Annotated in this window: 55 protein-coding genes and 1 other annotated feature (1 of these 56 running past the window's edge); of the genes, 38 read left to right on the top strand and 17 right to left on the bottom strand. The window is 36.8% G+C overall.

From position 1 onward, the window contains the following. Positions 1-117: 117 nt before the first annotated feature. The 3 genes from IGL31_RS10055 (at position 118) to IGL31_RS10045 (ending at position 3234) form a co-directional block, all read left to right on the top strand. Positions 118-1446: a C1 family peptidase gene (locus IGL31_RS10055; protein WP_002294080.1), complete on the top strand. Its 1329-nt coding sequence runs from the start codon at positions 118-120 to the stop codon at positions 1444-1446. 201 nt (positions 1447-1647) lie between these two features. Beyond that, positions 1648-2481: a fructosamine kinase family protein gene (locus IGL31_RS10050; protein ID WP_002287963.1), complete on the top strand. Its 834-nt coding sequence runs from the start codon at positions 1648-1650 to the stop codon at positions 2479-2481. Between the two features lie 15 nt (positions 2482-2496). After that, on the top strand, positions 2497-3234 hold the full coding sequence (locus tag IGL31_RS10045) for an acyl-ACP thioesterase domain-containing protein (protein WP_002287962.1): 738 nt from the start codon (positions 2497-2499) through the stop codon (positions 3232-3234). Positions 3235-3388: 154 nt separating this feature from the next. Here IGL31_RS10045 and IGL31_RS10040 read toward each other — a convergent pair whose 3' ends face one another. Beyond that, entirely contained in the window at positions 3389-4357 is a 969-nt protein-coding gene (locus IGL31_RS10040; RefSeq protein ID WP_002298855.1) for an asparaginase, read from the bottom strand. A gap of 231 nt (positions 4358-4588) precedes the next feature. On the opposite strand from IGL31_RS10040, the gene IGL31_RS10035 reads away from it, so the two are divergent. The 12 genes from IGL31_RS10035 (at position 4589) to IGL31_RS09980 (ending at position 18958) form a co-directional block, all read left to right on the top strand. Then, a complete protein-coding gene (locus IGL31_RS10035) occupies positions 4589-5422 on the top strand; it encodes a DUF72 domain-containing protein (RefSeq protein ID WP_002307060.1) in 834 nt (277 codons plus the stop codon). A 33-nt stretch (positions 5423-5455) separates the two neighbouring features. Continuing rightward, positions 5456-6295, top strand: a complete 840-nt coding sequence (locus IGL31_RS10030; RefSeq protein ID WP_086300230.1) for a Cof-type HAD-IIB family hydrolase — start codon at positions 5456-5458, stop codon at positions 6293-6295. 25 nt (positions 6296-6320) lie between these two features. Then, entirely contained in the window at positions 6321-6881 is a 561-nt protein-coding gene (locus IGL31_RS10025; RefSeq protein ID WP_002298858.1) for a haloacid dehalogenase, read from the top strand. 198 nt (positions 6882-7079) lie between these two features. Beyond that, positions 7080-8801: a septation ring formation regulator EzrA gene (locus IGL31_RS10020; RefSeq protein ID WP_002287957.1), complete on the top strand. Its 1722-nt coding sequence runs from the start codon at positions 7080-7082 to the stop codon at positions 8799-8801. Positions 8802-8966: 165 nt separating this feature from the next. Continuing rightward, positions 8967-10109, top strand: a complete 1143-nt coding sequence (locus IGL31_RS10015; protein WP_002294077.1) for a cysteine desulfurase family protein — start codon at positions 8967-8969, stop codon at positions 10107-10109. Between the two features lie 15 nt (positions 10110-10124). Continuing rightward, positions 10125-11336, top strand: a complete 1212-nt coding sequence (gene thiI, locus IGL31_RS10010) for a tRNA uracil 4-sulfurtransferase ThiI (protein WP_086300229.1) — start codon at positions 10125-10127, stop codon at positions 11334-11336. Positions 11337-11908: 572 nt separating this feature from the next. Continuing rightward, positions 11909-12556: a redox-sensing transcriptional repressor Rex gene (locus IGL31_RS10005; RefSeq protein ID WP_086300228.1), complete on the top strand. Its 648-nt coding sequence runs from the start codon at positions 11909-11911 to the stop codon at positions 12554-12556. 128 nt (positions 12557-12684) lie between these two features. Beyond that, positions 12685-12901: a binding site (T-box leader), on the top strand. Between the two features lie 47 nt (positions 12902-12948). Then, complete coding sequence (locus IGL31_RS10000) at positions 12949-15594, top strand: valine--tRNA ligase (RefSeq protein WP_002298863.1); 2646 nt, start codon at positions 12949-12951, stop codon at positions 15592-15594. A gap of 309 nt (positions 15595-15903) precedes the next feature. Continuing rightward, positions 15904-17217 (top strand): bifunctional folylpolyglutamate synthase/dihydrofolate synthase, encoded by a 1314-nt coding sequence (locus IGL31_RS09995; RefSeq protein ID WP_086300227.1) that lies wholly within the window; start codon positions 15904-15906, stop codon positions 17215-17217. Then, positions 17207-17860: an HAD family hydrolase gene (locus IGL31_RS09990; RefSeq protein WP_002287951.1), complete on the top strand. Its 654-nt coding sequence runs from the start codon at positions 17207-17209 to the stop codon at positions 17858-17860. The genes IGL31_RS09995 and IGL31_RS09990 overlap by 11 nt, the downstream gene beginning before the upstream one ends. Before the next feature lie 55 nt (positions 17861-17915). Next, positions 17916-18608 (top strand): RadC family protein, encoded by a 693-nt coding sequence (radC, locus tag IGL31_RS09985; RefSeq protein WP_002294069.1) that lies wholly within the window; start codon positions 17916-17918, stop codon positions 18606-18608. Positions 18609-18757: 149 nt separating this feature from the next. Then, positions 18758-18958: a cold-shock protein gene (locus tag IGL31_RS09980; protein ID WP_002294067.1), complete on the top strand. Its 201-nt coding sequence runs from the start codon at positions 18758-18760 to the stop codon at positions 18956-18958. Positions 18959-19210: 252 nt separating this feature from the next. On the opposite strand, the gene rnjA is transcribed toward IGL31_RS09980, so the two are convergent. Both rnjA and IGL31_RS09970 read right to left on the bottom strand, forming a co-directional pair. After that, complete coding sequence (gene rnjA, locus IGL31_RS09975) at positions 19211-20890, bottom strand: ribonuclease J1 (protein ID WP_002287948.1); 1680 nt, start codon at positions 20888-20890, stop codon at positions 19211-19213. A gap of 1 nt (position 20891) precedes the next feature. Further along, positions 20892-21104 (bottom strand): DNA-directed RNA polymerase subunit epsilon, encoded by a 213-nt coding sequence (locus IGL31_RS09970; RefSeq protein WP_002287947.1) that lies wholly within the window; start codon positions 21102-21104, stop codon positions 20892-20894. Positions 21105-21496: 392 nt separating this feature from the next. Between IGL31_RS09970 and efrA the strand changes: the two genes are divergently transcribed. The 4 genes from efrA to IGL31_RS09950 all read left to right on the top strand — a co-directional run bounded on the left by efrA (position 21497) and on the right by IGL31_RS09950 (position 25913). Next, positions 21497-23227 carry a multidrug efflux ABC transporter subunit EfrA gene (gene efrA / locus IGL31_RS09965; RefSeq protein ID WP_002299664.1) on the top strand — a complete coding sequence of 577 codons (1731 nt, stop codon included), beginning with the start codon at positions 21497-21499 and terminating at the stop codon, positions 23225-23227. Continuing rightward, positions 23224-24984 carry a multidrug efflux ABC transporter subunit EfrB gene (efrB, locus tag IGL31_RS09960; RefSeq protein ID WP_002299665.1) on the top strand — a complete coding sequence of 587 codons (1761 nt, stop codon included), beginning with the start codon at positions 23224-23226 and terminating at the stop codon, positions 24982-24984. The genes efrA and efrB overlap by 4 nt, the downstream gene beginning before the upstream one ends. Before the next feature lie 94 nt (positions 24985-25078). After that, positions 25079-25276, top strand: coding sequence for a hypothetical protein (locus IGL31_RS09955; protein WP_002296291.1), 198 nt, complete (start codon positions 25079-25081; stop codon positions 25274-25276). A 151-nt stretch (positions 25277-25427) separates the two neighbouring features. Beyond that, the gene (locus IGL31_RS09950) at positions 25428-25913 is read left to right on the top strand and encodes a gamma carbonic anhydrase family protein (RefSeq protein ID WP_002319637.1); all 486 of its coding nucleotides are present in this window, start codon (positions 25428-25430) and stop codon (positions 25911-25913) included. Between the two features lie 103 nt (positions 25914-26016). On the opposite strand, the gene clpP is transcribed toward IGL31_RS09950, so the two are convergent. Then, positions 26017-26610 carry an ATP-dependent Clp endopeptidase proteolytic subunit ClpP gene (gene clpP, locus IGL31_RS09945; RefSeq protein WP_002289402.1) on the bottom strand — a complete coding sequence of 198 codons (594 nt, stop codon included), beginning with the start codon at positions 26608-26610 and terminating at the stop codon, positions 26017-26019. 179 nt (positions 26611-26789) lie between these two features. Between clpP and IGL31_RS09940 the strand changes: the two genes are divergently transcribed. The 8 genes from IGL31_RS09940 (at position 26790) to IGL31_RS09905 (ending at position 34844) form a co-directional block, all read left to right on the top strand. Beyond that, entirely contained in the window at positions 26790-27317 is a 528-nt protein-coding gene (locus IGL31_RS09940) for a hypothetical protein (RefSeq protein WP_002289403.1), read from the top strand. A gap of 90 nt (positions 27318-27407) precedes the next feature. Then, positions 27408-28145: a glycerophosphodiester phosphodiesterase gene (locus tag IGL31_RS09935; protein WP_002377530.1), complete on the top strand. Its 738-nt coding sequence runs from the start codon at positions 27408-27410 to the stop codon at positions 28143-28145. A gap of 3 nt (positions 28146-28148) precedes the next feature. After that, positions 28149-29066 carry a tRNA (adenosine(37)-N6)-dimethylallyltransferase MiaA gene (gene miaA / locus IGL31_RS09930; RefSeq protein ID WP_081156834.1) on the top strand — a complete coding sequence of 306 codons (918 nt, stop codon included), beginning with the start codon at positions 28149-28151 and terminating at the stop codon, positions 29064-29066. A gap of 1 nt (position 29067) precedes the next feature. After that, positions 29068-30297: a GTPase HflX gene (gene hflX / locus IGL31_RS09925; RefSeq protein ID WP_081156833.1), complete on the top strand. Its 1230-nt coding sequence runs from the start codon at positions 29068-29070 to the stop codon at positions 30295-30297. A 229-nt stretch (positions 30298-30526) separates the two neighbouring features. After that, on the top strand, positions 30527-30919 hold the full coding sequence (locus tag IGL31_RS09920) for a MerR family transcriptional regulator (protein ID WP_002299672.1): 393 nt from the start codon (positions 30527-30529) through the stop codon (positions 30917-30919). Positions 30920-30946: 27 nt separating this feature from the next. Next, positions 30947-32287 carry a type I glutamate--ammonia ligase gene (glnA, locus tag IGL31_RS09915; protein WP_002287001.1) on the top strand — a complete coding sequence of 447 codons (1341 nt, stop codon included), beginning with the start codon at positions 30947-30949 and terminating at the stop codon, positions 32285-32287. Positions 32288-32766: 479 nt separating this feature from the next. Then, positions 32767-33012 (top strand): hypothetical protein, encoded by a 246-nt coding sequence (locus IGL31_RS09910; RefSeq protein WP_002326505.1) that lies wholly within the window; start codon positions 32767-32769, stop codon positions 33010-33012. A 221-nt stretch (positions 33013-33233) separates the two neighbouring features. Further along, a complete protein-coding gene (locus IGL31_RS09905; RefSeq protein ID WP_002325444.1) occupies positions 33234-34844 on the top strand; it encodes a CTP synthase in 1611 nt (536 codons plus the stop codon). On the opposite strand, the gene IGL31_RS09900 is transcribed toward IGL31_RS09905, so the two are convergent. After that, complete coding sequence (locus IGL31_RS09900; protein WP_086300226.1) at positions 34821-35033, bottom strand: hypothetical protein; 213 nt, start codon at positions 35031-35033, stop codon at positions 34821-34823. The two genes, IGL31_RS09905 and IGL31_RS09900, sit on opposite strands and share 24 nt — an antisense overlap. A 102-nt stretch (positions 35034-35135) precedes the next feature. On the opposite strand from IGL31_RS09900, the gene IGL31_RS09895 reads away from it, so the two are divergent. From IGL31_RS09895 to IGL31_RS09865, 7 genes are all read left to right on the top strand, one after another. Further along, positions 35136-36005 (top strand): class II fructose-bisphosphate aldolase, encoded by an 870-nt coding sequence (locus IGL31_RS09895; RefSeq protein ID WP_002294057.1) that lies wholly within the window; start codon positions 35136-35138, stop codon positions 36003-36005. 468 nt (positions 36006-36473) lie between these two features. After that, entirely contained in the window at positions 36474-37175 is a 702-nt protein-coding gene (vanR, locus tag IGL31_RS09890) for a VanR-ABDEGLN family response regulator transcription factor (protein WP_086300225.1), read from the top strand. Further along, positions 37168-38283, top strand: coding sequence for a sensor histidine kinase (locus IGL31_RS09885; RefSeq protein ID WP_002299677.1), 1116 nt, complete (start codon positions 37168-37170; stop codon positions 38281-38283). The genes vanR and IGL31_RS09885 overlap by 8 nt, the downstream gene beginning before the upstream one ends. 103 nt (positions 38284-38386) lie before the next feature. Then, positions 38387-39049 (top strand): D-alanyl-D-alanine carboxypeptidase DdcY, encoded by a 663-nt coding sequence (ddcY, locus tag IGL31_RS09880; protein WP_002301484.1) that lies wholly within the window; start codon positions 38387-38389, stop codon positions 39047-39049. Between the two features lie 152 nt (positions 39050-39201). Then, the gene (locus tag IGL31_RS09875) at positions 39202-40473 is read left to right on the top strand and encodes a UDP-N-acetylglucosamine 1-carboxyvinyltransferase (RefSeq protein ID WP_002299679.1); all 1272 of its coding nucleotides are present in this window, start codon (positions 39202-39204) and stop codon (positions 40471-40473) included. Further along, on the top strand, positions 40470-41765 hold the full coding sequence (gene rho, locus IGL31_RS09870; protein ID WP_002290332.1) for a transcription termination factor Rho: 1296 nt from the start codon (positions 40470-40472) through the stop codon (positions 41763-41765). Before IGL31_RS09875 ends, rho begins: the two co-directional genes overlap by 4 nt. A gap of 98 nt (positions 41766-41863) precedes the next feature. Then, positions 41864-42127 (top strand): type B 50S ribosomal protein L31, encoded by a 264-nt coding sequence (locus IGL31_RS09865; protein ID WP_002290330.1) that lies wholly within the window; start codon positions 41864-41866, stop codon positions 42125-42127. A gap of 16 nt (positions 42128-42143) precedes the next feature. On the opposite strand, the gene IGL31_RS09860 is transcribed toward IGL31_RS09865, so the two are convergent. From IGL31_RS09860 to IGL31_RS09845, 4 genes are all read right to left on the bottom strand, one after another. After that, on the bottom strand, positions 42144-43376 hold the full coding sequence (locus IGL31_RS09860; RefSeq protein ID WP_086300224.1) for a tyrosine-type recombinase/integrase: 1233 nt from the start codon (positions 43374-43376) through the stop codon (positions 42144-42146). A 98-nt stretch (positions 43377-43474) separates the two neighbouring features. After that, complete coding sequence (locus IGL31_RS09855) at positions 43475-43750, bottom strand: DNA-binding protein (protein ID WP_086300223.1); 276 nt, start codon at positions 43748-43750, stop codon at positions 43475-43477. Between the two features lie 412 nt (positions 43751-44162). Then, positions 44163-44399, bottom strand: a complete 237-nt coding sequence (locus IGL31_RS09850; RefSeq protein ID WP_086300222.1) for a helix-turn-helix domain-containing protein — start codon at positions 44397-44399, stop codon at positions 44163-44165. Further along, the gene (locus IGL31_RS09845) at positions 44389-44817 is read right to left on the bottom strand and encodes a sigma factor-like helix-turn-helix DNA-binding protein (RefSeq protein ID WP_086300221.1); all 429 of its coding nucleotides are present in this window, start codon (positions 44815-44817) and stop codon (positions 44389-44391) included. The genes IGL31_RS09850 and IGL31_RS09845 overlap by 11 nt, the downstream gene beginning before the upstream one ends. 470 nt (positions 44818-45287) lie before the next feature. Between IGL31_RS09845 and IGL31_RS09840 the strand changes: the two genes are divergently transcribed. After that, entirely contained in the window at positions 45288-45626 is a 339-nt protein-coding gene (locus IGL31_RS09840) for a helix-turn-helix domain-containing protein (RefSeq protein ID WP_086300220.1), read from the top strand. A gap of 156 nt (positions 45627-45782) precedes the next feature. On the opposite strand, the gene IGL31_RS09835 is transcribed toward IGL31_RS09840, so the two are convergent. The 5 genes from IGL31_RS09835 to IGL31_RS09815 all read right to left on the bottom strand — a co-directional run bounded on the left by IGL31_RS09835 (position 45783) and on the right by IGL31_RS09815 (position 51999). Further along, complete coding sequence (locus IGL31_RS09835; RefSeq protein WP_256927195.1) at positions 45783-46583, bottom strand: alpha/beta hydrolase; 801 nt, start codon at positions 46581-46583, stop codon at positions 45783-45785. After that, positions 46584-47945 carry a PTS transporter subunit EIIC gene (locus tag IGL31_RS09830; protein ID WP_086300236.1) on the bottom strand — a complete coding sequence of 454 codons (1362 nt, stop codon included), beginning with the start codon at positions 47943-47945 and terminating at the stop codon, positions 46584-46586. It lies immediately after the preceding gene. Then, positions 47938-49038 (bottom strand): GDSL-type esterase/lipase family protein, encoded by a 1101-nt coding sequence (locus IGL31_RS09825; RefSeq protein WP_086300219.1) that lies wholly within the window; start codon positions 49036-49038, stop codon positions 47938-47940. Before IGL31_RS09825 ends, IGL31_RS09830 begins: the two co-directional genes overlap by 8 nt. 88 nt (positions 49039-49126) lie before the next feature. Then, complete coding sequence (locus tag IGL31_RS09820) at positions 49127-50536, bottom strand: PTS transporter subunit EIIC (protein ID WP_086300218.1); 1410 nt, start codon at positions 50534-50536, stop codon at positions 49127-49129. A 59-nt stretch (positions 50537-50595) separates the two neighbouring features. After that, complete coding sequence (locus IGL31_RS09815) at positions 50596-51999, bottom strand: PTS transporter subunit EIIC (protein ID WP_086300217.1); 1404 nt, start codon at positions 51997-51999, stop codon at positions 50596-50598. A gap of 254 nt (positions 52000-52253) precedes the next feature. On the opposite strand from IGL31_RS09815, the gene IGL31_RS09810 reads away from it, so the two are divergent. The 3 genes from IGL31_RS09810 to IGL31_RS09800 all read left to right on the top strand — a co-directional run bounded on the left by IGL31_RS09810 (position 52254) and on the right by IGL31_RS09800 (position 55013). Then, positions 52254-53018 carry a GntR family transcriptional regulator gene (locus IGL31_RS09810; RefSeq protein WP_086300216.1) on the top strand — a complete coding sequence of 255 codons (765 nt, stop codon included), beginning with the start codon at positions 52254-52256 and terminating at the stop codon, positions 53016-53018. Next, a complete protein-coding gene (locus IGL31_RS09805) occupies positions 52990-53805 on the top strand; it encodes a polysaccharide deacetylase family protein (protein WP_086300215.1) in 816 nt (271 codons plus the stop codon). Before IGL31_RS09810 ends, IGL31_RS09805 begins: the two co-directional genes overlap by 29 nt. 326 nt (positions 53806-54131) lie before the next feature. Beyond that, positions 54132-55013 carry a hypothetical protein gene (locus tag IGL31_RS09800; RefSeq protein WP_086300214.1) on the top strand — a complete coding sequence of 294 codons (882 nt, stop codon included), beginning with the start codon at positions 54132-54134 and terminating at the stop codon, positions 55011-55013. 150 nt (positions 55014-55163) lie between these two features. Here IGL31_RS09800 and IGL31_RS09795 read toward each other — a convergent pair whose 3' ends face one another. The 3 genes in view from IGL31_RS09795 to IGL31_RS09785 are tightly spaced (at most 16 nt apart) and all read right to left on the bottom strand, a layout consistent with a single transcriptional unit that may run on beyond the window. Then, entirely contained in the window at positions 55164-56075 is a 912-nt protein-coding gene (locus IGL31_RS09795) for a conjugal transfer protein (RefSeq protein ID WP_086300213.1), read from the bottom strand. Between the two features lie 16 nt (positions 56076-56091). Next, positions 56092-57120: a bifunctional lytic transglycosylase/C40 family peptidase gene (locus IGL31_RS09790; RefSeq protein WP_086300212.1), complete on the bottom strand. Its 1029-nt coding sequence runs from the start codon at positions 57118-57120 to the stop codon at positions 56092-56094. A gap of 10 nt (positions 57121-57130) precedes the next feature. Further along, positions 57131-57671, bottom strand: partial view of a CD3337/EF1877 family mobilome membrane protein gene (locus IGL31_RS09785; RefSeq protein ID WP_430619625.1) — the end only. Its footprint extends 1709 nt past the window's final position; only the last 541 of its 2250 coding nucleotides appear in the window; its start codon lies beyond the right edge, outside the window; it ends in the stop codon at positions 57131-57133.

Genomic DNA, 57671 nt, shown 5'->3' with positions numbered 1-57671 from the left:
TCATGAAGTTGTAAGTATATTCTCATTCAAATGAAAATTTCATCATAGAAGAGATTGTATTTCTAAATTCTTAAGAGTAAAATACGAAGTATAACTTGGATTTGGAAGGATGATTGGATGAAAGCTATTACGCCTGATATGACAACAAAATTTAACAAACAGTTTCAAGCAAATATCAAACAGCAGGCATTGCAGCGGGCAGTTGTGAAGAACGGAATTACTGCTTCTGCTGAAAATGTTTCAGCACATGTGGAGAATACACCGGTATTTTCTATAGATTTGGCTACGGGGAAAGTGGCTAATCAAATGCAATCGGGGCGTTGCTGGATGTTTGCTGCACTGAACACATTCCGTCATAAGATGCTGAATCAATTCCATTTAAAAGAGTTTGAATTATCACAAAATTACACTTTTTTCTGGGATAAATATGAAAAGGCAAATTATTTCTATGAAAACATCATTGCAACAGGAAAAGAGGCAATCGATAGCCGGAAAGTAGCTTTCTTACTCGCTACTCCTCAACAAGATGGCGGCCAATGGGATATGATCGTTTCATTATTCCAAAAATATGGCGTTGTGCCTAAATCGGTGATGCCGGAAAGTGCGAATAGTTCAAATTCTCGAGATTTGAATAACTACTTGAACAAATTACTGCGTAAAGATGCAGTAGTGTTACGGAAAATGGTTGCTCAAGGAGAAACATTAGACGCTATTGAAGAAAAGAAAGAAGAAATGCTAGAAAGCATTTATAACTTCTTAGCTATCTCATTAGGAACACCTCCAAAAGAATTCGATTTTGAGTACCGCGATGAAGAAAAGAACTATCATCTTGACCGAGGACTGACACCACAAATTTTTTATGATAAATACATCGGTGTAAAATTAGATGATTATGTTAGCGTGATCAATGCACCAACAAAAGACAAACCATTCAATCGTTCTTATACAGTAGAGATGCTAGGAAATGTCGTTGGCGGGAAAGAAGTCAAATATCTGAATGTTGATATGGAAACTTTCAAAAAATTAGCGATTGCTCAGCTTGAAGAAGGAGAATCTGTTTGGTTTGGTTGTGATGTAGGTCAATCTTCTACTAGAACTAGTGGCATCATGGCCTTAGATGCTTATTCAATGGATGATCTATTTGATACGGATTTTACAATGACTAAAGCTGAACGTTTAGATTTTGGAGAAAGTCTGATGACCCATGCGATGGTATTGACCGGTGTTGACTTAGTAGACGGGCAATCAACAAAATGGAAAGTCGAAAATAGCTGGGGCGAAAAAGTTGGAAAGAATGGCTTCTTTGTTATGAGTGATGCCTGGATGGACGAATATACGTACCAAATCGTTGTAAGAAAAGATTTATTGACGAAAGAGCAATTAAATGCGTTCAATGAAGAACCAATTGTTCTATCTCCGTGGGATCCAATGGGTGCTTTAGCATAGACGAGTATTTCAATGAAGAGTATGTAGTAAAGATAAAAAGAGCTGGCTTAAGCCAGCTCTTTTTATCTTTAAAGTCCATTCCCTGTTTTTTATGGTCCCTGTGCTATAATTCTAAATAAAGGATAAGGATTGGAAATAATCCTTTTATCATTAAAAATATGATGACGAAGTAGAATAAAATTGGGAGTAGGGGGGAAAGTCATGGATATCCAAACTGTTTTATCTGATTTGAAATTAAATGGTAAAGTGATTCCAGTTGTTGGTGGCGATGTTAATCAGACCTATCGTATAAAAACCGAACATCGTGCTTATTTTTTAAAAATCCATCCGAATGTAAAAAAAGGATTTTTTGAAGCAGAAGTAGACGGATTAAAAGAACTGTCAGCATTCGTACGTGTACCGGATACGTATATGCTAGGTGAAACAAGTGAAGGCGCTTATTTGTTAATGGAATGGATCGAGCCGGGAAAAGGGGATCAACGAGATCTTGCTGCAGCTTTAGCTAATCTCCATCAGCAAACAGCGCCACAATTTGGTTTTCGTAAAGATAACTATTTGGGTACACTTGTTCAGAAAAATTCTTTTGAAGAAGATTGGTGGACTTTTTTCTTTAAAGATCGGCTTGAATCCCAGATTTCTTTGGCAGAAGAAACGAATCGATGGAATGTACAGCGTCAAGAAAAGTATCTGCGATTTAAAGAACGTGTATTGAAATCGGTTGAACCAAAAAAGATCACTCCACGCCTCTTGCACGGAGACCTGTGGAGTGGTAATGTGTTCTTTGACCAGCAAGGGCATCCAGTTTTTGTCGACCCAGCTGTTTCTTATGGGAATCGGGAACAAGATATTGCAATGAGCCAGTTATTCGGTGGTTTCCGACCGGAATTTTTAGATGCTTATCAAACTATATTTCCATTAGAAAAGGGATGGAAAGACCGACTGCCGATTTACCAGTTATATTATCTTTTGGCACATTTGAATATGTTTGGAGAAAGTTACGGTTCCCAAGTAGATCAATTACTAGAAAATTTTTAAGAGGAGGGCGTGTTTTTGGCAAAAAAATATACCAAAAAGCATGAAGTTTCATATTATGAGTGTGACATCAACCAAACGATGACATTTCCTTCGATGTTAGGAGTAGTTATCAAAACGTCTGAAGATCAAAGCGACCAGTTGGGAAGAGGCAGTGAATTCGTCAATAGCTTTGGACTTACTTGGGTCATCACGAATTATTCCATGGAGATTAATCGTCTCCCTAGAGTCGGTGAAGTAATCTCAGTAACGACTCAAGCCATGGAGTACAATAAGTTTTTCTGTTATCGGAACTTCTGGATCCATGATGAAGATGGGAAAGAATTAGTCAAAATAGAATCTGTTTTCGTATTGATGGATTTTGTGAATCGAAAAATGAGCAGTGTTAATGAAGAGATCATTGCTCCTTTTGAGAGTGAGAAGATCAAGAAAATCAAGCGTCAGGAAAAAATTGAAAAGATTGATTCGGGCTTCATGTTGCCATATCGTGTTCGTTTTTATGATATCGATAGTAATCAGCATGTTAATAATGCGATGTATTTTAATTGGATCATTGACGTATTAGGATATGACTTTTTGACTACGCATGTTCCAGAAAAAGTAATTATTCGATTTGATAAAGAAGTAGAGTACGGGAATGAGATCGAAAGCCATTTTGAACAAATCCCTATCGAAAATGGTGTCAAAACAAAACATGAAATCCGAATGCAAGAACAGCTGTATTGTGAAGCAAATATTATATGGAAAAATAAATAAAAAAGAGGTTGTGACAGAAGGGGGCAACTTCAAGAAATAAGAAGAAATTTACGAAAATTGTTTCTCAAATTTTTGTAAATTTTCGACTTAGTTTTCGAAGAAGCTATTTTTGTCACAGCCTCTCTTTTTAAGTTTAGCTATTAGATAATGATGTTTAGTTTTGGATAAACGAAATCAATTCTTCACCCGACAAACCATAGTTTACAGCAATCAATAGTTTTAAACGTGCTTTTTGACTATTAATACTGTTACAGAAAATAATCCCCATTTTTTCTAGTTCTTTTCCCCCGCCTTCATAATCATAAACAGGCTCTGCGATTCCATTGAAACAACGAGAAACAAGTACTACAGGGATTTTTTGGACAAGAAGCTTTTCCAAAGCAGCTAAGGCTTGTGGAGGGAGATTCCCCGCACCTAAAGCTTCGATTACCAAACCGTCTACTTTCGTATGGGCGATGGCTTCCAATAAGTCCCCTTGCATCCCAGCATATGCTTTAACGATCGGGATAGTCCCATCTACAGCGGAAATGTCCAGTCGCTTTGTTTCTAAAAGTTCCTGCAAGAATAAAATTCGATTCTTAGTTACTAAGCCGATGGGACCCAATGTAGGTGTTCGGAAAGTAGCAACATTTGTGGTATGGGTCTTTGTCACGTAGCGTGCAGAATGGATCTCATCGTTCATGACCACCAAAACCCCCTTATCTAGCGCTTCTTCACAACTTGCGACACGAATCGCACTTTCAAAATTATAAAGGCCGTCACTTCCAAGTTCATTACTTGAACGCATTGCCCCAGTCAAAACAATTGGTAATTTGTCGCCAATCGTTGTATCAAGAAAAAAAGCAGTTTCTTCTAATGTATCTGTACCGTGTGTGATCACCACTCCGGATATACCTGATGCATAAGCGGACAAGATACGTTCTTTTAATACCAACATGTGAGAAGGCATGATGTGTGGTGAGGGAAGATTGAAGATATCTTCAACTAATAATTCTACATGCTTGGGGATTGTGATTTCTGCATCTAATAATGGGTTTGCCACATCAGGACTAACACCGCCCGTGAGCATGTTTTCTTTCATGGCGATCGTTCCGCCGGTGTGTAGTACAAGTATTTTTTTCATTTTACAGACTTCCTTACGAATAATTTTGCATAGCCGTTAAATCTTATTGTATACTATATAAAAGAGTTTTGCTATCAGTGAAGAATAACGAATAGCCTAACTTATCATAAAAAAGCTGACCTTATTAAAATGGAAAAGACTCAACCTTGACCTCCTAATACAATGGAGTATCTGGTTGAGTTTCTTTTACAAGAAAGCAGCCAAGGAAATCAATCACGAAGGTGGCCGGAAATGATCAGAATCGGATTAACATCGTTTAAAGAACATGACAAATTAACTGGTAAAAAGAATAACACTCTTTATGAATATGCAGGGTTTCTACCCTTAGTGGAATTAGATACTGCCTATTATGGAATTCCCCGAAAGTCCTCAGTTGAGAATTGGATAAATGAAGTACCTGAATCATTTCGCTTTGTAGTCAAAGTCTATCAAGGAATCAGCGGTCAAGGAGACTGGAAGCCTTATTATCAGACCGAAGAAGAGATGATTGCGCATTTTTTAGATGTTATGTCGCCGATGGTAGATGCTGGGAAGATGTTTTGCTTTTTAGTCCAATTCCCCTCATCATTCAAATGTACGAAAGAAAATGTCCAGTACTTGCGCAAACTTAGAAAGTGGTTTGAGGGTTATCCTGTTTCTATAGAATTGCGGGATTATTCTTGGTACAGCGATGAATTTCTTGAACGTACAAGAAACTTTATGTCTAAAGCCGCTTTTTCTTTAGCCATCATCGATGAGCCACAGTTGCTGAATACAACGATTCCTTTTGATCCATTTGTCACCAATCCGAACTTTGCTCTTTTTCGATTCCATGGTAGGAATGCGCAAGGATGGCAAGCAAATGATAAAGAGTGGCGTAAAAAAAGAACGTTATATCGTTATTCAGAAAAAGAACTGCAAGAACTAGCACATGAAGTCAAAGTAGTTGATTCTAAGACAAAAGAGGTAGGTGTGATTTTTAATAACAATTCTGGTGGTGATGCGGCTGAAAATGCATTAGCACTGCAAAAAATATTAAATATCAAGCCAGATGGACTCAATCCAACCCAAATGGATCTGTTTTAAGGGCTTATTTTATTCAAGAAAGGGGCGAAGTCTATGATCAAAGCTATTTTTTTTGATATTGACGGAACATTGGTCACCAATCGTTCAAAAGCGTTGGAATCAACAAAACAAGCAATTGAATATGCTCGGAAAAACGGCATTTTATGCGGTGTAGCAACGGGGCGCAGCCCAGTAAAGATCAAAGAAATCATTGATGAATTGGAATTAGATATGTATGTCGTGTATAATGGTCAACTGGTTTTTACTGCAGATCGCACGATTATCGACCACCCTTTTGAACAAAAAGTATTGGAACATATTGTTGAATTTGCAGATGAGAACCATCGACAAATCGTTTTTGGTGCAAGAAATCGGTTAGATGGATCAACGACGATGCTATTAGGACAATCGATTTTTATCAAGCGACTAGTCAGCTTTTTACCGCGTAAATTCCCGGTACGTCTGATGAAAAAAATCCTCCAGGTTTTTAGCCCTCACCGACAAAAGGATCGTTATGAAACGTTAGAGATATTAAAAGAACCAATTTATCAATGTATATTGCTCAGTCCGGAGTCAGAACAGAAAAAGTTAGAACATCGCTTTCCCAAGTGTACGTTTCAGCGTTCAAATACGTATACTGTAGATATCATCCCAAAAGGTGGTTCAAAATTACTAGGCATCCAAGCTTTCGCAAATGCTGTCGGAATTGAAATGGAAGAAATTATGGCATTCGGCGATCATTACAATGATATCGAGATGCTGAAAGGTGTAGGAATTGGAGTGGCCATGGGGAATGCTCAGATCGAAGTAAAACATGCTGCAGACTTTGTGACTCAATCAAATGAAGAAGATGGGATATACGAAGGACTGAAACACTTCGGTCTGATTTATTAGTCAATGAAAGAAGGAAAAAATCAGTATGGAAGCAGAGACACCTTTTCAAAAAGTAGAAACATTCCACAAAACTTTTGATCCAAGAAGACCAGAGATACCCACGGCTTTTACAGAAAATGAAGCTCATACACGTGCTGCGTTCAAAATAGAAGAACTTGTTGAATTTGTTGCAGCTACTTCACCTAATAAAGAACAACTGCATGAAGCTGTTATGCTGCTGCACGAAGCATTAGATAAAGCAGAAGAAAAAATACTTGGTAAAACACAGTGGGGAAGTGATCCGCTGATTGAACAAGTAGATGCACTGACAGATATCCTTTACTTTACTTATGGTTCTTTTTCATTACTAGGAATAGTGCCTGATCGAATATTCGAAATCGTCCATCAGGCAAATATGGGGAAATTATTTCCAGATGGAAAACCTCATTATGACCCTGTAACAAATAAAGTGTTGAAACCTGAAAACTGGCAGATGGAATATGCTCCAGAACCTAAAATCGCGGCAGAAATCCAACGTCAGATTCAAGAAGCGATTGCTAAGAAAAAATCCGCTGATATAGGCATGTGCACAAATGAAAAAGAGTGATCAGAGTTTCACTATTTTTGTTATCTTTATACGATGGAAAAACAAAAGATTTTCGTTTAAGTTAGTGAATGCATGAAAATAGTATGCTATAATCTAGAATAGATGTCTTTTGCACGAGAGACGTATTATTTGGATTTATGCCAAGCAGAACGCCATCTGTTGCATAAAAGATGCATACTGAAAACGGAGGAACCATAAATGGGAAATAATGTTATCATCGGAATCGTCATTGCAATCATTATAGTCGCCATTGTCGTCTTTTTGGTTAGTTACTTGATGAAGAAAAAAAACCAAGATCGATTGGATGCCTTAGAAAAACGCAAGGAAGAATTATTTGACTTGCCAGTGATTGAAGAAGTCGATGATGTTAAAAAAATGCATCTGGTTGGGCAAAGCCAAAATACCTTTCGTGAATGGAGTCAAAAATGGAATGACATATCTACTTCCTCGTTCGCTGAACTAGAAAGTCAAATTTTCGAAGTGGAAAACCTCAATGAAAGTTTTCGGTTCTTAAAAGGAAAAAAAGCAGTTGTTGAAGCAGAAGCTACAATGGACCAAATGGAGAAACAAGTGACGGAAATCCGTGAAGGTCTAAAGGAATTGCGGGAAACGGAAGAACGCAACTCACTAGCTGTTCAGCAGGCACTTGACGTCTATGAAGAACTGAAAGAAAAAGTCAGAGAAGACGAGCATGAATACGGACCAGCTCTTTTTGAATTGCAAAAACAGATCAAAGTGATCGAAAAAGAATTTACGCAGTTTGTGACTTTAAACACTTCTGGAGACCCTGTTGAAGCCCGCGAGGTTTTGGATAAAGCAGAAAAACATACGTATGAAGTGGAAGCTCTGATGAAAAAAATTCCACCGCTGTATGAGGAGCTCCATACCACTTTCCCTGAACAACTTGAAGAAATCAGTGATACTTACGAGAAATTGATGGAAGAACAATATGTATTCCCAGAAGAAGATCTTGCTGAAGATATCGCAAAAGTAAGTCGAAGAATTGAAAATTCATTAGCCAATCTTGAAAAAACAGAAGTTGAAACGGTCGAATTTGAAAACCGTGAAACAGCTGATTTGATTGATTCGTTATATGATATCTTAGAACGGGAAATGGAAGCTCAGAGATATGTAAAAACTAACCAATCAACGATTGCAGAGTATATCAAACATACAACAAAGAATAACCGTCAATTATTGATTGAGCTGGATCACACATCTCAAAGCTATACATTGAACCACAATGAAATTGGCCGTGTACGAGGTTTCCAAACCGAAGTGGAAGAAATGGAACGTCAAAATGAACAGATGATTCCACAGATCCGTCAACACGAAATTCCTTATTCAGAAGTGCGCACGTTCTATAAAACAGTCTTCAAAGTCTTAGAAGATATCGAAAAGCAACAAGTAGAGATCGACGACTCATTACATGAATTGAGAAAAGGCGAAAAAGAAGCGCAAGAAAAGATCGATACATTCGAATTCAAATTGCGCAGTTTGAAACGTTTTGTAGAAAAACAACGTTTGCCTGGCTTGCCGAATGATTACCTAGAATTCTTTTTTGTTGCTACTGACCGTATTGAAGAACTAAGTGTTGTCTTGAATAAAATTCGAGTAAACATGGAAGAGGTCAATCGTTTAGTTGCTCTATGTGAAGAAGATCTAGAATTATTAGATAAGAAGACACATGATTTAGTAGATGCAGCAGCATTAACGGAGCAAATGCTCCAATATGCAAATCGTTATCGTCATACACACGAAGAAGTGAGAGAAGCAATTGATAAAAGCTACTATTTATTCAATAAAGAATATCACTATCAAGAAGCATTAGACGAAATCGGTACAGCATTAGAGCGAGTAGAACCAGGTGCTTTCAAACGCATCGAAGATTTTTATTTCAATCATCCAGACTTAGTATAAAGCAAAAAAAGTTAGTAAACCAGCAAGAGCAAGACGGATTATTGTCTTGTTCTTGTCTTTTTTTGTATATTTGAAAATTGAAACAAGTGAAAATTTCACCTGCTCTTGAAAGCACCTTGGACAACCGTTATAATAGAAAAGAATTTCAAAAAAGAGGGGTTTCTTATGATATATTTTGATAACAGTGCAACAACCCCAATCTTTCCGCAAAGCTTAGATGCATATGTAAAAACCAGTCAGCGGATTATTGGGAATCCATCAAGCTTGCATGATTTAGGCAATCAAGCTAACCGGTTGTTGCAGCAAGCAAGAAAGCAGATCGCTGATTTGATCCATGTAGAACCAGAAGAAATCTATTTTACTTCAGGCGGAACAGAAGGAGATAACTGGGTATTAAAAGGAACGATGATCGAAAAAAGAGAATATGGGAATCATATGATCATTTCAGGAGTCGAACATCCGGCCGTCAGCGAGACAGCAGAACAATTAAAAGAATTAGGAATCGAAGTAAGTATCGCCCCAGTGGATAAACGCGGATTTGTACGTGTCGACGAATTGAAAGAATTAATAAGAAAAGAGACAGTATTAGTCTCTGTTATGGCTGTGAATAATGAAGTAGGATCGATTCAGCCCATCCAGGAAATCAGTGATCTTTTGGATGATTTTCCTAAAATTCATTTCCATGTAGATGCTGTTCAGGCGATTGGAAAAGTACCATTCTCGCAATGGTTGACAGAAAGAGTTGATTTTGCAACATTTTCAGCTCATAAATTCCATGGCCCACGGGGAACTGGTTTCATTTATTGGAAAAAGGGTCGTCGTTTAGCACCATTACTGACAGGTGGAGGGCAAGAAAGAAATCAGCGAAGTGGGACAGAAAATGTTCCAGGTATTGTGGCTATGGCTAAAGCTTTACGTTTATCATTAGAGATAAAGGAACAAAAACCTGAGCAGACACAACGCTTAAAAGTAGCTCTAATCAATGCGTTGAAGACGTATGAGAAAGTGACGATTTTTTCAGAAGGAACTGACTATGCACCGCATATTTTATGTTTTGCTCTAAAAGGAATTCGCGGCGAAGTTCTCGTCCATGCCTTAGAAGAAAAACAAATATTTGTTTCTACTACTAGTGCCTGCTCCTCACGTAAACATATGGCAAGCAGTACATTGCACGCAATGCATGTACCAAATGATCTGGCTACATCTGCTGTTCGAATCAGCTTAGATGAAAACAATTCGCTTGCAGAAGTCGAGCAATTTATGATTATTTTCAAGCAGCTTTATAAGAAATTTTCTGCAATCAATTAAAAGAGGAGTGTTCTTGTGAAATACAGTGAAATTATGGTCCGTTATGGGGAACTTTCGACAAAAGGAAAGAATCGAAAAAGCTTTATCATGCAACTAGCACAAAATGTCAGACAAGCTTTGAAAGACTTTCCAGAAATCAAAATCCATGCTGATCGGGACCGGATGCATCTTTTATTGAATGGCGCAGACGGGCAGCTAGTTATTCCAAAACTAGCAAAAATATTTGGGATCCAAAATTTTTCTCCAAGTATTCGTGTAGAAAAAGATGTCGAAGTTTTAAAACAAGCTGTTCAAGACATCATGAAAGAAATTTATACTGGGAAAGAAACATTTAAAATTATCGCTAAAAGAAGCGATCACCAATTTGAATTGACAAGTAATGAATTGAATCAAACATTAGGTAATGCTGTTTTTGATATTTTCCCGCATATCCAAGTTCAAATGCGTCAACCAGATATTCCATTACGTGTAGAGATTCGGCGTGATGGCGCTTATCTATCGTATGAAACGATCAAGGGAGCTGGAGGATTGCCCGTAGGAACAAGCGGAAAAGGAATGCTTATGCTTTCTGGGGGGATTGATTCTCCTGTAGCAGGGTACTTTGCCATGAAGCGGGGAGTGGAAATTGAAGCTGTTCATTTTGCTAGTCCGCCGTATACAAGTGAACAATCACTGCAAAAAGCAAAAGATCTAACAGCCAAACTAGCACCTTATGTGGGAACGATCCATTTTATCGAAGTGCCATTTACCGAGATTCAAGAAGAAATCAAAAAGTCAGTGCCACAAGGATATTGGATGACAATTACTCGTCGAATGATGTTGCGTTTGACCGATGAAATTCGCCGTATTCGTCATGGTTTAGTCATTTTGAATGGTGAATCATTAGGTCAAGTGGCTTCACAAACTTTGCAAAGTATGGTGGCTATCAATGAAGTAACGAATACGCCAATCATTCGGCCTGTAGCGACAATGGATAAACTTGAAATCATTGAAGTAGCAGAACAGATCGATACATTTAATCTTTCTATCCAGCCTTTTGAAGATTGCTGTACGATTTTTGCTCCTCCACAGCCAAAAACACGCCCTCAACTGGAAAAGGTCCATCAATATGAAGAGCGTTTAGCAATAGATGAAATGATCCAACGAGCACTAGCTGGCTTGAAGATGGAAGAGATACAAGCAGAATCGTCTAATGAAAAAACTGAAGAATTTTCAGAATTGCTATAAGAGGTTATGAAAATAGTGTTTTGACCAGAGTATTAGAGAAACAAAACGAAAAAATAGCTCCATGTATTTTACCGTTTTTGAACTAATGTCGAAGATTAGCTGATTGAATACCATTTATCAAGAAGTTATGGAAAAGCCGGTTCTTTTTTACTAACTGAAAAATAAAATTTTATTTAGAGATCAAGCTACAGTTGATAAATGATATAAAAAAGAGAATTTCCCATGAAATAGCGAGGTTGTGACAGAAGTGGGCAGCTTCAAGAAATAAGAAGGAATTTACGAAAATTGCTTTTCAAATTTTTGTGAAATTTCGGCTTATTTTTCGAAGAAGTTACTTCTGGAACACCGTGTATCAGAGGTTGTGAAAAAGCTGCCCTGCATCAAGTAATAAGAACAGCCAAACAAAAATAGTTCCTCATATTTTACGTTTGGTTGAGCTTATTACCGCAGATGCAAGCTTTTGAACACCGTTTTATTTGTCTCACACCCTTTTCCTTCCTACTTGTAACCTTGCTCCCGGGTTAGAAACATGTTACACTAAATATGTGAAATTGTTAACAAGGAGCGTCGTTATGCGAGAAAAAAAAGATACACTGCCAAAAGCAACTGCGAAAAGATTACCTTTATATTTACGCTACTTGAAGATGCTGGATGACTCAGGCATAAGTAGAATCAAATCAAATGAGTTCAGCGAAATCACCCAAATTCCTTCTGCAACGATCCGCAGAGACTTCTCGCAATTAGGCGAGCTAGGCAGAAGCGGATATGGCTATGATGTCCCTTTCCTTATCGATGTATTCAATAATATCCTTAATACTAAAGAAGAAAAACGAATCGCATTAGTAGGATATGGAAATCTTGGCAAAGCATTGAAACACAACAATTTTAGAAGAAATGAAAATCTAAATATCGTGTGCGTCTTTGATAATGATCCAGCACTGATCAATCGAGTAATTGATGGAGAAATGATCTATCCGATTGATCGTTTCGCGGAGATAGCCAAAGCAAAAAATGTGACAGTAGCAATCTCTACGGTACCAAGTAAATATTCACAATCTGCTATTGATGAAATTGTCAAAGGAAATGTAACCGCTATACTTAATTTTGCGCCTGATAGAGTAACTGTCCCAGCTTATGTCAATGTTCAATACATTGATTTGACAACCGAGTTGCAGACGCTTATTTACTTTGATGAGAATTACTCAGAAGTTTTTTCTTAGGAAAATTTGAGTAGGCTTATTGATCTTGCGAGAACTCGTCGTGATTCTTTCAAAAATTTTTTAGTACTAAATGAAGTGGTTTTTTCACGACCACTTGTTGACTAAAAAAAAAAACCATTGTAGAATGAAGCATAACGCTGAACAAGAGGAGTAACTGGCACATTCATTCTTAGAGAGAGAACTATCTGCTGAAAGGTTCTCAATGACAACCAGTGAAGGTAGCTTGGGAGTTTCTGTCTTGAATGGAGTAGAGATAGACGAGTCGTGATCGTTAACTCACTTGAGAGGCAATAATGATTGATTATTGCAATTTAGGTGGTACCGCGTAAATCATACGTCCTAGAATACGAAAGTATTTTAGGACGTTTTTTAGTTTAAAGGAGGAAAACAGCATGACGGAAGAAAATAACCTATCAACAAAATATAATCCGCAAGAAGTTGAAGCTGGACGTTATCAGCATTGGTTAGAACAAGATTTGTTTAAACCGAGCGGAGATAAAAAAGCAAAACCTTATTCAATCGTAATCCCGCCCCCAAATGTTACTGGAAAACTTCATTTAGGGCATGCTTGGGATACGACCTTGCAAGATATGCTGATTCGTCAAAAGAGAATGCAAGGATATGATACTTTATGGCTGCCTGGTATGGACCATGCAGGAATCGCGACACAAGCAAAAGTAGAAGCGAAGCTTAGAGAGCAAGGGATTTCTCGTTATGATCTAGGTCGTGAAAAGTTCATCGATCAAGTGTGGGAATGGAAAGAAGAGTATGCGAGCCACATCCGCGAACAGTGGGCTAAAATGGGCTTATCTTTAGATTACAGTAGGGAACGTTTTACATTAGATGATGGATTATCTGAAGCAGTACGTAAAGTTTTTGTTACCTTATACGAAAAAGGTTTGATTTATCGTGGTGAATATATCATCAACTGGGATCCTCAAGCACGAACAGCTCTATCTGATATCGAAGTTATTCATAAAGATATCGAAGGCGCCTTTTATCATATGAGCTATGAACTAGCAGATGGATCAGGCGTAGTAGAAATTGCGACAACCCGTCCAGAAACGATGTTGGGAGATACGGCGATTGCTGTTCATCCAGAAGACGAGCGTTATCAAGCGCTCATCGGCAAAAAAGTGATTCTACCTTTAGTCAATAAAGAAATCCCAATCATTGCAGATGAATATGTAGATATGGAATTCGGGACAGGTGTAGTAAAAATCACTCCAGCACATGATCCAAACGACTTTGAGGTAGGTAATCGTCATGATCTTCCACGCGTAAATGTTATGGATGATGATGGTACGATGAATGAACTAGCAGGAAAATATGCTGGAATGGATCGTTTTGCTGCTCGTAAAGCAATCGTGCAAGATCTGAAAGAAATCGGTCGATTGATTAAAATCGATACGATGATCCACAGTGTGGGTCATTCCGAGCGGACAGGTGTCGTTGTTGAACCTCGGCTGTCTACTCAATGGTTTGTAAAAATGGCGCCGTTAGCGAAAAAAGCCATTGATAACCAAGAAACAGATCAAGCAGTGGAATTCTTCCCTCCGAGATTCAATCAAACGTTTTTACGTTGGATGGAAAATGTCCATGATTGGGTAATCTCACGACAATTATGGTGGGGACATCAAATTCCTGCATGGTATCACAAAGAAACAGGTGAAATGTATGTAGGGATGGAAGCACCAGCGGATAGTGAAAACTGGGTACAAGATCCTGATGTTTTAGACACTTGGTTTAGTTCAGCTTTGTGGCCTTTCTCAACAATGGGCTGGCCAGATACGGAAAGCGAAGATTATAAGCGATACTTCCCTACTAGCACTTTAGTAACCGGTTATGACATCATTTTCTTCTGGGTAAGCAGAATGATTTTCCAAAGCTTGGAATTTACTGGCGAACGTCCATTTGAGAATGTCTTGATTCATGGATTGATCCGTGACGAACAAGGGCGGAAGATGAGTAAATCATTAGGTAATGGAATCGATCCGATGGAAGTAATCGAAAAGTATGGAGCAGATGCTCTCCGCTGGTTCTTATCGAATGGTTCTGCACCAGGACAAGATGTCCGCTTCAGCTATGAAAAAATGGATGCTTCTTGGAACTTTATCAACAAAATCTGGAATGCTTCACGTTTCGTTATCATGAATATCGAAGGAATGACCGTAGAAGAGATCGATTTATCTGGAGAAAAATCAGTGGCTGACCGGTGGATCCTTACTCGTTTGAATGAAACGATCGAACGAGTAACTGAGCTATTTGATCGTTTTGAATTTGGTGAAGCAGGTCGACAACTGTATAACTTTATCTGGGATGATTTTTGTGACTGGTACATCGAAATGAGTAAAGAAGTACTTTATGGAGATGATGCTGTTTCAAAACAAACCACCCGTAGCATCTTAGTTCATACACTTGATCAGATCCTACGTTTATTGCATCCAATCATGCCATTCGTTACAGAAGAAATATGGGAACATATTCCTCATCAGGGAAATTCTCTAGTAGTGGCAGAATATCCTGTTGTACGTCCAGAGTTTGATGATGAAACAGCTTCTAAAGGGATGGAAGTATTGAAAGAATTGATTCGAGCCGTTCGAAATATTCGTTCAGAAGTGAATACACCATTGTCTAAACCAATTACGTTGCTAATTAAAACAAACGATGCTAAAATCGATCAATTTTTAGTTGAAAATACAAGCTATATCGAACGCTTCTGTAATCCCGAAGAGTTGACGATATCAAGTGAGATCACTGCGCCAGATCTAGCGATGTCAGCTGTTCTGACAGGTGCAGAAATCTTCTTGCCGTTAGCAGGATTGATCAATATTGAAGAAGAAATCAAACGATTAGAAAAAGAACTGGAAAAGTGGACAAGCGAAGTAAAACGTGTACAAGGAAAACTTTCTAATGAACGTTTTGTTTCTAACGCGCCGGAAGAAGTAGTAGAGGCAGAGCGTGCAAAAGAAAAAGATTATTTAGAGAAGCAAACGGCTGTCAAAGAACGAATCGAAAGTTTGCGTACTATTCAATAAGAATAGAAAAAGAGAGTGTGAAATCAGCTAGCTATTACTAAAAGCTAGCTGATTGAACATCGTTACAGGAAAGAGTTTGAGCCTCACTCTTAGCTTCGATTCATAAGGAGATGTGACATAAATTTTGTCACATCTCTTTTTTAGTCTACTCTTATTATGTAGGAGAAGGAGGGAGATGGATCATGTATCAAGAGTCAATAAAGTAGTTGATAAAATCGTTCCTCTCTCTGTTTCTTTTCTCTTTGTCATACTTTTATTTTTCTTATGTGTTCTATTTGTTATAATAAAAGAGAAATGGGGGAATTGTTGATGACGATTGAAGAAGCAATAGAATGGATCCATAGTCGATTACCATTTGGTTCACGTCCTGGCCTTGACCGAGTCGAAGCTTTATTAGAAGTGGTAGGGCATCCAGAGAGAAAAGTAAAAACGATCCATATCGCTGGAACAAACGGAAAAGGTTCTACTGTAGCTTATTTGAGAAGCCTATTAGAAGAGGCTGGGCTGACAGTAGGTACATTTACTTCACCTTATATCGAAACGTTCAATGAACGGATCGCAATCAATGGCAAAAGCATCCCAGACAATGATTTGATCCATCTTGTAAAAAAATATCAGCCACTGATCAAACAACTTGATCAATTTGAAGCAGTAGCTGGTATTACTGAATTCGAGACATTAACAGCAATGGCATTTGATTATTTTTTGATGAAGAAAGTGGACGTAGCGATTATCGAAGTTGGCTTAGGCGGCTTATTGGATTCTACCAATGTAGCTGTACCAATGCTGACGGGAATAACAACGATTGGACTTGATCATACCGAAATACTTGGAGATACAATTGAAGAAATCGCTGCACAAAAAGCTGGAATCATCAAACAAGGCGTTCCAGTAGTAACAGGAAATATTGCCCCAGAAGCTTTTACTGTCATCCAACAAACAGCTAAAGCAAAAAATGCACCGCTTTATGTATACGGGGAAAATTATAAAATAAACTATCTGCATCCTGATGAGATGTGGGGAGAAGTATTTGAATTTTTTAATGAAATAGGAAAGATCCCTCAATTAACCACTCCGCTTTTAGGGCAACATCAAGCTGAAAATGCAGGAGTAGCCATCGAATTGTATTTTGTTTACTGTCAATTGGAAAAGCTGCCTTTCCGAGAAAAAGATGTTTTGAAGGGATTGAAGAAATCTCGATGGCCAGGAAGAATGGAGCGTTTGAGTAACGAGCCATTAGTTGTTTTAGATGGTGCCCATAATACGCATGCAATGAACCGGCTTGTTGAGAATTTGAAAAAAGAATTCAAAGGATATCAAATCAACATTTTGTTTTCCGCCTTACGAACTAAAAATGTTAGAGAAATGCTAGAACGATTGCAGCAAGTACCAAATGTCCATATTTATTTGACGACCTTTGAACATCCAAAAGCCATCGAATTAAGTGAAGTATCAGATTTAGCAAGTGAGAGAGTATCAATCGTTTCATTGTGGCAATTCGGATTAGCAGATATATTGGAAAAGATGACAAATGAAGACGTATTAGTTGTGACCGGTTCACTTTATTTCATTTCAGAAGTTCGCCATTTATTAATACAATTAGGAGGAGATCATGAAGTATAATGCAGTGATTTTTGACATGGATGGTTTGCTGTTCGACACAGAGTTAGTGTATTACGAAGCCACACAAGTAGTAGCAGACAAGATGGGTTTTCCTTATGATAAAGACCTGTATTTAAAATTCTTAGGTGTTTCAGATGAAGAAGTATGGGCGAATTATCATATGATTTTCTCGGAATTTGGCAAAACAAGTGTACAAAGATTCATAGATGATTCATACCAGGAAACGCTTGAACGTTTTTCGCAAGGAGCGGTACAAATGAAGCCCGGTGTGTTGGAACTCCTCTCTTTTTTAGAAGAACATCAGATTCCCAAAGTTGTCGCTTCCAGTAACCAACGAGCAGTCATTGAACTTTTATTGAAGAAGAACAATCTGTTTGAACGATTTGAGACGATTGTTTCTGCAGAAAATGTTCAACGAGCAAAACCAGACCCAGAAATTTTCTTGTTAGCTAATCAGAAGCTAGGTACAGCGAAGAAAGAAACATTGATTTTAGAAGATTCACAAAATGGTATTTTAGCAGCTTCTGCGGCTGAGATCCCGGTAGTCATGGTACCAGATCTGCTTCCACCATCCCAAGAATTGATCAAAAAAACAGCTGGGGTTGTTTCTTCTTTACATGAAATCCCTGCATTGTTAAAATAAAAATCCATCTCTTTTCGTATCTTATTTTAGATAAGATAGAAAGGAGATGTTTTTTTTGGGAAAACGATTGATCAAAGAAGTACCTACTAGCTCTTTACCAAGGGAACGTATGGAAATTTATGGCGCTGAAGCTTTATCGGATCAGGAGCTTTTGGCAATCTTACTGCGTACCGGTCAACACCCTTATAGTGTGATGTCGATTGCTGGAAATCTGTTAAAAACGTTTGGAGGACTGGCCTCTTTACGACAGGCTACTTTGCATGAGTTAGAAGAGATTCGAGGGATAGGACGCGTGAAAGCAATCGAAATCAAAGCCTTGATCGAATTAGGTCGACGAATTCAGACGGATCATGAAAGAGCGGCTCCACCGGTTCGTACCAGCTACGAATTGGCCCAGCAATTGATTCTGGAAATGAAAGATCACAAACAAGAACATTTGGTTTGTATTTATTTGGACACGAAGAATCAAGTGATCTTAAAAAAAACAGTGTTCATCGGTTCGCTGAATCAGTCAGTCGCTCATCCTAGAGAAATTTTCCATTATGCTGTACGTTATTGTGCAGCAAGGATCGTTTTAGCGCATAATCATCCTTCTGGTAATGTTATTCCATCGCAGCAGGATATGAATTTTACCAAAAGGATACAAAAGTGTGGAGAAATGATGGGGATCACTGTACTGGACCACTTGATCATCGGACGCAAACGATATTTTAGTTTGAGAGAAGAAGGAATGATGGAAGAGAAGTAAGTTGCTTTCTTGCAAAAAAAATGAAGCAAGTGTACAATTATATTGTAATTTTGTTTGGGAATAGAAGTTGAAACATCTGTTGCACCTCTATCGTACACGAGCAATGTTACAATTTAAATTAGTGCTTTTGGCACGAGGAGGATATTATTATGGAAAACGGAACAGTAAAATGGTTCAACGCTGAAAAAGGATTTGGATTTATCTCACGTGAAGATGGAAGCGACGTATTCGTTCACTTCTCAGCTATCCAAGGTGACGGATTCAAAACATTAGAAGAAGGTCAAGCAGTGACTTTCGACGTTGAAGAATCAGACCGCGGCCCACAAGCTGCAAACGTTGTAAAAGCTTAATTTTATCTGTAAATCAAATTGATGGTAGACATCAATTTTTACGAGAGAACAAAGCGAGTAACAAAAATACCTGCCACAAGAGACAATTTCTCTTGTGGCAGGTATTTTTTTGTATGAAAAGTAAATAAATTTAAGAGGCTATGAAAGAGCCACCTTGTATCAAGGAATAAGAACAAACAAAAATGGCTTCTCATGTTTTTCATTTGTTTTCTCTCATATTCAGGACAAGGTGCTGATTTCATAACCTCTTATTTATTCTTCATCTGGTGTCATTACCATTGGCAAAATCATTGGATGTCTTTCTGTACGTTCGAATAAGAAAGGCTGAAGCGCGCCAGTCATCGCTTCTTTCAATTTATATTCTGAACAGTCAGGTCCATTCAAACATTCTCTTAAAGCGTGGAATAAGATTCGCTGAGCTTCATTGATCATTTCTCCTGATTCTCGCATGTAGACAAATCCACGAGAGAGAATATCTGGACCAGCCAAGATTTCTTTTTTCTTGATATCCACTGTCGCGACAGCTAATACAAGACCTTCTTCTGAAAGCAGGTGACGGTCACGTAAAACGACATTACCAATATCACCGATCCCGCTACCATCGATATACACATCTCCAGCCACAAAATGCCCAGCAGGACGCGCAGAATCGCTAGTTAACGCTAAAACATCGCCATTTTCCATGATGAAGCAGTTTTCTGCAGGAACCCCTACATCTTGTGCTAGAGAAGCATGGACTTTCAACATGCGGAATTCTCCATGGACAGGGATAAAATATTTTGGTTTCATCAAGCGAAGCATCAATTTTTGTTCTTCTTGTCCACCGTGACCGGAAGTATGGATGTTATTGATTTTTCCATGTATTACTTCTGCGCCAGCTTCAGACAGCAAGTTGATTAAATGATTGACACTTGTTGTATTACCAGGGATAGGTGAACTTGAAAAGATCACTGTATCGTCTGGCTGGATTTGGATTTGGCGGTGGGTACCATTTGCAATACGGCTCAAAGCGGCCATCGCTTCCCCTTGAGAACCTGTACATAGGATCATCGTTTCATTGGCAGGCAAGCGATTGATTTCGTGTGCATCTACAAATGTGCCGTCTGGAACTTTGATATATCCTAAACGTTGACCGTTGACGATGGCATTTTCCATGCTTCGTCCGAAAACAGCGATTTTACGACCAGTTGCCACAGCGGCATCTGCTGCTTGCTGCAAACGGAAGATGTTAGAAGCAAAGCTGGCAAAAATGATACGTCCTTCGATTTTTGAAAAGATCTTCAAAATAGAATGCCCAATCGTTTTTTCTGATTTAGTAAATGTTGGAATCTCAGCATTTGTACTATCAGATAAAAGGCACAAGACTCCTTCTTCCCCGATACGAGCCATTTTATGCAAGTTTGCTGGTTCGCCAACAGGAGTGAAATCGAATTTGAAGTCTCCAGTCGCTACGATATTTCCAGAAGGTGTTTTCACCACGATCCCTAATGCATCTGGGATACTATGGGTCGTTCTGAAAAAGCTGACAGAAGTCTTTCTAAAACGGATAATCGTATCTTCATTGATCTCATGGAGCTCTGCATCTCGAAGCAAGCCATGCTCATCTAATTTGTTTGTGATCAACGCTAATGCGAGAGGACCAGCATAGATAGGAATATTTGCTTGTTTCAGCAAGTAGGGTATTCCGCCGATGTGGTCTTCGTGCCCGTGAGTAATCACCAAGGCTTTTACTTTGTGTAAGTTTTGTATGATGTAGCTGTAGTCGGGAATGACATAGTCAATTCCAAGTAAATCGTCTTCCGGGAATTTGATCCCGGCATCAATCAAAATGATTTCATCTTGGAATTGTACCCCATACGTATTTTTCCCGATTTCACCTAATCCACCAATAGCAAAGACGCCTGTCTCGTTATTTTTGATGGAAAGTTTCATATTAAAACTCCACTAATGAGAAATCAGCATTTTCTTTTTCGTACTCTAGATGACTTCCTTCTAGAAGTTGAACGAATTCAATATTGTATGGGGTATTTTCTTCCACACGTTGGCGAGCGTCTACATCGCTTTTTGCCTCAATGTAAAGAGATTTTGTTTCTTCCCGTTTAGGGTTGCGTACTTTTGTTTCTTGATAATAAACTTTATAGATCATTGTTTTGTCTCCTTTATCTGCGTAAAGCAGTGATTTAGCTAGTTGATTTTTTTAGACAACACAAAACGAGGGGACAAGCCACCTGGTTTTTCATATGCTTTGACTAGAATACTGGATTCGAGTCAAAGAGACAAGCCTCGTTTTTGCTTATCTGTTCGGATATTTTTTCAACCGTACCTTCTGTATAAAAAATATACAACAATTAATTGTTATTCTAGCATAAAACAGCAAATAAGTATAGAAATCAACTAGATTGAAAGAAAAAATCAATGTTTATCATCCCGCTATAATCATAATGACTTTTTTATGAGAGAAGTGTTCTATTAATAGGCTCGTTGTGCTATCATTTTTAGTAATGAAAATGTAACAAAAGATTAAAAGGAGATGAGAAAGTGAAACTAATGTGGCATTATACCATGCGTTATAAGAAATTCTTGTTTTTCAATTTCATATGCGTATTTGGTTTTATTTTGATTGAATTAGGACTTCCTACGATTTTAGCACGTATGATCGATGTAGGAATCCGCAATGATGATTTTGATTATGTGAAGCAACAAGGGATATTTATGATCGTTATTACTGTAATCGGTATTATTTTGAATATCTTGTTAGGTTATTTTGGTTCGAGGATTACGACTAATATCGTAGCAGATATTCGAGATGATTTGTTCGAAAAGATCCAAAGTTATTCGCATCAGGAATACGAAAATCTAGGCGTATCTTCATTGATCACTCGTACAACAAACGATGCTTATCAGATCATGTTGTTCCTGCAAAATATTTTACGTATCGGTTTTATGGCACCAATGATGTTCATTGTCAGTTTGTACATGGTCATGCGTACAAGTGTGACACTCAGTTTGTATGTAGTAGGTGCATTACCTTTACTATTATTGGCAGTCGTAGCGATTGCTAAGGTGTCTGAACCGTTATCTAAAAAGCAACAAAAAAACTTAGATAAAATCAACAGTATCTTGCGGGAAAATCTTTCAGGATTGCGTGTGATTCGTGCATTCGTCAATGAAAAGTTTGAAGAAAAACGTTTTGCTGTAGTCAATGAGAATTATGCTTCTAGTTCAAAAAGCTTATTCCGTTTGATGGCTGTTGCACAACCGGGTTTTTATTTCTTATTTAATATCGTAATGGTATTGATCATCTGGAGCGGGGCAGTGCAAATCGATGCAGGCGAGCTTCGTGTAGGAGATTTGATTGCATTTATCGAGTATATATTCCATGCCTTGTTCTCATTCATGTTATTTGCCAGTGTGTTCATGATGTATCCAAGAGCAGCTGTTTCAGCTGGACGTATCCAAGAAGCCCTAGATGCCAAACCTTCGATTGTAGAAGATCCAAAGGGTATATCTGATACAAAAACTAAAGGGTATATCGAATTTCAAAATGTAACATTTGCTTATCCAGGCCATTCGCAAGAACCAGTGATTCGAAATGTCAGTTTTACAGCCTCTCCAGGAGAAACCGTTGCTTTTATTGGAAGTACCGGTAGCGGAAAATCTACGTTGATCCAATTGATTCCTCGCTTTTATGATGTGAGTGAAGGAAAGATCTTGATCGATGGAGTAGACGTGAGAGATTATCGGCTAAGCAAGTTGCGAGATAAGATTGGGTTTATTCCGCAAAAAGCGTTGCTATTTACTGGAACGATTGCAGATAATTTGCGATACGGGAAAGAAGATGCTACGCAAGAAGAAATGGAACGTGCAGCTGAGATTGCTCAAGCTTCAGAATTCATTTCTCGAAAACCAGATGGATTTAATGAACATTTATCAGAAGGTGGTTCCAATTTTTCAGGTGGACAAAAACAACGATTGGCAATAGCCAGAGCCATCATACGCCGTCCGGAAATCTATATTTTTGATGACAGCTTTTCTGCATTAGATTATCAAACGGATGCGAAGTTACGTGCTCGTCTGAAAAAAGAAACGACAGAATCTACTGTATTGATCGTAGCACAACGTGTGGGAACGATCATGCATGCAGATAAGATCATCGTATTAAATGAAGGAGAAGTCGTCGGTATGGGGACGCATCGGGAGTTGTTGGAAAAATGCCCGATTTATTATGATATTGCCGCTTCTCAATTATCAAAGGAGGAATTAGCATGAAAAAAACCTTTTCTTCCTTAAAACGTTTAGCTCGATATATCAGACCGTATCGTGGGACTTTTCTTTTAGTAATCCTATTTACAGTTCTGACAGTGGCTTTCAACGTGGCTTTGCCATATGTTACAGGACTTCCTACTACAGAAATCAGCCGTAATATTGCCAATGGCGAATCAATCAATTTTTCTTATATATTCAAATGTCTCATTTGGATCACAGTTGTTGGAATAGGGTATTGTATTTCGCAATTACTTTCTGGTGTTTTGATGACAAATGTCGTTCAAAGTGCCATGCATGATTTGAGAAGAGACATAGAAGAAAAAATCAATCGTCTTCCGGTTTCATATTTCGATAAAAACCAGCAAGGAAATATTTTGTCTCGTGTGACGAATGATGTAGATGCAGTCAGCGGTGCTTTACAACAAGCTTTTATTGGTATCGTAAATGCGATATTGGGAATTACGTTGGCTGCAGCAATGATGTTTTATATCCAGCCGATGATGGCGCTGATCTCTATGATCATGATTCCAACATCGATCTGGATCTCAAAACGAGTGATCAATGCTTCGCAGAAATACTTTCAAAGCATGCAGAATTCTCTTGGTGAGCTAAACGGCTACGTCCAAGAAAATATGACAGGTTTTAGTGTATTGAAAGTATATGGACGCGAAAAAGAAACATTGGAAGGATTCAAAAAAGTTAATCACAGCTTGAAATACTTTGGGTTTCGTGCAGCATTCATTTCTGGCTTGATGATGCCTCTAGTTCAATTAACTGCCTATGCTACTTATATTGGTATGGCTGTTCTAGGAAGCTTTTATGTTATTACTGGGGCGATCGTTGTCGGTCAACTACAAGCATTCATCCAATATATTTGGCAAATCAGTCAGCCAATGGGGAACGTGACACAATTGTCTTCAGTTTTGCAAAGTGCATCAGCGGCAACGAAACGTGTATTCGAGATTTTAGATGAGCCAGAAGAAAAAGAAAACAAAGTAGATGCTTCACTGCCAGAAACGATTTTAGGAGATGTGACATTCGATCATGTCGATTTTGCATATGATCCGAAGAAACCATTAATCCAAGATTTGAATTTTGAAGTGAAAGCTGGTCAAACCGTAGCTGTGGTCGGTCCGACCGGTGCCGGCAAGACGACATTGATCAATCTATTGATGCGTTTTTATGACGTAGACAAAGGAGCAATAAGGATTGATGGAATCGACACCAAATCAATGAGTCGCAGTGATGTGCGTTCGCTATTTGGTATGGTCTTGCAAGATGCATGGCTTTATCAAGGAACGATTGCAGATAATATCCGCTTCGGAAAGCTTGATGCGACAGATTATGAAGTAGTTGATGCTGCGAAAACAGCAAACGTAGATCATTTTATCCGAACAATGCCAGATGGATATGATATGGCCATCAATTCTGAGGGAGACAATGTGTCTTTAGGACAAAAACAGTTGCTGACGATTGCCCGAGCAGTGGTCTCCGATCCTAAAATCTTGATTTTAGATGAAGCAACAAGTTCAGTAGACACCCGTTTAGAAGCGTTGATTCAAAAAGCAATGGATCGCGTGATGGAGGGACGGACAAGTTTCGTCATCGCTCACCGTTTATCGACAATCCGTGATGCAGATCTGATTCTAGTGATGGATCAAGGTCAGATCATTGAAAAAGGAACGCATGAGAGTTTATTGGCACAAGGTGGATTTTATGAAAAACTGTATAACAGCCAATTTGCTGAGGAAGCAGAATAAGTCATATAAGAATAAAACAGTTTAAAACTTATTTTTTGTTCTCTATTCTTGATAATGGTAAAGTAAAGTTATCAAGAAAAGTGAGGACACGGAGATGGAACAGTTTTTAAATGAAAAAATTACTGAAGCCAAAAGAGAAGTTGATCGTTTAACGCACGTCTGTCAGACGAAGCCTTTTGATTCAGCTGATTTTTTTGAAAATGAGTTTCAAATCGAACGCTTGGCAGCACAAATAGAAGTGTACGAATTAATTTTAAAAAAAGTAATAGAAGAAAATATAGATGTACAATAAAAACAGGTAAAACGTCAGTTACCAGATACTGTAAATAGACATCTGGCCTGAGCAGGTTTTACCTGTTTTTTTCTTATGAAATAAATATATGCTATGATACTTTTATTCAATAGGATTAGTTTCTACAAAAAATGAAAGGAGAAAAATAAATATGGAACGGTTTATAGCATCAAATGCCACAGTGATTGGTGACGTGACATTGTCAGAAGATGTGACGATCTGGTATCAAGCTGTTTTACGCGGGGACAGTAATTGGATAAAAGTAGGACAAAGAACGAATATCCAAGATGGTACAATCATCCATGTCGATCATGATGCACCTGTAGATATTGCGGAGAATGTGACGGTAGGACATCAGTGCATGCTACATGGCTGTACAATCGAAAAAGGGGCGCTGATCGGGATGGGGACCACGATATTGAATCATGCGGTTATTGGTGAGAATAGTTTGATTGGTGCTGGATCATTAGTAACAGAAGGAAAAGTTATTCCTCCTAATGTCTTGGCTTTTGGTCGCCCAGCTAAAGTGATCCGTCCTTTGACAAAAGAAGAAATACAAAAAAACAAAGAAAACATCCAGCATTATGTCGAGATAGGTCGGATGCATGCGCAAGGAAAATTCAAGGAGCAAAGATAGGCAGTAGCATCCATAAAATAAAAAAGGATGGTCAGTTTGAGTTGACCATCCTTTTTTATTTGGTTTAGATAAGAGAGCTTAAAAAAGCTTCCTTTGAAACAGATTAATTTAATGAAGAACTGTTTTCCATGACTTCATCGATCAATCCATATGCTTTTGCTTGTTCAGCTGTCATATAGTTGTCACGATCTGTATCTTTTTCAATCACTTCAAGCGGTTGTCCAGTGCGTTCAGCTAAAATTTTGTTTAAGCGTTCGCGTGTTTGCAAAATATGGCGTGCCGCAATTTCGATTTCAGTTGCTTGCCCTTGAGCGCCGCCAAGAGGTTGATGGATCATGATCTCAGCATTTGGTAAAGCAAATCGTTTACCTTTTGTACCAGCTGTCAGCAAGAAGCTTCCCATTGAAGCAGCCATACCCATAACAATTGTTTGGACATCTGCTTTGACAAAGTTCATTGTGTCGTAAATAGCCATACCTGCTGTAACTGAACCACCAGGAGAATTGATATAAAGATAGATATCTTTTTCAGAATCTTGAGCGTCTAAGAAAAGCAATTGGGCGATGATCGAATTAGCAAGATCATCTGTTACTTGGCCGCTTAACATGATGATACGGTCTTTCAATAAACGTGAGTAGATATCGTAAGCTCTTTCACCTCGTGAAGATTGTTCAATGACTGTAGGAATTAAATTCATAATAGAGTTCCTCCTTGATTTCGTTTAGAAATAGTGTACCATAATTTAGTTTCTAATACCTAAAATGTAGTATACATTTTTGGTCAAAAAAGGTCAAATAAAAAACTTAGGCAAATTAGTCGCATAAACCCGCTTTATGGTATGATAAGCAGAGAAACAAAACAAGGAGGAACAACAGATTGATAGTTGGTATTACTGGTCTTATCGGAGTGCTGACAGGTGCTGTAGTTGTCTATATCGGCATGATACTGCAAATGCGTCACTTGGAAAATAAAGAACAGCGTAGACGTGAATTGGAATTGAAAGTCAAAGAAATCGAGACGCTGAATCAATTAAATAAAAAGATCAACGAGATCTTGCAGAAACGGACAACGCTGATGGAAGAATATGTCAGCTTTGATGCATTTGATGATTGTTATATCACGATTGACGATTTTGCGTATCTCCAATCATTTTCAGCGCAAAATAGTTTTTATCTGCCAAATTATATTTTAGACGAGCTATTTAAGAATATCTCCCATCGAAAAGTGATTTTATCTCCAGATGAAACAATGAAGATTGGTGGATATGCTTATAAAGGCGGACGCGTGATTTTAGAGAATTTTACGGATAGTCTGACTGAAATGATCAATGAAAAAAAAGCTCAGTTGAAGACTATGACGCGCCAGCCGATTGGTTTCTTCTCGAAAGATGATGTTTGGAGCTGATATTTTGAAGCATTGCCGTTGCACATGAGAGCGTGGTAATGCTTTCTTTTTTTCTTAATGATACAATAGAACTGAACGGAGTGAAGAAAGATGTTACAAATCTATGCCCATCGCGGAAGCAGTGGCACCCACCCAGAAAATACGCTTCCTGCATTTGCAGAAGCTGTACGAGTAGGTGCAGATGGTATCGAACTAGATGTCCATCTAAGCAAAGATGGTTATTTGATCGTTATGCACGACGAAGAAGTGGACCGGACGACTAACGGTAAAGGGCTGATTCGAGAAAAAACATTGGAAGAACTCAAAAAATTGAATGCAGGAGGAAAATTCAGCAAAGAATTTCCAGCAGCTAAAGTTCCTGAATTGAGAGAAGTGTTAGGACTGCTTCTCCAAAAAAATTACCGAGGGATGCTAATGATTGAAATTAAAACTGATCAGTATGAATATCCCGGTATCGAAGAAAAATTAGCCGAAACATTAAAAAGTAGAGATTGGCCTTTTCAACATGCATATTGCAGCTTTCATTTGGATTCTTTGGAAAAAATCGCGTTACTGGAACCGGAGATACAGCTGGACTTATTGATGAGTACTTCTGATAAAAAGGTCCAACTAGCAGCAGAAACCCCTTATATAGAAGGAGTACATCCAAAAAATACTTGGTTGTTCGAACATCCAGTCCAGGCAGCTGATTTTCCAAAAGCAATTCGTGCATGGACGATTAACGATGAAGAAGAAATGGCCAAATGTCAAGAACTCAAAATAGATGGAATAATAACTGATTTTCCGGAGAAAGCTCTTCGGTGGAAACAATCAACGAAAAGTAGGTAAAATATGGAAAAAGTATTAGTGATCGTCGGTCCGACAGCAGTCGGTAAAACAGCGCTAAGTGTGGAACTCGCACAACTATTTGGAGGAGAGATCATCAGCGGTGATTCATTGCAAATCTATAAAAATCTGGATATCGGTACAGCAAAAATCAAAGAAGAAGAGATGAATAATGTTCCGCATCATTTGATTGATGTGATCGAACCTACTCAATGTTACTCAGCCGCTGATTTTCAGCATTCAGGTCGCCAATTGATTACCGAGATTGCGAACCGAGAGCATCTACCTATCATCGCTGGTGGCACGGGTCTGTATATCCAATCCCTTCTATACGATTACCAGTTAGGGGCGACAGAAGAAGCGAATCCTGAGATTAGAAAAAAATACGAAACGTTAGCTGAAACAATTGGTTCCCAAGCATTATGGAATCAGTTGAAAGAAAAAGACCCGGCAGCTGCTGAGAAAATCCACTGGAACAATCAACGCAAAGTGATAAGAGCTCTGGAAGTTTTAGAGACGACAGGACATAGTATCACGGCACCTAAAGAAGAGCCAAAGCAATTGTATGATTACCTCATGATTGGATTAGATACGAAGCGTAGTATTCTTTATGAACGAATCAATCAAAGAGTCGATTTGATGCTAGCAGAAGGTTTAGTAGCAGAAGCGCGTAAGGTGTATGAGCTTGGAGAAGTCCAGGCCAGTCAAGGTATTGGATATAAAGAATTTTTCCCTTATTTTGAAGGGAAAGAAACATTGGAAGAAGCAACAGAACAAGTCAAACTACATTCGAGAAGATACGCGAAACGTCAGTTGACGTGGTTTCGTAACCGTTTGGATGCACAGTGGTTTGATCTTATAAGTGAGCCAAATCAAAAAAGTCAGATTGAGCAAACAATCAAAAAATGGCTGGAGGCGGAATAAAATGGAAGAAAAAGTGATCATCGTAGGGGTAGAAACCGAAGTAAACCAGCGTTACTTTTCAGAGTCAATGGAAGAGCTAGTTCAGCTGACGAATACCGCATCAGGAGAAGTCGTATTCACAATTACACAAAAGAGACCACAAGTGGATCGGCAAACGATTATCGGTAAAGGGAAATTACAAGAATTAGTTCAACAAGCGGATGCGCATGAAGCGGATTTGATCATCTTTAATCATGAGCTAACTCCGAGACAGAGCCAACTGATTACCGATGCTGTTGGTCTTCCGGTGATTGATCGCGTGCAGCTGATCTTAGATATTTTTGCGATGCGTGCTCGTTCGAAAGAAGGGAAGCTGCAGGTTGAACTTGCTCAGTTAGAATACCTGCTGCCTCGTTTAGTAGGGCAAGGGAAAACATTATCTCGTCTTGGCGGTGGGATCGGAACAAGAGGGCCAGGTGAAACAAAGTTAGAAACAGACCGCCGACATATACGGAATAAAATTTTTGCTGTTAAGAAAGAATTGAAAGAAGTAGAAGCTCATCGAGAGCGCAATCGCCAAAAAAGAAAAAATAGCGAGATTTTTCAGATTGGACTTATTGGCTACACGAATGCCGGGAAGTCAACTATCTTGAATCTATTGACACAAGCGGATACTTATTCGAAAGATCAATTGTTTGCAACGTTAGATCCATTGACTAAGAGATGGCGTTTTGCTGAAGGATTTGAGATTACTGTAACGGATACCGTCGGGTTCATCCAAGACCTGCCTACGCAACTGATCGATGCTTTCCATTCTACATTAGAAGAAAGTCAAAATATGGATCTTTTGCTACATGTAGTCGATGCTAGTTCTCCAGATCGTATTTTACAGGAGCAGACTGTCCTAAAATTGATGGATGAACTGAATATGAAAGAAATGCCGATACTGACTGTTTACAATAAGGCAGACCAGATCGACCCAGCGATGTTCACGCCTACGCTATTCCCAAATGTATTGATTTCTACTCAGACGAAAGAAGGTAAGATGGCGTTGATCGAAGCAATCAAACGTCAGCTGATGGAACTAATGACCCCTTATACACTTTCTGTGCCAAGCAACGAAGGACAGAAATTAAGCGAGTTGAGAAGACAAACAATGGTTTTGGACGAAGCGTACATGGAAGAAACAAACGAATATGAAGTTAAAGGGTTTGCAAAAACCAATTCAAAATGGTTAAGAAAAAACCAATAAAATTTTGTTTTTTTAACAGTAAAAACACTAATAAAGGATAGTACAGTATAATAAAAAATAAAAGGTATCTGGTACGAAAATCAACTAGATACCTTTTTTGTGTTCTTATTTTTTTGTTATTTTATAAAAAAATAGAGATCTCATGTTAGAAAACCTAACATATGCAGTTGACAATATTTTTTTTAATTGGTACACTTTAGCCAACTTATAAAACGAAAGGGGACGTCTGATGGGAGAAAAGGAATTGCGCCGATCTATGTCCGTATTTCCAATTGGTACAGTTATGAAGCTGACTGATTTGTCTGCTCGGCAAATTCGCTATTATGAAGAACAAGATTTAGTTCATCCGGAACGAAGCGAAGGAAACCGACGTATGTATTCGCTGAATGATATTGATATGTTGCTTGAGATTAAAGACTATCTTTCAGATGGATTGAATATGGCTGGGATCAAACGTGTATACGAAATGGCACAGGCGAAAAAACAAGAAGCAAAAAACAAGAAGCCGTTGACAGATCATGACGTTCGACAAATTTTTCGTGATGAGATTTTGGCGCAAGGTGGGTTAAGCAAAACAGGTCATTATCAGTCGCAAGGATTGCAAAGACAATTCTTTGACTGAATAAATTAAAAAAGGAAGAGGGATACCATGGTAAAGAAACAGATAACAGGTGAAGAAATCAAACGAATCATTGAGGAAGAAAACGTACGATTTTTACGATTGATGTTCACAGACATCTTAGGTACGATCAAAAATGTAGAAGTTCCAGTGAGCCAGATCGACAAAGTATTAGAAAATAAAATGATGTTTGACGGTTCTTCGATTGAAGGATTTGTTCGAATTGAAGAAAGCGATATGTATTTGTATCCAGATCTCTCCACTTGGATGATCTTCCCGTGGGAAAGTGCTCATGGAAAAGTTGCTCGTTTAATTTGTGATATCTATAATCCGGATGGGACACCATTTGCCGGCGATCCTCGCGGGAATTTGAAACGAGCATTGAAAGATATGCGCGACCTTGGTTTTACCTCTTTCAATTTAGGACCTGAACCAGAATTCTTCTTATTTAAATTAGACGAAGACGGTGGGATCACAACGACCTTGAATGATAAAGGTGGTTATTTTGATTTTGCACCAACAGATTTAGGTGAAAATTGCCGCCGTGACATCGTGTTGGAATTAGAAAGTCTAGGCTTTGAAGTGGAAGCTTCACATCATGAAGTAGCGCCAGGACAGCATGAAATTGACTTTAAATATGCAGATGTGGTAGATGCTTGTGATAATATCCAAACCTTCAAGCTCGTTGTCAAAACGATTGCACGCAAGCATGGACTTCACGCGACTTTCATGCCGAAACCGTTATTTGGGATCAATGGTTCTGGTATGCATTGCAATATGTCTTTGTTCAATGATGAAGGAAATGTTTTCTATGATAAAGACGGTGAATTGGAACTAAGTGAAACAGCTTATCATTTCTTAGGTGGTTTGCTGAAACATGCTCGTGCCTACACAGCCGTTTGCAATCCAACAGTCAATTCTTATAAACGTCTCGTTCCAGGTTATGAAGCGCCTGTTTATGTCGCATGGAGCGGTCGTAATCGTTCGCCATTAGTACGTGTACCAGAATCTCGCGGTTTATCCACACGTTTGGAATTGCGGTCAGTTGATCCATCTGCAAACCCATACTTGGCAATGGCAGTATTGTTGCAAGCAGGACTAGACGGTATCCGTAATCAGATCACACCGCCAGCAGCTGTTGACCGTAACATTTATGTAATGGATGAGGAAGAAAGAGAAGCTGCACATATCCAGGACTTACCTTCAACTATCCATAATGCTATCAAAGAATTGCGTAAGGATAATGTAATGATTGACGCATTAGGACAACATATCTTCTCAAATTTTGTTGAAGCAAAACGTCTCGAATGGGCGGCATTCAGACAAACTGTTTCCGAGTGGGAAAGAGAACAATATCTAGAACTTTATTAAAACAGGAATAACGTGAATTAGAGGCTGTGAAATCAGCGTTTTGACCTGAGTATTAGAGAAACAAACGGAAAAATAGTTCCTCATATTTTGCCGTTTTTTGAGCTAATACCGAGGGTCAGCTGATTGAACACCGTTTATCAAGAGGTCGTAAGCCTGCCGTTTAACTCTGAGTCACAAGGAGCAATTTCAAAAACAGCTTCTCATGTTTGATGGATATTGTGACTTGTGACCGAGGAGTTGGCAGGAGAACACCGTTTATTTAGAAATAAGGAGGCACGACTTTTGTCGCATCTCCTTATTTTTTACTTATGTGATTCGTTACCTTCAATGAATCCCTACAAGGCACTTTTGTTGAAAAAAAGGTCATCTTTGAAAAAATTAGTGGAACTGTTTTGTTTTTGATATTATTTAATAGAAAAGATATGCCAAAAATCCGAGAACTGTGGACTACGTTTTTTACGTAAAGGAGGTAAATAAGGGTGAAAGAAAAAGATTGTTTCTACGATAAGCTATATAAACTGTTGCTGCAAGTAGGAAAAAGTAGTTCTTTGTTAGGTGGGATATTATCTATCATAATGTTTGTTTTATTTTTTTATCTATTGTTTCACTTAAAATTTTTCAGTAACGATTTTCTGATTTGCTTAGGTTTAACGTTAGCTATGTTTATATCAAGCTTATTATGTGGGTTAAATTTTTTTTGCACTCATAAAGGACTTAAGAAATAATTTCTCAAAGGATATCGAAAAAGAAAAAATTGTAAGCGGATAGTATTCATTTGAGTACTTGACTTTCCCTTAGTCAGCTTGTATTATACACCTTGGGCACCCTTTTAGAGGGTCAGAAGTTTACAGAAATTTCGGCTCCCTATTCTTATTGAAGAATAGGGAGCTTTGTTTATTTTCTGAGACTTTTCCTGCACATAAATTAAAAAGGAGTTTTTGAACTTATGACAAAATATATTTTTGTGACCGGCGGTGTCGTTTCATCAATCGGAAAAGGGATTGTTGCAGCTTCTTTAGGACGCTTATTGAAAAACCGCGGCTTAAAAGTAACTATCCAAAAATTTGATCCATACATCAACGTGGATCCGGGGACGATGAGCCCATATCAGCACGGAGAAGTATTCGTAACAGATGATGGTGCTGAAACAGATTTGGATCTGGGCCACTACGAACGTTTTATTGACATCAATTTGAACAAATACTCCAACGTGACGACAGGAAAAATCTATTCTGAAGTTTTGCGTAAAGAACGTAAGGGCGAATACTTGGGAGCAACTGTTCAAGTTATTCCTCATATTACAAATGAGATCAAAGAAAAAATCATGCGAGCAGCTAAAATGACTGATTCAGATGTGATCATTACAGAAGTAGGGGGAACAGTAGGTGATATAGAATCTTTGCCATTCCTTGAAGCACTTCGTCAAATGAAAGCAGATGTCGGTACAGATAATGTTATGTATATCCATACAACATTGATTCCTTACTTGAAAGCTGCTGGAGAAATGAAAACTAAACCAACGCAGCACAGTGTAAAAGAGCTACGTGGTTTAGGTATCCAACCGAATATTTTGGTGGTACGTACAGAGCAACCTGTTTCTCAAAGCGTGAAAAATAAATTGGCACAATTTTGTGATGTCGAACCAGAAGCAGTTATCGAGTCGCCAGATGTAGATACACTTTACTCCATCCCATTAGTTTTACAAGCACAAGGAATGGATCAAATTGTTTGCGACCATTTAAAACTAGATACACCAGAAGCAGACATGACAGAATGGAAAGAATTAGAAGAACGTGTCTTGAACTTGAAGAAAAAAGTACGGATTGCGCTTGTCGGTAAATATGTCGAGTTACCAGATGCATATATCTCAGTAGTTGAAGCATTGAAACATTCTGGTTTCGCCTATAATTCAGACATCGAGATCGATTGGATCAAAGCACAAGAATTAACGAGAGAAAATGTAGAAGAACGTTTGAAAGACGCAGATGGAATCTTGGTTCCTGGTGGATTTGGTGATCGCGGAGTAGAAGGGAAAATCGAAGCGATTCGTTATGCTCGCGAAAATGACGTTCCGTTTTTAGGTATTTGTCTTGGTATGCAGATGGCTTGTGTCGAATTTGCACGTAACGTCGTTGGATTAGAAGATGCGTCATCAGCTGAAACGAATCCAGATACAGCAAACAATATTATTGATTTAATGGCTGATCAGGAAAACATCGAGAATTTGGGTGGAACTTTACGCCTTGGATTATACCCATGTAAAATCAAAAAAGGAACGAAGACGGCTGAAGCATATGGTGGAGCCGATGTTGTGCAAGAACGTCACCGTCACCGCTATGAGTTCAACAACAAATATCGTCAATTGTTTGAAGAACAAGGGCTAGTCTTTTCAGGTGTCTCACCAGATAACCGTTTAGTAGAAATCGTAGAGCTGCCAGAGAAAAAATTCTTTGTGGGATGCCAATTCCACCCAGAATTGATTTCTCGTCCAAATCGCCCGCAAAAATTAATCAAAGCATTTGTCGGAGCATCATTAGCAGATCACGAAACAAAATAATTTTTGAACTTGATAGAAAGAGAAAAGTAGCAAGAGAAGGGGATAAGCAATTTTCTTGTCACTTTTCTCTTTTTCTGATTTGTTATTATTTGTAGGAAAAAAGATAGAAAGCAAAAGACTTTTTTCGATTAAAGCGCTATTGGATATTTTATTTTTTGCAAAAAAATTCTTGAAAATTTTCATTTTCATTGATTTTAGTAGAAAACTACCGAAATGTTTGGTAAAATAGGGTCGTTGGTTAAGAATTGTCTTAACAAATTTAGTTTTACAAAACTTAGGAGGAATTTTATTATGCCAGTAGTATCAGGAGCTGAATTTTTAAAAGCTGCTCGTAAAGGCGGTTACGCTGTCGGCGGATTCAACACAAACAACTTGGAATGGACTCAAGCAATCCTTGAAGCGGCTGAAGCAAAACAAGCACCAGTACTTATCCAAACATCAATGGGTGCAGCTAAATACATGGGTGGTTACAAAATCTGTAAAGATTTAATCACCGATTTAGTTGAAGCAATGAACATCACTGTTCCAGTTGCTATCCACTTAGACCATGGTGACTACGAAGCTGCTTTGGAATGTATCGAATTAGGCTATACTTCAGTAATGTTCGATGGTTCACATCTACCATTTGAAGAAAACTTGAAATTAGCTAAAGACGTTGTTGAAAAAGCACATGCAAAAGGTATCTCAGTTGAATGTGAAGTTGGTTCAATCGGCGGAGAAGAAGACGGAATCATCGGTAACGGCGAATTAGCTGATATTGAAGAATGCAAACAAATGGTTGCTACAGGTATCGACTACTTAGCTTGCGGTATCGGTAACATCCATGGTCAATATCCAGAAAACTGGAAAGGATTAGCTTTTGACCACTTACAAGCAATTGCTGATGCTGTAGGTCCAGACATGCCTTTAGTATTACATGGCGGATCAGGTATTCCTCAAGATCAAATCGAAAAAGCTATCTCAATGGGTATCTCAAAAGTAAATGTTAACACTGAATTCCAATTATCATTTGCTGCAGCTACTCGTAAATATATCGAAGCTGGTAAAGATAAAGAAGGTAAAGGATTCGACCCTCGTAAATTATTAGCTCCAGGTAAAGCAGCAATCGTTGAAGATGCTAAATCTCATATCGACTGGTTCGGTTCAGCTAACAAAGCGTAATTCGTTTTAGCTGCATCAATAGCCCTCAAATACTGTTTATTCGGTTGTGAGAAAAAGAACGGGACATTTTTGTCCCGTTCTTTTTATGTTTTTAAATAACATATTTATTTGGTTTTTTTTTAGTAGATGGTATTCGCCTTAGAAAGGCAAAGTTATAATTATCAATAAGAGAGTTATTATTCCAAGGTTATAGAAACCTTTTATAAAAGGAATCTTTGTTAAAAAACATCTGTAGGAAAATCATCAGAAAATTTTGAGGGAAAAATGAAGATTACTTATAGTTTATGAGTTAAAATAAATATTGATAACTGAATTCGTATGAGTAGATAGATACATAATGAAAGAATATTGACAATTACATAACGAAAATACGAAGGCAAGTACATTAAATAGCACAATGTTTTTAATAATAGTCGACATGGATATGATATAATTTAGAAAATTTGTTAGTGGTGGTGAAACAATACGATGCCAGATAAAATATTATTGGTAGACGATGAACAGGAAATTGCTGATTTGATCGAAGTCTACCTGAAAAATGACGGATATGAAGTACAGAAATTTTATCTTGGACAAGAAGCGTTGGACTGCATAGAAAGAGAATCATTTGATTTAGCTGTATTAGATGTGATGCTTCCAGACATTGATGGATTTAAAATCGTCCAAAAAATCAGAGAAAATCATTTTTTTCCTGTGATTATGCTGACAGCAAAAATAGAAGACATAGATAAAATAACTGGTCTGACTTTAGGTGCAGATGATTATATCACAAAGCCTTTCAATCCTTTAGAAGTCGTTGCGCGAATCAAAACACAGTTAAGACGTTTTCAGAAATATAACATTCAAGTTGATTATTCGACAGAAAAATCGATAAAAGAAATTGATGTACACGGACTAATCATTAACCAAACGCTACATACGTGTACACTTTATGGGGAAACAATCTCTCTAACACCCTTGGAGTTTGCTATCCTATGGTATTTGGCCGAACGAAAGGGCGAGGTCGTTCCAGCAGAACAGCTGTTTGAAGCCGTTTGGGGAGAAAAATTTCTCGACAACAATAATACAGTCATGGCACATATCGGACGCTTGCGTGAAAAACTCAAAGAACCAACACGCAAACCAAAATTTATAAAAACTGTTTGGGGAGTGGGCTATAAAGTTGAATAAAACAGGTGATGCCAAAAATTCTTCACGTTTAAAAAAACGCTTGCTGAAACGATTAGCTACACAATTAAGTATTTTTACTGTAGCAACAATCAGTGCTTTTATGATGTTTTTTTTTGTTAGTCGCTTTTTATTCGGGCTCTATACGTGGGAATGGTCGGATAGATTCTATCAATTTGCGAAAAACCTAGAAAGAAATTATATTTTTGTCGTTTTGATTGCGTTACTAGCTGGAGGATTGGTTATTTTACTTAGAACATGGTCAAGAAGTATGGCACAGTTGGATGAAGTACTTGAAGCTTCAAGGAAACTTTATCAAAATCAAATAGAACCTCTCAAACTTTCTGAAGATCTACAGGAGTTTGAATGGGAATTGAATCAAATTCGTCAGGAAGTAGTTTTGAGTCAGCATCAAGCCAAAGAAGCGGAGCAACGAAAAAACGACTTAATCGTTTATTTAGCTCATGACTTGAAGACGCCTTTGACTTCAGTGATAGGCTATCTTACACTGTTACGAGATGAACAGGAAATTTCTTCTGAACTAAGAAAACATTATCTATCAATTTCCTTAGATAAGGCAGAAAGACTAGAAGAACTGATCAACGAGTTCTTTGAAATTGCTCGGTTCAATTTATCAAATATCGAATTGATGCCGACAAAAGTCCATCTGAAGATGATGTTAGAACAGCTAAGTTATGAATTTTTGCCTCTTTTGTCTTCCAAGCAGCTGACTCTAGAAAGTGAGTTAGAAGCTGATCTTTCGATTCGTTTTGATGTCGATAAAATGCAGCGCGTTTTTGATAATCTCTTACAAAACGCAATCAACTACAGCTATGAAGGAGCAGTGATCAAACTCTCGGCAAAAACAGATCAAGACAAGAAACGGGTTAAGATTATTTTCTCTAATCAAGGTCCAACTATTCCACCTGAAAAACTATCTAGGATTTTTGAACAATTTTTCCGATTAGACACCGCACGACAAACAAATCGAGGAGGAGCTGGACTGGGATTAGCAATTGCCAAACAAATCATTGAACTTCATGCTGGCCAATTGACTGCACAAAGTAAAGATGAAGAGACAAGCTTCACAATTGATTTGCCGCTTTCGTAGGAAAATCGTAAGAGATTCTTGTTAAATAACAGAAAATTGTCTTTGTTTTACTTGGTAAACTTACTAAGAAAAGCAAAGATTTTTTAGTTGGAGGACAAGAATAATGAAAAGATCGTATAAGACAGTAGCTGTAATCCTATTAATCGTCTTATTAGCAAGTATAGGTCTATTTTTTAGAAAGACACCACAAAAAATCCAAGTATGTGGAGAAGAACGAGATTCATGGAATCTACTACTAGTCAATGCAAAACATAAAATACCTCAAGGATACACAGTGGAGTTACAAAAGCTATCCAACGATCAAGCAGTAGACAAGCGTATATATCCTGACTTACAGCTGATGCTTGATGCAGCAAGAGCAGAAGGAATCTATCCGAAAATCGTTTCAAGTTTTCGAACGACAGAAGATCAAGAAAAAATCATGGAAGATAAAATTGCCGCCTTTCAAGAAAAAGGCTATTCCAATCAAAAAGCAAAAGAAGAAGCAGCAAAATGGGTAGCTGCACCAGGCACAAGTGAACATGAATTAGGATTAGCAGTAGATATCAACGCTGAGTCAAGTATTTCTACAGACAAAGAAGTGTATGAATGGTTAGCAGATAACGCGTATCAATATGGTTTTATCTTACGCTATCCATCAAACAAAGTGCATATTACGGGTGTTGGTTACGAACCATGGCATTATCGATACGTTGGTAAAAAAGCAGCAAAAAAAATAACCGAGGCAGGGATAACATTGGAAGAATATTTAGGGAAAACAGAATAAGTACCTCGCTTTGAAAAGATCTTGGATCCATCTGCTTCAGTCGGGGATCTTTTTTTTTACTTAAACGGCAGACCATGCTCGTTTCTTTTTTTTATCTATGATAAAATACAAGCATATCCATGAAAAAAGATTAATAAACAAGGTGGAAACAGATGAAAAAAATCGTAATCAAAGGAAACCGACCTTTAGCTGGTGAAGTAACGATCAGCGGTGCAAAAAATAGTGCAGTCGCATTGATTCCAGCTGCAATCTTAGCTGATTCCCCAGTGATCTTGGAAGGTGTGCCGGACATACAAGATGTTCATTCATTAATTGAAATTTTAGAGATCATGGGCGCAACTGTCCATTTTTCCAACAACATACTAGAAATCGATCCTCGAGAAATCGTATCGATTCCGATGCCGCACGGAAAAATCAATAGTTTGCGTGCTTCTTATTATTTTATGGGAACACTGCTTGGTAAATTTGGCGAAGCGGTAGTAGGCCTGCCAGGTGGCTGTTATTTAGGCCCTAGACCGATTGATCTACACGTCAAAGGATTTGAAGCTCTAGGTGCTGAAGTGACAAATGAACATGGTGCCATGTATTTACGGACAGAAAATAAAGGATTGCGTGGCAATCGGATTTTCATGGACGTGGTTTCAGTCGGAGCAACGATCAATGTGATGTTAGCTGCTGTAAAAGCAAAAGGACAGACAGTAATTGAAAACGCTGCACGAGAACCGGAAATCATAGATGTGGCAACTTTACTGAATAATATGGGGGCAAAAGTTCGAGGAGCGGGTACAGATGTGATCCGTATCGAAGGAGTCGAAACATTACATGGCTGTCGGCATTTCATGATTCCTGACCGCATCGAAGCAGGAACCTATCTAGCATTAGCAGCTGCAGTAGGAAATGGTATCAAAGTGAAAAATGTGATCTTTGAACATTTGGAAAGCTTTATAGCAAAATTGCAGGAAATTGGTGTCCATATGAAAATCAGCGAAGATGAAATCGAAGTTTACCCCTCGAAAGAATTAAAACCCGCAAACATCATGACCTATCCTTATCCAGGATTTGCCACAGATCTGCAGCAGCCACTTACTGCGTTACTATTGATGACTACAGGCACTTCAGAAATCATCGATACGATCTATGCGAAACGTGTGAATCATGTGCCGGAACTAGCACGAATGGGCGCTGATATTACCGTGGAAGGAAATATGATCATCGTGAATGGTCCAAATAAACTTCACGGCACAGAAGTCGTGGCTTCTGATCTTCGGGCAGGTGCTTGTTTAGTGATTGCTGGACTATTGGCAGAAGGGACAACGACGATTTACAATGTAGATTATATCTTACGCGGTTATGATCATATTATCGAGAAACTAACAGCCTTAGGGGCATCAATTGAAATGATAGAGGAAGTGGGAGCTGAATGAGCGATTATTTGACAATGGCAGAACTAGAGAACAAAACGTTAAAAGAAGTTTATAGTTATGCCAAAGAATTTAAAATTCCTTATTACAGTAAGATGAACAAAAAGGAATTATCTCTAGCTGTGATTCGTGCACAAGCAGAGAAACAAGGATTTTATTATATGGAAGGAATATTGGATATCGTTGGTCAAGATGGTTACGGTTTTTTACGGCCAATCAATTATGGACCAAGTGCAGAAGATATCTATATTTCTGCCTCACAAATCAGACGATTCAGTTTGAGAAATGGGGACAAAGTGGCAGGAAAAGCCCGTCCACCTAAAGAATCGGAACGTTATTATGGTTTGATGCACGTGGAAAGCGTTAATGGAAAAGATCCGGAAGAAGCAAAAGAACGTCCGCATTTTCCAGCCTTAACACCTCTTTATCCGCAAAGACAGCTTCAACTGGAAACAACACCGCAAAGACTATCTACCCGAATGATCGATATCTTTTCTCCAATCGGTTTTGGTCAGCGTGGATTGATCGTCGCACCGCCAAAAGCAGGGAAAACTTCTGTATTAAAAGAAATCGCGAATGGCATCACAGAAAACTATCCGGAAGTAGAATTGATCGTTCTACTGATTGATGAACGACCGGAAGAAGTAACTGACTTAGAACGAAGCGTGAAAGGCGACGTGGTATCTTCAACATTTGATCTGCAGCCGCAAAACCATACTCGAGTTTCTGAATTAGTATTGGAGCGTGCTATGCGTTTAGTCGAAGATAAACGAGATGTCGTTATCTTGATGGATAGCATTACTAGACTTGCTCGAGCTTATAACTTAGTTGTTCCACCAAGCGGACGTACATTGAGTGGCGGGATTGACCCAGCCGCATTGTATAAACCTAAGAAATTTTTCGGGGCAGCAAGAAACATCGAAGAAGGTGGCAGTTTGACGATTTTAGCGACCGCTTTAGTCGATACAGGAAGCCGTATGGATGACGTGATCTATGAAGAATTCAAGGGAACTGGAAATCTAGAATTACAACTTTCACGCGAGTTATCCGAGCGTCGGATCTTCCCAGCCATCGATATCAAAAAATCAGGTACCCGAAAAGAAGAATTATTGATGCCAAGTGAAGAATTAGAAGAAATTTGGAAACTTCGAAAAAATATGACTGGAGATTCATTAGAATATACGGAACAACTGATCCGCTTTTTGCGTAAAACAAAAAACAATCAGCAATTTTTCAAAGAATTTCAAGATGTCTCCTTTGGTAAAAAAAATCCGACCAGAAATCTGAAAAGATAATTGCAACCTTGACTGAAACATGTTAAGATGTTAATGTTGTAAATCGACAAATCAACTCTGGTTCAGCAAATGGAGCAGGGCAAAGGAGCGAAAAAATCATGAAAGAAAACATCCATCCAGATTACCACCCAGTAGTATTCATGGATTCAACAACTGGTTTCAAATTCTTGTCAGGTTCAACAAAAACTTCACAAGAAACAGTTGAATGGGAAGACGGTAATACATACCCAGTCATCCGTGTCGAAGTAACTTCTGACTCACATCCATTCTACACTGGACGTCAAAAATTCACACAAGCAGACGGACGTGTGGACCGTTTCAACAAAAAATACGGTCTCAAAGACGCAAACGCTGCGGAATAAGAAAAACGTTGATTTATCAGCTTTTAGAGAGTATCCTTGTCGGAGGATATTCTCTTTTTTTGTCCTTGACCATCCTTTTGACCATCCCTTCCTCTTCCTCGTATAACTTGTTCATATAATCGGCGAAACGATCCGCCGTTTCTTCTTTTTTCTGTTCGCTGACATGGGTGTAAATATCCATAGTAGTTCGAACGTCCGTATGACCCAAACGTACTTGTACTTCTTTGATGGAAGCACCAGATTCAAATAACAAGCTACAATGGGTGTGACGAAAGCCATGAACCGTAATGTAGTTTAACTTATTTTCTTGCAATATTTTTTTCAAGTTATGATTTAGAAAATCAAGATAATAGGGTTGATTTTCTTCCGTTGCAAAAAGTAATTGTTCCTCATTGCCATCAGTTTGCCTTCCTGTTTTTAAAAAGAAAGATTTTTGTTTGAGAATCCATTGACGAAGAATTCGTAACGTTTCAGTATCAATCGAAATGGTTCGCAAACTTTTTTCAGTTTTTGGGGTTTGGAAATCTAATTTCCAATCTTCAACAGTTGTTAATGTTTGTTTAACTGAAAGTGTACCTCGTTTGAAATCAATATCTTTCCATCTTAAAGCTAATAATTCACCTTTTCGTAAACCTGTAAAAGCTAAGATATGAAACATTGGGTATAACGGATCAGGATATTTTTTAGTTATTTGTAAAAAGTGTAATAGCTCTTCTTTAGAGTAGAAGGGAGCAACATATTTTTCCTCATCAATTGATTTTTGTCTTTTTGGTCGAATAACACTTTCCATTGGATTTCTACGAATCAATCGTAAACTTATTGCATATTGGAAAATGGAAGTGGTCATTCCAATCAAATTGGAGAACTTTTTATAATAAGAAAACCAATGATTGACTTGTTTTTGACAATACGGAATGGAGATTTTAGAAATTCTCAATTGACCAAATAAGGGAAGAATATGATTTTTTAGTGCGACTCTTTGGACAACATAGGTGCTTGGTTTCACAGTATTTTTATATTGTTCAAACCATTCTAACGCTATTTCAGAAAACAAACGATTGGATTCAACAACAAGATCATCCTCTTGAGCAAGTAATTGTAATCTCGCAGCTTCTTGTTTTGCAGCTTTTTGTGTTTTAAATCCTCGTTTAGTGGTTGTCTTTTTCTTTCCAGTAAGTGGGTCTACACCCAAATACACTTTAACCAAGTATGCAGTTGAACCATTCTTTTTGGTATATTTTTTTATCATGAGAATTCTCCTTTGAATGATTCGCCAGTATATCAAAGGGAAATCGTTTTCCTCCTTCCATACTGGTATCATAGGCGGATTGGCAAAAATCGTCAAACTTAAACTTTTAACTGATCTAAAAAATCCTTTATATCCTCACGATCAAAACGAGCTTCTTTTCCAAATGGAATAGTTCTTAATCCCGAAGCAATCCATTGATTTAAGCGATCATCTCCAATACGCAATCCTTTTTTTACTTGTTTACGATTGGGGTAAGGAGGCAGTTCATTGACAGATGAAAACATTGTAGATTTTTCTTTGATTCGTTGCAGTACTTGATTGGCTAAACAGTCTAAAAATTCTTCGTCCGTTTCTAAAGGAATATCAATTTTCATTTTGTCACCTCATTTTAAAGAAAATATTTATCTAACAAATTTTCCAACATAATTAGACGGTTTAGGAAAACCCACAGAAATTTCATCTCTTCTCATACTTGGAGAGCTACCCAATGCGGTGAGGCGTTCAAGGTAGGTGTATCATTATCCCAATTTATAAGTTATTGCACTTTCAATTTCCTATGTTGAAATTTGCATTTCAAATAAACTCGCTCCTTCAAAATGAAATCATGGCGTATTCGAATACATAGCTCGTTATAAATCGAACGTATCTAATTATGATATGTAGTTTTCAAAGAACATAGGGCTTGTTAGCCTATGAAAATCAATTAACAAGTCTATTGATTAATTTGGATAGAATAACAAACAATAAGGGAACGTGGAAGGTTGTCAACGCTCCCTAAAAACCAATTTATTCTCTAACTTCAAAATCTAAAATCATCTTCAACAATCTACTTTCCAATCGACCACGTAAAACTTCATCAACAACCATATGTGTGTTTCCATATTCATCGTTCATTAACCGAAGTGACAATTTAGAAAAATAAGGACGATAGTGTTCTCTGATCTGATTAACTGCTTCAATATCCCCATCAATTGCTTGTTTAATCAATTCATAAGGAATAATAGGGTAAGATTTAGTTGCCATATCTCCTCGCCTCCAAATAGTCTCTGATTAAGGATAAACCTTGGTTACGCTGACGATTGACTGTTGAACGCTTTAAACTTAAAACCATAGCAATTTCTGAATCATTTAGACCAACAAAGTAATATAACAATATAATTGTTCTCTTTTTATCAGACAAATTTTCGATAGCTCCAACCAACAACTCGTTTTCAATCTCAATAGATAAGCCTAGAATTCTAAAAATGTAGTTATCTACGGAATATGAATCAATTGTTGCCATTTGACTTATTATGTAGTTCCCAACATCAGAAAATGAAACTTCTTTGTCACTTAAACTTTTAAGTTGCTTATAGTATTTCTTTTTTTCATTTATTAAAACGAGTCTACACATATAATCAAATTTCTTTTCTACAGATAATTGAAAATCAGAGTGTGTCATATGATCACCCCCTTTCGCACTAAATACAGTTTCAAAAGGGAGAAAATGCTCATTTTTTGAAAAATTTTTGATATGAAAACAAAAAAATGCAAATTGACAGAAATAGTTTCTCTGCAATTCGCATTTATAATTCCTTTAATAGGATTTGACAAGTCACTTTTTAGAGCATTTTGATTTACTAAAATAGAATTGATTTTTTTAATAACGATAAATTTTTATTTTCTTCAGTCCAAGAGTAGTTCATTTTAACATCTCCAAAACTGAACACTAAGTAGTTCAACAAAAAAACGACGATTTCAAACCGTCGTTTAAATTTGTGCATAAAAATTGAACCACTAAATGACAGTTTTTTTTAATCATTCAGCAGTTAAATGTTATTTAATAATAGGACATATTAAAGGTAACTCCGCATTATATAAGACCTGTCCCTCGAAATAAAGGAACAGTATAATGTAAGTGGGTGATATATAATGTTTGATGAGAATGAAAAATTTGATTTTCGACCAATTGGTCTCGCTATAAAAGAAGCGCGTGTGAACCAAGGTTTGACTCGTGAACAAGTAGGATCAATCATCAAGATTGCCCCTAGATATTTGACAAACATAGAGAATCAAGGTCAACAGCCAAGTTTGCATGTTCTTTATCAGCTAGTGACACTATTAGATGTTTCTCTGGACAGTTTTTTTCTGGAACAAACGAATAACAACATCAAAAGTTCTAGCAGAAGACAAATTGAGAAACAACTAGATCATTTAAACGAGGATGAACTAGTGATTATTCAAAATGTAATTAAAGCTATATTCAAGTAATTAACTTTACCTTAGCACTAAAACTGTAGTAGAAAGTTTGTAGGTAAAACAAACAGAGTTGAAGTTACTTTTTTGTGACTTCAACTCTGTTTTTCAATGAGCATTAAGCATTACTTGTAGTTTTTCTAGTGTAGATTTTACTTTCAACTATTTTTGTTACAGTCTTCGATTTATCCAATCTATACAGGTTGAAAACCAATTCGCAACTTCTGGAAGGACATAGTCATTTGTGAACATTTTTGCAGTGGACTTTGTGGCTAATGCAAGGCCATGTTGACCATTTTCAAAAATATGACACTCAAAAGGAATATTGTTTTTAGTCAAATTTTCACAGTATTTCAAAGTATTTAATACTGGAACGGTAGTATCACTAGCTGTATGCCAAATAAAAGTATCTGGTGTTTCTGCATTTATAAAGTTCGAGGCATCATAGACTGAGGGATCCTCCAAAGTGAAATTAAAATGAGCTAAATTTTCAGGCCATCCATATTCAAAACCAATGACTGGATAGCAAAGAATAGTTCCTTTAGGCTTGTAATTGATTTCTTTTTGTTCAAACTTCTTCCATACAGTAGAGTACGAGGCTGCAAGATGTCCTCCAGCTGAACAACCTAATAAAAATATTTGAGAGCTATCTACATTCCATTCTTTTTTATTTTCATTAATAAGTTCAAATGTTTTTGCAACTTGTAAAATAGTTGAATGTAAAAAGTTTCCTTCTATACTGTTAGACATTGTGGTGTAATTTAAAACTACCGCATGGAAACCTTGAGATAAAAATGCTAGTGCAATAGGCTCTGATTCCCTAGTGGAAAGAAAGCTGTAACCACCACCGGGACAAATTATTACGATGGGTAGTGGAGTTTTATTTATTTCTACATTATTTCTTAAATATACTTCTATATTAGCTGAGTATACTAAGTCTTTTGATTCAATAGATAGACTAAAATTTTGCAATTAAATCTCCTCTTTCTTTTTATTTTCATATCCGAACAGTTTAATTAAAATTGCTGTACCAAATACGGCAATAGCAAAAGCCCCAAGGTATACATACATATTAAAATCAATGCCCGCAGGATTGATAGAACTTAATAGTCCAAATATGCCACCAGCAACACCAAAGGAAACAGCTTTCGTTATTCCAACTAAGGCACCTGCTATTCCCCCACCTATGCAAGAGAAAACTAATACTTTTCTAAATTTCAAAGTAATACCATACAACGTTGGTTCAGTTACTCCGAAAAGAGCAGATATAGTTGCAGCTGTTGAAATTTCTCGTAATTTTTGATCTTTTGTAGTAATAAGAACACCTAAAGCAGCACCAATTTGACATAAAATTGAAACACCTAGCATTGCCATTAGAGGATCACTTCCATTGGCCATTAAACTGTTAATTACAAATGGAATTAAACCCCAGTGTAAACCAAAAACAACAAGTAGTTGCCAGAAAGCACCGATTAATAATCCGGTAATCGTAGGGCTTAGATTATAAATCCACAAAATCGCTTGAGCGATAGCTGAACCAACATAAGTTACTAAAGGACCTACAGCAAGGAAGGTGATAATTCCAACACTAACTATGGTCAATAAAGGAACGATGATCAGTTGGATTGCTATAGGTAAATGCTTGGATAAGAAACGTTCAACTTTACTGCATAACCATGCAGCTACAATAATAGGAAATACGGAGGAAGCATAATTCATTAAGATAATTGGGATTCCCAAAAATTCTAAATTATTTGTTTCCAACAAACTAACAATTCCTGGATAAACTAATGCTCCACCTATAATTGCAGGAATGTATGGATTGGTATTAAATTTTTTTCCAGCAGAAAAACCTAAAATGATAGGGAAAAAATAAAATAAACTATCTGCTAAAGCATTTAGTAACACATAAGCCCCTGATTCTGCAGAAATAAAGTTAAAAGTGGTCACAATTGAAAGTAATCCTTTAAGGATCCCAGCAGCTCCCAATAAACCAATGATAGGAGTGATTGTGCCAGTTAAAGTTTGGAGTAATTTCATAAATGGATTTAGTGTAACATTATTTTTAGGACTTATTTGTTCCGAAGAATTACCTAGTAATTTTTGGACTTCTTTAAATACAGCTTCTACCCGGGGACCAATTACTACTTGATATTGTCCACCACTCTTAATAACATCAATCACACCATCTAATTGCTTAATCGTCTGTGTTTTAGCAATCGTTTCATCAGCTAAATAGAAACGCAGACGTGTTACACAATGGATTACCTCATTGACATTTTTTCTACCACCAATATTTTCTAGTATTGTGCTTGCTAATTTTTCATTATTCATAGGATAATTCTCCTTTAATTTGTAATTCTGAAGTAATATAATTACCTAATTTTTCGCCACCTTGTTGAGAAAAATGAAGATGATCCCCACAATCAAACTGCGGATTAAGTAATGTATGATCATTTCTATCTGCCAAAAAATTGGCAATATCAATAGAATATGGTTGGCTTCGTATCCATTCATTCACTGCTAAACGAATGTTTTCTTTTTCTTGGCTCCAAGCAGGTTTATTCTGATTAGAGGAGTTTGCAAAAGGAGGGAGAGTTAATACTATTAAACAAGCATTATTAGCAGCTGCTTCATTATAAAGTGCTCGATAACCTGCAATCATTTCTTTTGCAGTAGGCAACTCTGAAAGAAAACACCCTGTACCTGGATGAAATAAGTCATTTATTCCAATAAGACTGACAATTATATTGGGTCGATAATTCAATACGTGACTTCTAAAACGATTGATTCCTGCCTCACCAAAACTATCTCGCCATTCAGATTTAGCGGTCCCAGGTAATAGTAGTCGATTGCCAGAGATACCTGCATTAAAACCTGAGATATAATCAGCTGTGTCGTACAAATTTTGCAAAATTTGATCGCTAAAATGTGCTTGATTGGTTAGTGAATCTCCAAAAAAACCAATTGTTTTAGTTTTATGAGTCGTGTCAATAATTACTGAAGTGAAAGCATAAATGAATGTGTATTCATTTTGAATATTCGAATCAATTATTTTATTTGATTGTAAATTGGCAGAAGTAGCTAATAAATTTAGTTCATTTTCAACTTCTATTCTGAAAAATAATTCTGCTTTTAAAGGGATATCAATGGCTAATTTATCTGTCCAAATTTTATGATTTGCTCGAATTATAAAACTTTTTTGCTTATTAAAAGTCAAACTATAAAATGTCTTGAAATCAGCAGATAAACTAAAATGAATCATTTTTACTTTCAAAGGAATAGCATCAAATTGATTGGAAAGTTCTACACGGATACCTTTGCCTGATAAATTTTGTTTAATACTTAACTTCTGGACACGATTGTTGGGCTGAAAGTTCATATTATGATAATTAGAGAGTGTTTGGTTCCAAGTAACTCTTTCCATTGTTTTTCCTCGTTTCTTAGTAAATAGTTTCGTTCGTTTTTTTACAGTCTCACTAACTGGAATTTACAAGTTAGTGAGACTAATCAAGTTAAATTTCGTCTGTTGCTTTCATCTGATCATTATAGCCAATCAACCATGTTAAGATAAATGAAAGGAAAAATGTTCCTAAATGTGTGATTAGATAATTATAGAAATTTCCATCAATTCCTGTATCAGGATTAATAAAGGAAGCAAAACCAATCAATGCCCCAGCAAAACCGTAGTTCACTAGTTGTAAAGCTCCAGCTAGAGCACCACCAATAAAATTAGCCAGAGTAACAAGATAAAAAACACGTTTATACTTTAGTAAGATTCCATAAATAGCTGGTTCACCTACTCCACATAACTGAGAGATGGTCGCTGCAATTCCTAACTGTCTGAGTTTTTCTTTTTTTGTTTTTAGAGAAACAGCTAAGGCTGCCCCAGCAATCCCCATCATTAGAACAGAAGAAAAAGCATTCATCATACTAAATCCATTAACTGTTAAATCATTAACAATGATAGGAATAAGTGGCCAATGCATGCCGAAAACCACTAATATCGGAAACAATGCTGCATAGATTGCTCCACCAATAATCGCATTAAAATCAAAAATTGCTGCAATTCCATTAGCTAAAGCATCACTGAGTAATGTAATTGCAGGTCCAACAAATAACAAAATAACAACACTTAAAATAACTATTTCAATAATTGGCAAGATGATAGATTGAATAACAGTAGGAATAGTTCGCTTCAAAAGAATTTCAAGATGCTTTCCTAACCAAGCAGCTACTAAAATAGGAAAAACAGACGAAATATAATTCATAATTGGAAAAGCAATCCCAGCAATGGTCATGGTGGGCATTTCCCCGGAAGCAATTCCTACAATTGTCGGGTGAATCAGAATGCCTCCTATGACTGCAATAACAATAGGATTTGAGCCTAATTTTTGAGCAGAAGTAAAACCTAAGATGACTGGTAGAAAATAAAAGATACCATCAGCTATCGTATTTACCAATATATAGCCTTGAGAATCACCTGATAATACCCCGAAACTGACAGATGCAGCTAATAAACCTTTCAGAATACCTGATCCAGCAAGTATGCCAATAATTGGAATCATCGACCCAGTAATTACACCAATGAGTTCATTAAAACCATTTTTAATTTTTGTAGAGAGTGGTTGATTCTTTAATGTTTGAGAGGTATTTTGATTTTTCAGTTCCGATTTAGTTGGCTCTAGTTCAGACATTAAACTTTCATACATCTCATTTACTTTATTACCAACCACCACCTGATATTGACCTTGTGCTTGAATAACACTCATCACTCCATCCATTTTTTTTATAGCATTTGTGTCTGCTTTGGAAGGATCAATTAAATAGAATCTTAGTCGAGTGACACAATGAATAACTTTGTCAATATTTGATTTTCCGCCAACTTTAGTAATTAATTTTTTTGAAAAAACTTGATTATCCATACATTTTCTCCTTTGTTTAGATTGGAAACATCATTGATAAAAATAGGATTGCATAAAAGTTACTTTTCATCTTCTAAAAGCATTTTGTCATTGTATCCGAAAATCCAAGTTAGAACAAAACCTATAATAAATGTAATAAGATGCGTAATTAAATAATTGTAGAAATTACTATCAATACCATCTGTCGGATTAATAAATGAAGCGAAGCCAATAGCACCACCTGCAAATCCATAACTAATTAAATTGAATACGCCAGCAAAAGCACCACCAACAAAATTTGCGATAGTTGCTGTATAGAATACACGTTTATATTTTAGTAAGATGCCATATAAGGCTGGTTCACTCACTCCACATAATTGAGAAATCGTGGAAGCGAAGCCTAGTTGTTTGAGTCGAGTATTTTTCGTTTTAAAAGCCACTGCTAGAGAAGCTCCTGCAATACCCATAAATAAAACAGAAGTAAAAGCAATAATAATACTTGCTCCGTTGGTTGCAATATCGTTAACTGCAAATACCACTAAAGGCCAATGCATTCCGAATACAACAAGTATAGGAAATAGGGCACAATAAACTGCTGCTCCAATAACGATATTGAATGCAAACATAGCTGATACACTGAACGCTAGTCCATCACTGATTAGTGTAATAATTGGTCCAACAATTAAGATAACCAAAAAACTTAGTACGAGAATTTCTAAAATGGGTGAAATGATTGAACTGATGACACTTGGAATAACTTTCTTCAAAAGTCTTTCGACATAACGAGCGACCCATGCAGCTACAATAATCGGAAAGACAGAAGAGACATAATTCATAACAGGGAAATTGATTCCTAATAATTCAATATATGCAGACTCTCCAGAAGCAATCCCAACAATTGTCGGATGAATTAATATACCACCAACTACTGTAAGAACAATGGGATTCACTTTCATCTTTTGTGCGGCAGTATAGCCTAATATGACTGGTAAGAAGTAAAAGATGCCATCCGCAATAGTATTTATTAAAATATAAAGTTGGGAAGTATTAGACATTAGATTAAAACTTACAAGTGCTGCTAATAAACCTTTAGCAATACCTGAACCTGCAAGTATCCCAATAATTGGAATCATAGTTCCAGTAATGACACCAATGACTTCGTTAACTCCATATTTTAATGTATCAAAAACTGTTTTATTCGCTATTTTTTTTTCAGAAGGTTTCTCCTCATCATCTCTTACATTGAGTTGAGTAGTCACTGCTTCATACATTTCAGTGACTTTATTTCCAACAACCACTTGATACTGACCTTGTGCTTGAATAACACTCATCACGCCATTCATTTTTTTTATTTTTTCAGTATCCGCTATTGCTGGATTGTTTAGATAGAATCTAAGGCGAGTAATGCAGTGAATAACATTATTGATATTCTCCTCACCACCAACATTTTTAATTAATTCTGTGGCAAATTGTTCATAACTCATACTTTTCTCCTCTCTGTTGCATTGATAAATATCTATAAAACGTTTACAGAATATGGGAACAAAATTATTTATGAATAGTTATCAACTACTTTCTATCATATATTAACCGGTTACAAAGAATATAAAGTTGTTTAAACAAATTGTCAAGTATTTGTTTAAACAATTTTTAGGTTTTTGGTCTTATAAATTTAATAAATATGTTTAAACTATAATTGAAAGAATGATATACTAATGGATATTAAGGAGATGAAGCGATGGTTAAAGTAAAATTTGAATCGATATATAACGAATTGAGAAAAGAAATTTTAGAAGGAATTTATAACGATACAATGCTTCTTCCAACTGAGATGTCTTTAGTAGAAAGATTTGCTAGTAGTAGAAATACAATTCGACGTGCTATTCAACAGTTAAATGATGAGGGATTTGTCTATAGTGTTAAAGGTAGAGGTGTAGTTATTTTAGAACATGCAAAAGTTGACCAGATGTTTTTTAGAATGGGGAACTTTCAAGGCTTGAAGGCGTTACGTTCAGAAGATAAAGTTCATACCGAAACTATTGTAAATAAATTTGAAGAAATTACAGTAAGTGAAAAACTAGCAAATGAAATTTCTTTTTTATATGGAGAACGTGCATATTATATTGAACGTATTCGTAAAATTAATGGTAAAGCTATGATGTATGATTGTAGCTACTTTAAAAAAAATATTGTCCAAAAGTTAAATCCGATAATTGCACAAGGATCCATTTATGAGTATATCGACAATAATATGGACTTTAGAATAGCAGCATCTAAAACAATTATGAAAGTGGAAACAGCAACTAAGAAAGATTTATCATTACTAGATTTAGGTGGAAACAACTGTGTAGGTGAAATGGAAAATATTGTTTATACAGATATGGGAAAATTATTTGAGCACACTCGAATTAGGTATATTCCTCATGAATATGCATTAGTTACATTTAGCCAACGAAGAAAGGAAGGGACTAACATTGAAACGAGTTCAACTCCTATTACCTGAGTGGAAGAATAAAGTATTGACTTTAAGTTATGATGATGGACAAATTTTTGATAGAAAAATAGTAGAAATTTTTAATAAATATGGAATTAAAGGAACATTTAATCTATCTGCAGGTAAAATTACTGATACTGAAAATGGAAAATATATTGGCAAAAATGAAGTGAAAAATTTGTATCATGGTCATGAAGTTGCCTGTCATACATTGAATCATACAACCTTACCATTCTTAATGAATGAGCAAATTGTTCAAGAAATTTTTGAAAATCGATATATTTTAGAACAGTTGGTTGGTTATCCAGTTAGAGGATTTGCTTATCCAATGGGTGTTTTTGATGAGCGTGTAAAAGAAATTTTATCTTCTTGTGGAATCAAATATGCTAGAACAACAAGAACAACTGCTAGATTTGATTTTCCAGCAGATTATTATGAATGGGCAAGTACCTGTCACCATAATGATGAGTTAATCGAAAAAGGTAAGGAATTTATTAACAGAGATAGAGGTACAAGTATAAACTTGTTTTATATATGGGGACATAGTTACGAATTTGAACAAAATAATAATTGGGATATTATTGAAAATTTTTGTCGATTAATTTATGAAAATCAAGATATTTGGTGTGCTACAAATATCCAACTAGTTGATTACTTCTCTGCATTTCAACAATTACAAAGTTCAGTCGATGGTCATCAGATTTTCAATCCGACTGCTACAGATATCTATTTAATTGATATTGAAACAAATAAAAAGTTATTGGCGAAAAAGGGAGAAATGGTGATTCTGAATTAAATTGAATGAAAAATAACTCTTTAAAATCTTTTTACAAATAAAACGGTTATCTATTTTTATCTATTGTGTTCTTGCCAACACATTGACTTCCAAAAACACAATAGATAAAGTAATTCTTCAGTAGTTTACGTGAAAAATTAGAAGTTATTAATGTGGAAAATACTTCATATTTTTTTACAAACATTGAAGACAAACTATTATCGTACTACTGTTTTTACAATTTATTGTTGCTCCTTCTTTTGAATATAAGGATAGATCAACTCTTACCCAATTCAAATTTAGTATGATTTTTGGGGATATTTAATGAAAAAGAAAGAGAGAAGAATATGTATATTACTAGAGTTTTAAAAATTTATCCACCTAACCAGGGGACTTATGTATTAAATGGAAATAGTCTAAAATTTCAATTTGGCTTTTTTGATTCTGGAAATGAGGAAAATGGTCCACAGCCAATTGTATTTGGTGTTTCAAAATTTCCTGAAAGCATTATTAAGAACAATGACGAAAATTTGTATTTTGAATTTTTAAGTGATATGCTATCCATTTTTAATATTATCAATTGTATAAGACAGGAGCCAAATGATAGATTAATTAGGATTGATAAAGAAGACGGGATGTATACATTTAATGAGACAGGCGAAAGATCAATCCTAGTAAAAGAAAATTATATTATATCTAATATTTTTAAGAATACATATTTTGATCAATTTGAATTAGATAAATATGTAGATATTTACTCAACTACCAATGATTTTTATAGCGTCATTAAATACAGAGAATTTGTTAATAATCTACTTTTGTCATCTCTAAATCATGAAGTATTTATGTTATCTTATTTATGGAGTGAAATGATGAATAATACGATGTATTCAGTGGTAAATGCGTATAAAATTTATGAAATTGCTAAAAATTTAAATTTAAAAGAAAATAATATCACTCATAATCAAGCAAAATTATTTGCAAAAGAATTTAATTTTCTTTTAAGTGAAATTCACAAAAAACATCTAGGGAAATTTGCAAATAATATGGCTCAATCTGGAGCTATGGCTCGACATGGAAAATCATCATCGAATATTGAGAATGATAACGGAAGTTATTTAAATAGTGGTTTTTTTGATGTGAAAATAGAGTTAATGCATAAGGATATCATAAAATTAATTAAGATGTATTGTATTATTGTTACTAATTATCATTACTTTGACAGATAAAGTATATATAGAACGATTGTATACATAGAATATATAATCAAAAAAATGTCAGACTTCAACTTGTGTATTGGAGGATTAAGCATAGTAGACAAAGAGGAAGCAATCAGATGAGTTTGATGCTTCCTTTTTGTTATTCAATGATTAAGGTAACTATGCAACAATCTTCCAATTATCTGCTTTCTCTAACACTAGATGATATTGAGAGACAATTTCACTCTTGGTTTCACTATCCAAGTATCTTACCGCTACTTTTACAATATATTGTTTATCCTTCATTTGAATGGAAGGATAAATCAATTCTGAAAAAATCAACTCTTTGTTAATCATTGGCAAGGTATTTCCGACCATATAATAAGTTAATTCACTACTACTTGCAGTTGGATATAACTTAAAGAAGGTTTCCAAAAAGGCGATTATTTCTTGTTGAAGTCCTTCCTCAATACTGTTGTCATTTTCAAAAAATTCTGGTTGAAAATCAGATGTTTGAGGAGTGGTCCAAATAGTCGGATTGGTAGTAATGACTAAATCGTCTGTTTCATCTTGATGAACGGTTATACGATAAGATGATGTACTGTATTTATTTTCTGCGCCTTCTGTAATCCGTTGGGTAACCGAGTAAATTACTTCAAAGTTCTGTTCATCAATAGTTTGTATACGCCAAATTTTGCAATCACTGACAGAAGAACTCGTGGGAATATCGGTCCGAATTGTATCTACATTCAATTCTTGTAATTCAGAAGTCAGATAACGATTGATTCGCTCAGGTCGTTGTTCAATGGCTTCTTTATTATTTTCCCAAGAATAATATTCTTGAATGAAATTAAGAGTAAAACTCTCAATCGCATGGGTATCAATAAGCACTGGTTCAATAAATTTTGTCTCATGAATGGTGTGCGCATCAATAGCAGTAAAGTTTTTATAAAGGCCAAAACAAAAGCTACCAATCAATAACAGCCACAAGAAGAGGACACTCTTTTTGTGAGTGCTCAAGTGGATCGTTTTGACTTTCTTTTGTTTGGTTGTTTTATCTTTTTTTGGTTTTCGTTCAATATGAATTTTCATGAATAGTCCTCATTTCTTATTTTTTGATTCGTCCAGCACCAATTAAATGCTGTTGCCAATAATTATCATTTAAATCTGTATAACCAATCGGATCGCCGGCATGATACATGCGCATATCACCAACATAAATGCCGACATGAGTGACATAATCGGCAGTATCGTACGTAGAATGAAAGAAAATCAAATCACCAGGTTCTGCTTTTGTTAATGGTAGATGAGTCATTACATCATATTGGGACTGTGCGGTACGTGGTAATGTAATACCGGCTTTTTGAAAAGTCCATTGCGTAATTCCACTACAATCAAAAGAGGTATTCGGATTGGACCCGCCAAAGACATACGGATAGCCTTGATATTTCAACGCTTCATCCATAATTGTTTGGACCGTTTTATCATCAAATTTTTGCGAACTGTGAGAAGATGATTCTAAATATTGATTGACTAATAGCACGTAAAACATGTTGCCATAGTTGTAACGCCAGCCACCGTTTTTAGGAATGGAAATATCGTTTCTATAGGTAACTCGTTGACCGTTTGCTTGTTCGCTAGAGAAGTTTTCCGCCAATTCAAAAGAATACTTCTTCCCATTCTTTGCGACATAATTCAAAAAGCCGCCACCGTAATTATAGGATTGAATGACACTTTGTTGATCGACATCTAAAGATTCCGCTGAACGCACTAACTCTGCAAAATAAGAAACGCCTTGTGCAATCGATTCTTCTGGATCAGTAATCGTATTCGGTGGTAAGCCTTTTGATTCAGAAGATTGCATGACATCTTTCATCGTGCCACCACTTTCCACTTGAATAATCGCTAAGAGGATATTGATATAGTCTTCAATATTCTCTTGTTTTGCGTATTTTTCTACTAAGGAGCGATACTTCAAAACCTCTGGTGAAACAGATAAACCACTTCCTTGAATAGCCATTGATTGAGAAGAGTTCGCTTGAGGTTCATCTGCCACAAAAATTGCCACGAAAGATAATAAACCAAAGAAGGACAGAAAGAGTGTCAAAGCCACCATTATTTTTAGTTTCCATTTCATAGCGATTGACCTACTTTCTTTTCATTGGACGTGTGAAACGGACATTTTTCTTTTGACGTTTATTTTGAGAATAACGGACAGTTGAAGTAGTTTGTTTCTGATTCGTCATGTTCTTTGTCGGTTGCTTATGAGAAATCGAGCCTTGTTGCTTGATAGAAGGTCGTTGTTTTATTGATCTGTTCATTTGTTTTGTGATTCGTTCTTGTACTTTGGAAGCTGTCTGTTCTTGTGGTACTTCTTGCGCCACTGTTTGAACCTTATCTGATGGTCTGTGTTGCACAGGTGGACGAGTGACAGTAGAACGAATAGGTTTCATTTCTTTTTGATTTTTCACAGAATTTGATGTTCCTCGTTTCATTTCTTGTTTTGTTTTTCGAGGTTGAGTAACCGGTCTGTTTTTACTTGTTACTGAATCTATTCGTTTGTCTGATATACTTGGTTTCTTTGTCTTGTTTGATGCTTGCACCGAATCAATAGTTGGTTGTTGATGGTTTTTGACAGTCGTAGGATTTGTTGTTTCTCGTTTTGTTTTTCGAGTTTGCACAACGGGT

The organism is Enterococcus sp. MSG3290 (assembly GCF_050555565.1).
Taxonomy (GTDB): domain Bacteria; phylum Bacillota; class Bacilli; order Lactobacillales; family Enterococcaceae; genus Enterococcus_B; species Enterococcus_B faecium.
The sequence above is the reverse complement of the archived record's forward strand: the minus strand, read 5'-3'. Positions and strand labels throughout refer to the sequence as shown.

Coding starts and splice junctions, on each gene's coding strand:
- IGL31_RS10055 (WP_002294080.1), top strand. CDS start 118: ATGAAAGCTATTACGCCTGATATGACAACAAAATTTAACAAACAGTTT.
- IGL31_RS10050 (WP_002287963.1), top strand. CDS start 1,648: ATGGATATCCAAACTGTTTTATCTGATTTGAAATTAAATGGTAAAGTG.
- IGL31_RS10040 (WP_002298855.1), bottom strand. CDS start 4,357: ATGAAAAAAATACTTGTACTACACACCGGCGGAACGATCGCCATGAAA.
- IGL31_RS10035 (WP_002307060.1), top strand. CDS start 4,589: ATGATCAGAATCGGATTAACATCGTTTAAAGAACATGACAAATTAACT.
- IGL31_RS10030 (WP_086300230.1), top strand. CDS start 5,456: ATGATCAAAGCTATTTTTTTTGATATTGACGGAACATTGGTCACCAAT.
- IGL31_RS10025 (WP_002298858.1), top strand. CDS start 6,321: ATGGAAGCAGAGACACCTTTTCAAAAAGTAGAAACATTCCACAAAACT.
- IGL31_RS10020 (WP_002287957.1), top strand. CDS start 7,080: ATGGGAAATAATGTTATCATCGGAATCGTCATTGCAATCATTATAGTC.
- IGL31_RS10015 (WP_002294077.1), top strand. CDS start 8,967: ATGATATATTTTGATAACAGTGCAACAACCCCAATCTTTCCGCAAAGC.
- IGL31_RS10005 (WP_086300228.1), top strand. CDS start 11,909: ATGCGAGAAAAAAAAGATACACTGCCAAAAGCAACTGCGAAAAGATTA.
- IGL31_RS10000 (WP_002298863.1), top strand. CDS start 12,949: ATGACGGAAGAAAATAACCTATCAACAAAATATAATCCGCAAGAAGTT.
- IGL31_RS09995 (WP_086300227.1), top strand. CDS start 15,904: ATGACGATTGAAGAAGCAATAGAATGGATCCATAGTCGATTACCATTT.
- IGL31_RS09990 (WP_002287951.1), top strand. CDS start 17,207: ATGAAGTATAATGCAGTGATTTTTGACATGGATGGTTTGCTGTTCGAC.
- IGL31_RS09980 (WP_002294067.1), top strand. CDS start 18,758: ATGGAAAACGGAACAGTAAAATGGTTCAACGCTGAAAAAGGATTTGGA.
- rnjA (WP_002287948.1), bottom strand. CDS start 20,890: ATGAAACTTTCCATCAAAAATAACGAGACAGGCGTCTTTGCTATTGGT.
- IGL31_RS09970 (WP_002287947.1), bottom strand. CDS start 21,104: ATGATCTATAAAGTTTATTATCAAGAAACAAAAGTACGCAACCCTAAA.
- efrB (WP_002299665.1), top strand. CDS start 23,224: ATGAAAAAAACCTTTTCTTCCTTAAAACGTTTAGCTCGATATATCAGA.
- IGL31_RS09955 (WP_002296291.1), top strand. CDS start 25,079: ATGGAACAGTTTTTAAATGAAAAAATTACTGAAGCCAAAAGAGAAGTT.
- IGL31_RS09950 (WP_002319637.1), top strand. CDS start 25,428: ATGGAACGGTTTATAGCATCAAATGCCACAGTGATTGGTGACGTGACA.
- clpP (WP_002289402.1), bottom strand. CDS start 26,610: ATGAATTTAATTCCTACAGTCATTGAACAATCTTCACGAGGTGAAAGA.
- IGL31_RS09935 (WP_002377530.1), top strand. CDS start 27,408: ATGTTACAAATCTATGCCCATCGCGGAAGCAGTGGCACCCACCCAGAA.
- miaA (WP_081156834.1), top strand. CDS start 28,149: ATGGAAAAAGTATTAGTGATCGTCGGTCCGACAGCAGTCGGTAAAACA.
- hflX (WP_081156833.1), top strand. CDS start 29,068: ATGGAAGAAAAAGTGATCATCGTAGGGGTAGAAACCGAAGTAAACCAG.
- IGL31_RS09920 (WP_002299672.1), top strand. CDS start 30,527: ATGGGAGAAAAGGAATTGCGCCGATCTATGTCCGTATTTCCAATTGGT.
- glnA (WP_002287001.1), top strand. CDS start 30,947: ATGGTAAAGAAACAGATAACAGGTGAAGAAATCAAACGAATCATTGAG.
- IGL31_RS09905 (WP_002325444.1), top strand. CDS start 33,234: ATGACAAAATATATTTTTGTGACCGGCGGTGTCGTTTCATCAATCGGA.
- IGL31_RS09900 (WP_086300226.1), bottom strand. CDS start 35,033: ATGAAAATGAAAATTTTCAAGAATTTTTTTGCAAAAAATAAAATATCC.
- IGL31_RS09895 (WP_002294057.1), top strand. CDS start 35,136: ATGCCAGTAGTATCAGGAGCTGAATTTTTAAAAGCTGCTCGTAAAGGC.
- vanR (WP_086300225.1), top strand. CDS start 36,474: ATGCCAGATAAAATATTATTGGTAGACGATGAACAGGAAATTGCTGAT.
- ddcY (WP_002301484.1), top strand. CDS start 38,387: ATGAAAAGATCGTATAAGACAGTAGCTGTAATCCTATTAATCGTCTTA.
- IGL31_RS09875 (WP_002299679.1), top strand. CDS start 39,202: ATGAAAAAAATCGTAATCAAAGGAAACCGACCTTTAGCTGGTGAAGTA.
- rho (WP_002290332.1), top strand. CDS start 40,470: ATGAGCGATTATTTGACAATGGCAGAACTAGAGAACAAAACGTTAAAA.
- IGL31_RS09865 (WP_002290330.1), top strand. CDS start 41,864: ATGAAAGAAAACATCCATCCAGATTACCACCCAGTAGTATTCATGGAT.
- IGL31_RS09860 (WP_086300224.1), bottom strand. CDS start 43,376: ATGATAAAAAAATATACCAAAAAGAATGGTTCAACTGCATACTTGGTT.
- IGL31_RS09855 (WP_086300223.1), bottom strand. CDS start 43,750: ATGAAAATTGATATTCCTTTAGAAACGGACGAAGAATTTTTAGACTGT.
- IGL31_RS09850 (WP_086300222.1), bottom strand. CDS start 44,399: ATGGCAACTAAATCTTACCCTATTATTCCTTATGAATTGATTAAACAA.
- IGL31_RS09845 (WP_086300221.1), bottom strand. CDS start 44,817: ATGACACACTCTGATTTTCAATTATCTGTAGAAAAGAAATTTGATTAT.
- IGL31_RS09840 (WP_086300220.1), top strand. CDS start 45,288: ATGTTTGATGAGAATGAAAAATTTGATTTTCGACCAATTGGTCTCGCT.
- IGL31_RS09830 (WP_086300236.1), bottom strand. CDS start 47,945: ATGAATAATGAAAAATTAGCAAGCACAATACTAGAAAATATTGGTGGT.
- IGL31_RS09825 (WP_086300219.1), bottom strand. CDS start 49,038: ATGGAAAGAGTTACTTGGAACCAAACACTCTCTAATTATCATAATATG.
- IGL31_RS09820 (WP_086300218.1), bottom strand. CDS start 50,536: ATGGATAATCAAGTTTTTTCAAAAAAATTAATTACTAAAGTTGGCGGA.
- IGL31_RS09815 (WP_086300217.1), bottom strand. CDS start 51,999: ATGAGTTATGAACAATTTGCCACAGAATTAATTAAAAATGTTGGTGGT.
- IGL31_RS09810 (WP_086300216.1), top strand. CDS start 52,254: ATGGTTAAAGTAAAATTTGAATCGATATATAACGAATTGAGAAAAGAA.
- IGL31_RS09800 (WP_086300214.1), top strand. CDS start 54,132: ATGTATATTACTAGAGTTTTAAAAATTTATCCACCTAACCAGGGGACT.
- IGL31_RS09795 (WP_086300213.1), bottom strand. CDS start 56,075: ATGAAAATTCATATTGAACGAAAACCAAAAAAAGATAAAACAACCAAA.
- IGL31_RS09790 (WP_086300212.1), bottom strand. CDS start 57,120: ATGAAATGGAAACTAAAAATAATGGTGGCTTTGACACTCTTTCTGTCC.